Source organism: Hyphomicrobium sp., assembly GCF_009026145.1.
Classification (GTDB): domain Bacteria; phylum Pseudomonadota; class Alphaproteobacteria; order Rhizobiales; family Hyphomicrobiaceae; genus Hyphomicrobium_A.
This window is the reverse complement of sequence record NZ_WBUE01000031.1, coordinates 1-47,698: the sequence shown is the minus strand read 5'-3', so window position 1 is coordinate 47,698 and position 47,698 is coordinate 1. Positions and strand designations below refer to the sequence as shown.

45 protein-coding genes are annotated in these 47,698 nt (G+C 61.8%); 8 read left to right on the top strand and 37 right to left on the bottom strand.

Annotation, left to right across the window (positions count from 1 at the left end; all coding sequences use genetic code 11):
* Positions 1–182 precede the first annotated feature (182 nt).
* Complete coding sequence (locus F9K20_RS18450; RefSeq protein ID WP_291005358.1) at positions 183–1,034, bottom strand: O-methyltransferase; 852 nt, start codon at positions 1,032–1,034, stop codon at positions 183–185.
* 235 nt (positions 1,035–1,269) lie between these two features.
* Between F9K20_RS18450 and asnB the strand changes: the two genes are divergently transcribed.
* Complete coding sequence (gene asnB / locus F9K20_RS18445) at positions 1,270–3,207, top strand: asparagine synthase (glutamine-hydrolyzing) (RefSeq protein ID WP_291005355.1); 1,938 nt, start codon at positions 1,270–1,272, stop codon at positions 3,205–3,207.
* A gap of 622 nt (positions 3,208–3,829) precedes the next feature.
* On the opposite strand, the gene F9K20_RS18440 is transcribed toward asnB, so the two are convergent.
* Positions 3,830–4,081, bottom strand: coding sequence for a transposase (locus F9K20_RS18440; protein ID WP_291005352.1), 252 nt, complete (start codon positions 4,079–4,081; stop codon positions 3,830–3,832).
* Between the two features lie 910 nt (positions 4,082–4,991).
* Here F9K20_RS18440 and F9K20_RS18435 point away from each other — a divergent pair.
* The gene (locus tag F9K20_RS18435; RefSeq protein WP_291005349.1) at positions 4,992–6,107 is read left to right on the top strand and encodes a glycosyltransferase; all 1,116 of its coding nucleotides are present in this window, start codon (positions 4,992–4,994) and stop codon (positions 6,105–6,107) included.
* 43 nt (positions 6,108–6,150) lie between these two features.
* Here the strand turns inward: F9K20_RS18435 and F9K20_RS18430 are convergent, their stop codons facing one another.
* The 28 genes from F9K20_RS18430 to F9K20_RS18295 all read right to left on the bottom strand — a co-directional run bounded on the left by F9K20_RS18430 (position 6,151) and on the right by F9K20_RS18295 (position 34,703).
* Complete coding sequence (locus F9K20_RS18430; protein WP_291005346.1) at positions 6,151–6,582, bottom strand: hypothetical protein; 432 nt, start codon at positions 6,580–6,582, stop codon at positions 6,151–6,153.
* Positions 6,583–6,723: 141 nt separating this feature from the next.
* Positions 6,724–8,175, bottom strand: coding sequence for a hypothetical protein (locus F9K20_RS18425; protein ID WP_291005343.1), 1,452 nt, complete (start codon positions 8,173–8,175; stop codon positions 6,724–6,726).
* Between the two features lie 20 nt (positions 8,176–8,195).
* Positions 8,196–8,459 carry a hypothetical protein gene (locus F9K20_RS18420; RefSeq protein WP_291005340.1) on the bottom strand — a complete coding sequence of 88 codons (264 nt, stop codon included), beginning with the start codon at positions 8,457–8,459 and terminating at the stop codon, positions 8,196–8,198.
* On the bottom strand, positions 8,452–10,059 hold the full coding sequence (locus F9K20_RS18415; protein WP_291005337.1) for a hypothetical protein: 1,608 nt from the start codon (positions 10,057–10,059) through the stop codon (positions 8,452–8,454). Before F9K20_RS18415 ends, F9K20_RS18420 begins: the two co-directional genes overlap by 8 nt.
* 425 nt (positions 10,060–10,484) lie before the next feature.
* Positions 10,485–11,546: an alpha-ketoacid dehydrogenase subunit beta gene (locus F9K20_RS18410; protein ID WP_291005335.1), complete on the bottom strand. Its 1,062-nt coding sequence runs from the start codon at positions 11,544–11,546 to the stop codon at positions 10,485–10,487.
* Positions 11,547–11,561: 15 nt separating this feature from the next.
* Positions 11,562–12,557, bottom strand: coding sequence for a thiamine pyrophosphate-dependent dehydrogenase E1 component subunit alpha (locus tag F9K20_RS18405; protein ID WP_291005332.1), 996 nt, complete (start codon positions 12,555–12,557; stop codon positions 11,562–11,564).
* 15 nt (positions 12,558–12,572) lie between these two features.
* Positions 12,573–13,571: an NAD(P)-dependent oxidoreductase gene (locus F9K20_RS18400; RefSeq protein WP_291005329.1), complete on the bottom strand. Its 999-nt coding sequence runs from the start codon at positions 13,569–13,571 to the stop codon at positions 12,573–12,575.
* Positions 13,568–14,356 (bottom strand): class I SAM-dependent methyltransferase, encoded by a 789-nt coding sequence (locus F9K20_RS18395; RefSeq protein WP_291005326.1) that lies wholly within the window; start codon positions 14,354–14,356, stop codon positions 13,568–13,570. The genes F9K20_RS18400 and F9K20_RS18395 overlap by 4 nt, the downstream gene beginning before the upstream one ends.
* Positions 14,316–17,420, bottom strand: a complete 3,105-nt coding sequence (locus F9K20_RS18390) for a putative sugar O-methyltransferase (RefSeq protein WP_291005323.1) — start codon at positions 17,418–17,420, stop codon at positions 14,316–14,318. The genes F9K20_RS18395 and F9K20_RS18390 overlap by 41 nt, the downstream gene beginning before the upstream one ends.
* A gap of 3 nt (positions 17,421–17,423) precedes the next feature.
* Complete coding sequence (locus F9K20_RS18385) at positions 17,424–18,740, bottom strand: ABC transporter ATP-binding protein (RefSeq protein ID WP_291005321.1); 1,317 nt, start codon at positions 18,738–18,740, stop codon at positions 17,424–17,426.
* Positions 18,741–18,749: 9 nt separating this feature from the next.
* The gene (locus F9K20_RS18380; RefSeq protein WP_291005318.1) at positions 18,750–19,556 is read right to left on the bottom strand and encodes an ABC transporter permease; all 807 of its coding nucleotides are present in this window, start codon (positions 19,554–19,556) and stop codon (positions 18,750–18,752) included.
* Between the two features lie 37 nt (positions 19,557–19,593).
* Positions 19,594–20,775 carry a TIGR00180 family glycosyltransferase gene (locus tag F9K20_RS18375; protein ID WP_291005315.1) on the bottom strand — a complete coding sequence of 394 codons (1,182 nt, stop codon included), beginning with the start codon at positions 20,773–20,775 and terminating at the stop codon, positions 19,594–19,596.
* Positions 20,776–20,809: 34 nt separating this feature from the next.
* On the bottom strand, positions 20,810–21,745 hold the full coding sequence (locus tag F9K20_RS18370) for an NAD(P)-dependent oxidoreductase (RefSeq protein WP_291005312.1): 936 nt from the start codon (positions 21,743–21,745) through the stop codon (positions 20,810–20,812).
* Positions 21,742–22,272: a dTDP-4-dehydrorhamnose 3,5-epimerase family protein gene (locus F9K20_RS18365; protein ID WP_291005309.1), complete on the bottom strand. Its 531-nt coding sequence runs from the start codon at positions 22,270–22,272 to the stop codon at positions 21,742–21,744. The genes F9K20_RS18370 and F9K20_RS18365 overlap by 4 nt, the downstream gene beginning before the upstream one ends.
* A 34-nt stretch (positions 22,273–22,306) precedes the next feature.
* Positions 22,307–23,080, bottom strand: coding sequence for a glucose-1-phosphate cytidylyltransferase (gene rfbF / locus F9K20_RS18360; protein WP_291005307.1), 774 nt, complete (start codon positions 23,078–23,080; stop codon positions 22,307–22,309).
* A gap of 16 nt (positions 23,081–23,096) precedes the next feature.
* The gene (locus tag F9K20_RS18355) at positions 23,097–24,266 is read right to left on the bottom strand and encodes a glycosyltransferase family 2 protein (RefSeq protein ID WP_291005305.1); all 1,170 of its coding nucleotides are present in this window, start codon (positions 24,264–24,266) and stop codon (positions 23,097–23,099) included.
* Complete coding sequence (locus F9K20_RS18350) at positions 24,266–24,751, bottom strand: NUDIX domain-containing protein (protein ID WP_291005303.1); 486 nt, start codon at positions 24,749–24,751, stop codon at positions 24,266–24,268. The genes F9K20_RS18355 and F9K20_RS18350 overlap by 1 nt, the downstream gene beginning before the upstream one ends.
* Positions 24,752–24,759: 8 nt before the next feature.
* Entirely contained in the window at positions 24,760–25,617 is an 858-nt protein-coding gene (locus F9K20_RS18345) for an NAD(P)-dependent oxidoreductase (RefSeq protein WP_291005301.1), read from the bottom strand.
* Positions 25,618–25,624: 7 nt separating this feature from the next.
* A complete protein-coding gene (locus tag F9K20_RS18340; RefSeq protein WP_291005298.1) occupies positions 25,625–26,929 on the bottom strand; it encodes a nucleotide sugar dehydrogenase in 1,305 nt (434 codons plus the stop codon).
* Entirely contained in the window at positions 26,926–27,858 is a 933-nt protein-coding gene (locus tag F9K20_RS18335) for a Gfo/Idh/MocA family oxidoreductase (RefSeq protein WP_291005295.1), read from the bottom strand. The genes F9K20_RS18340 and F9K20_RS18335 overlap by 4 nt, the downstream gene beginning before the upstream one ends.
* Positions 27,859–27,860: 2 nt before the next feature.
* On the bottom strand, positions 27,861–29,411 hold the full coding sequence (locus tag F9K20_RS18330) for a PfkB family carbohydrate kinase (protein ID WP_291005292.1): 1,551 nt from the start codon (positions 29,409–29,411) through the stop codon (positions 27,861–27,863).
* Positions 29,408–30,406, bottom strand: a complete 999-nt coding sequence (locus F9K20_RS18325; RefSeq protein ID WP_291005288.1) for an NAD-dependent epimerase/dehydratase family protein — start codon at positions 30,404–30,406, stop codon at positions 29,408–29,410. Before F9K20_RS18325 ends, F9K20_RS18330 begins: the two co-directional genes overlap by 4 nt.
* A 5-nt stretch (positions 30,407–30,411) precedes the next feature.
* Entirely contained in the window at positions 30,412–31,425 is a 1,014-nt protein-coding gene (locus F9K20_RS18320; RefSeq protein WP_291005285.1) for an NAD(P)-dependent oxidoreductase, read from the bottom strand.
* Between the two features lie 34 nt (positions 31,426–31,459).
* Entirely contained in the window at positions 31,460–32,197 is a 738-nt protein-coding gene (locus F9K20_RS18315; RefSeq protein WP_291005283.1) for a transaldolase, read from the bottom strand.
* A complete protein-coding gene (locus F9K20_RS18310) occupies positions 32,181–32,786 on the bottom strand; it encodes an HAD-IIIA family hydrolase (RefSeq protein WP_291005280.1) in 606 nt (201 codons plus the stop codon). The genes F9K20_RS18315 and F9K20_RS18310 overlap by 17 nt, the downstream gene beginning before the upstream one ends.
* The gene (locus F9K20_RS18305; RefSeq protein WP_291005277.1) at positions 32,780–33,370 is read right to left on the bottom strand and encodes an SIS domain-containing protein; all 591 of its coding nucleotides are present in this window, start codon (positions 33,368–33,370) and stop codon (positions 32,780–32,782) included. The genes F9K20_RS18310 and F9K20_RS18305 overlap by 7 nt, the downstream gene beginning before the upstream one ends.
* Before the next feature lie 122 nt (positions 33,371–33,492).
* Positions 33,493–33,996 (bottom strand): transcription termination/antitermination protein NusG, encoded by a 504-nt coding sequence (locus F9K20_RS18300; RefSeq protein ID WP_291005274.1) that lies wholly within the window; start codon positions 33,994–33,996, stop codon positions 33,493–33,495.
* The gene (locus tag F9K20_RS18295; protein WP_291005271.1) at positions 33,993–34,703 is read right to left on the bottom strand and encodes a hypothetical protein; all 711 of its coding nucleotides are present in this window, start codon (positions 34,701–34,703) and stop codon (positions 33,993–33,995) included. Before F9K20_RS18295 ends, F9K20_RS18300 begins: the two co-directional genes overlap by 4 nt.
* A 702-nt stretch (positions 34,704–35,405) precedes the next feature.
* On the opposite strand from F9K20_RS18295, the gene rfbG reads away from it, so the two are divergent.
* The 3 genes from rfbG to F9K20_RS18280 are packed head-to-tail and all read left to right on the top strand — an operon-like array spanning position 35,406 to position 38,478.
* Positions 35,406–36,470, top strand: a complete 1,065-nt coding sequence (gene rfbG / locus F9K20_RS18290) for a CDP-glucose 4,6-dehydratase (RefSeq protein ID WP_291005268.1) — start codon at positions 35,406–35,408, stop codon at positions 36,468–36,470.
* The gene (locus F9K20_RS18285; protein ID WP_291005265.1) at positions 36,467–37,702 is read left to right on the top strand and encodes a class I SAM-dependent methyltransferase; all 1,236 of its coding nucleotides are present in this window, start codon (positions 36,467–36,469) and stop codon (positions 37,700–37,702) included. The genes rfbG and F9K20_RS18285 overlap by 4 nt, the downstream gene beginning before the upstream one ends.
* Before the next feature lie 11 nt (positions 37,703–37,713).
* Complete coding sequence (locus F9K20_RS18280) at positions 37,714–38,478, top strand: cephalosporin hydroxylase family protein (protein WP_291005262.1); 765 nt, start codon at positions 37,714–37,716, stop codon at positions 38,476–38,478.
* 446 nt (positions 38,479–38,924) lie between these two features.
* Here F9K20_RS18280 and F9K20_RS18275 read toward each other — a convergent pair whose 3' ends face one another.
* The 3 genes from F9K20_RS18275 to F9K20_RS18265 form a co-directional block, all read right to left on the bottom strand.
* Positions 38,925–39,323, bottom strand: a complete 399-nt coding sequence (locus F9K20_RS18275; RefSeq protein ID WP_291005259.1) for a DegT/DnrJ/EryC1/StrS family aminotransferase — start codon at positions 39,321–39,323, stop codon at positions 38,925–38,927.
* Positions 39,324–39,446: 123 nt separating this feature from the next.
* Positions 39,447–40,517, bottom strand: a complete 1,071-nt coding sequence (gene gmd, locus F9K20_RS18270; RefSeq protein WP_291005257.1) for a GDP-mannose 4,6-dehydratase — start codon at positions 40,515–40,517, stop codon at positions 39,447–39,449.
* Between the two features lie 26 nt (positions 40,518–40,543).
* Positions 40,544–40,861, bottom strand: coding sequence for a hypothetical protein (locus F9K20_RS18265; RefSeq protein ID WP_291005254.1), 318 nt, complete (start codon positions 40,859–40,861; stop codon positions 40,544–40,546).
* On the opposite strand from F9K20_RS18265, the gene F9K20_RS18260 reads away from it, so the two are divergent.
* Positions 40,860–42,134, top strand: coding sequence for a class I SAM-dependent methyltransferase (locus F9K20_RS18260; protein ID WP_291005251.1), 1,275 nt, complete (start codon positions 40,860–40,862; stop codon positions 42,132–42,134). The two genes, F9K20_RS18265 and F9K20_RS18260, sit on opposite strands and share 2 nt — an antisense overlap.
* Here the strand turns inward: F9K20_RS18260 and F9K20_RS18255 are convergent.
* From F9K20_RS18255 to F9K20_RS18240, 4 genes are all read right to left on the bottom strand, one after another.
* Positions 42,115–43,068 (bottom strand): GDP-L-fucose synthase, encoded by a 954-nt coding sequence (locus F9K20_RS18255; RefSeq protein ID WP_291005248.1) that lies wholly within the window; start codon positions 43,066–43,068, stop codon positions 42,115–42,117. The two genes, F9K20_RS18260 and F9K20_RS18255, sit on opposite strands and share 20 nt — an antisense overlap.
* Before the next feature lie 123 nt (positions 43,069–43,191).
* Positions 43,192–44,631, bottom strand: coding sequence for a mannose-1-phosphate guanylyltransferase/mannose-6-phosphate isomerase (locus F9K20_RS18250; protein WP_291005245.1), 1,440 nt, complete (start codon positions 44,629–44,631; stop codon positions 43,192–43,194).
* 81 nt (positions 44,632–44,712) lie between these two features.
* Complete coding sequence (locus F9K20_RS18245) at positions 44,713–45,147, bottom strand: hypothetical protein (protein WP_291005242.1); 435 nt, start codon at positions 45,145–45,147, stop codon at positions 44,713–44,715.
* Between the two features lie 38 nt (positions 45,148–45,185).
* Positions 45,186–46,061 carry a ParA family protein gene (locus F9K20_RS18240; RefSeq protein WP_291005239.1) on the bottom strand — a complete coding sequence of 292 codons (876 nt, stop codon included), beginning with the start codon at positions 46,059–46,061 and terminating at the stop codon, positions 45,186–45,188.
* A gap of 243 nt (positions 46,062–46,304) precedes the next feature.
* Between F9K20_RS18240 and F9K20_RS18235 the strand changes: the two genes are divergently transcribed.
* Entirely contained in the window at positions 46,305–46,934 is a 630-nt protein-coding gene (locus F9K20_RS18235) for a LemA family protein (protein ID WP_291005236.1), read from the top strand.
* A gap of 25 nt (positions 46,935–46,959) precedes the next feature.
* Positions 46,960–47,698, top strand: a 739-nt coding sequence (locus tag F9K20_RS18230; protein ID WP_291005233.1) for a TPM domain-containing protein, incomplete at its 3' end; no start/stop codon positions are given.

Genomic DNA, 47,698 nt, shown 5'->3' with positions numbered 1-47,698 from the left:
CGATGCTCGAGCACCATCCGGACGGCGCGTTCACGCACCTCCGGCGAGAACTTGCGGGATGTCTGGTGATTCTCCATGGCTCCAATCTCTCAAGATCTGGAGCCTCCGACAAACCCGGAGCGGTTCACAGACTTCAAATAGACCGGCTAGCTCACGGGTGGGCGGCCCGCGAATGCCGCCTTTCACGCAGGCGAAGATGCCTTCGCCACCAGGGCGAGGCTCGTCACGTTGCTGCCATCCTTGGTTAACCACGGGAGCGCGCCGACCGGCATCACCGCGATATCCGGGCATTCCCGACGCACCCGCTTTAGTGCGCGATCCGGCCCGACAATGACCCCGCTGCCTGCATAGAGCGGTCGACCTTCTGGATAGAAATCGTGCAGCAAGATCAATCCACCTGGTCGCAGCAGTCTGAGCGCGGCCGCCGTTTCCAGGTAAACGGCGCGCGCGCTGTGATCACCGTCGAGGAAGATGAAATCGTACTTCTCGTTGGTCGCGGTCATGAATTCGAGCGAAGGCCGCACCACAAACGTGACATGCCGCGCGCAATCGAGCGCCGCGAGCATGTCGCGCGGCGCTCGGTTCAGTCCGACACTTACCCAAGCACCGCTCTGCGGGTCATTGACGTCGGAGATGTCGACCGTGGTCAGCGTCCCATCCGGGGCCGCCGCGCGAAGCGCGCGCGCAATATGAAACGTAGATGCCCCCACGTGCGTACCGACCTCAAGAACGCTTCGTGGGTTCAGGGCATAGATAAGATGGTAAATTGCCCGCCGATCGCCCGGGTTGACGCCGCCGACCCACTCTCTCGCCCCAAACACGGATGCGACCGCCGCTTGATCGGTCTGCCACGCCTCGGCCGCGGACCTGTCGCCGAAGATTGCCTTCATATCCACATCGGCGGCAGGCCGCAGGTTGCGCGCATCAAAGGCCGCTCTTGGAGTGGAAAGAATCTGCACTGCGTCGCGCGCGCTCACGGCGGCACCCAGTGCCGACCGCGGCAACAGGGCCTTGATCAAAGGTCTCAGGACCAAGCAATGCTCTCCTTCAAGCGAACTCCGTCGCGAGACAGCTGCGCCCACATGTCGCCCACCCCTAACCCTCCCTCAAGGAATATCGCTTGCAGGGTCGGTGGGTGTCGGTCCTATTGGCAGATTCTCCCATTAGAGGAAGCGGGCGCCGCCGCGTAAGACGTGAATTTCGCGCTATCCTTTCAGTATCAAATACCTGTATCACTGCAATCTTTCCATCGGGGTCTGAGCCACATCGATGTGCGGAATTGCCGGCTTTCTCGATGCGCGCGCCCACGGGCGAAACGAGCAGTGGGAAGGCGTCGCGGCGGCGATGCAGCATTCGCTGCACCACCGCGGCCCGGACGACTGCGGGATTTGGATCGACACCGATGCCGGCATCGGCCTCGCCCATCTGCGCCTTTCCATCGTCGATCTCTCGCCGGCCGGACACCAGCCCATGGTCTCCGCGGATGGCCGCTACGTCATCGTCTACAACGGCGAGGTCTACAGCCACGAGCCGGTCCGCGCGAAGCTCCAAGAGCGCGGCGCCAAGTTCCGCGGTCACTCCGACACGGAAGTGGTCCTGGAATCGATCGCAGCTTACGGCATAAGTGCGACGGTCGATTGGATGATCGGCATGTTCGCGATCGGCCTGTGGGACCGCAAGGAGCGCACATTCACGCTGATCCGCGACCGGCTCGGCATCAAGCCGGTCTACTGGGCCAAGTTCGGCAGCCTGTTCCTATTCGGCTCGGAGCTCAAGGCGCTGCGCGCACATCCCGGCTGGCAGCCGCGCATCGACCGTCTCGCCGTCGCCGCGTATCTGCGGCAAAGCTACGTACCGGCACCGCACACGATCTACGAAGGTGTCTACAAGCTCGAATCCGGCTCGATCCTGACGTTGCCATGGGGCGGGGAGCCGCGGATCGAGAAGTTCTGGGACGCGCGCGCAATCGCCCGCGCCGGCATGATGCGGCCGCTCGCCGGCGACGACAGGGAGATGACCGACCGTCTCGAGGCGCTGCTGCAGGATGCCGTCAGGCGCCGCATGATGGCCGATGTGCCGCTCGGCGCCTTTCTGTCGGGTGGCGTCGATTCCTCGACCATCGTCGCGCTCATGCAGTCGGCCGGCATGGGAACGACGAGAACATTCTCTATCGGCTTTGACATCGCGAGCTACGACGAATCGCACCACGCCGCCGCGGTTGCAAGGCATCTGGGGACAGACCACTCCGAGCTCACTGTAACCGCCCAAGAAGCGCGCGATGTGATTCCGAGCCTGCCCAACATCTATGACGAGCCTTTTGCCGACTCCTCGCAGATCCCGACCTATCTTCTCTCGGCGCTGACCCGCAAGCACGTCACCGTCGCGCTCTCCGGCGACGGCGGTGACGAGCTTTTCGCTGGCTACAATCGCTATCAATTGGCGCGCAACGTTTGGCGCGGCGTCTCGCTCCTTCCGCGCACCGTGCGCGCTGCGATCGCCGACGGCATCACTTCCGTTTCGCCGAGCCGCTGGTCGCGCGGCGCGTCCATCCTGCCTAGACCTTTGCGCTACTCCGAGTTCGGCGACAAGATGCACAAAGTCGCGTCCGCCTTGCGGATTCCGGATGCCGGCTCGCTGTACCGACATCTCGTCACCCACTGGGATCCGGCTGAGGTGATGCCCGGCGCCGACGAACCGCGCGGACAGCTGTGGGATGCTAGCGTCGAACAAGACTTTCCCGATCTCCTCCAGCGCATGCAGTATCTCGATCTCGTTACGTATTTACCCGACGACATTCTCACGAAGGTAGACCGTGCGAGCATGGCGGTTGCGCTTGAGGCACGCGTCCCATTGCTCGATCACCGCGTCGTGGAGTTCGCATGGCGACTGCCGCAACACGCGAAGATCCGCGGCAGCAAGACCAAATGGCTTCTACGGCAAGTTCTCTATCGACACGTGCCGGAGCATCTTGTCGAGCGACCGAAGATGGGTTTCGGCATCCCGCTCGGTGATTGGCTCCGCGGCCCACTAAGGGACTGGGTCGATCACCTGCTCGACGAGCGCCGCCTGCGCGACGCGGGGTTGGTTGACCCCGTTGTCGTCCGAAGGCATTGGGACGAACATCGGGCCGGGATTCGGAATTCGCAGTTTCTCTTATGGGACGTGTTGATGCTCGAGGCCTGGCGCGAGCATTGGCTGCGCAACTGACCAGTGGACCATCTTTAGCCTGGGTTACACTTCGAGCCGCGAACCTTTGGCGCTGGCCGTAATCGAGGTTGGGCTCTTATCAAAAGGCTGCACAATCTGAGCATTTGACACTGATGGAGAGGGATCAAATTCGCGGAGGAGTGCCCAGCCGACGAGCGGTGAGCGCGACCTTCCTCCCGGAAGGTGCTTGCTCATAACTGGAGTCCGCTTCTGGTTATGACCGCGCTGAGCGATCCCGTCCGTGAACGTGTCCGAGACGAAATCCAGCGACGAGCGCTAGTCTTGCCCTGCGGAACGGCAGCGGGAGCCGGCGTGCCGAGTGCACGTTTGCGCCCGCCCGGTTTGCGAACCACCAGCTGCTGCTCGCGGTAGATGCGGAAGACTTTCTTGTGGTTCAGCGCAAGCCTTCCGCTTGAACTGTGGGTGCAGACGACGGTAGCCGAACCGGCGGCCCTGCGCCACCACCGCTCTAAAGCTCTGCGCAGCACATCGTCATCACTTCGTCGCCGATAGCGAAGACCCTCGGCGCGAGCCCGACGAGGGCGGCGCTGCGAATGGCCCTTTTCTTCGATCGCCCAGCTCACGGCGGCTCTGCTCGCAAGTGGGCGTCAGAAGCTTCTTGTCAGTATCTCTTTGAGGCTGGCGTTGTCGAGCACTGCTCGGCCAGCAGCTTCTTGAGCTTGCTGCTCTCGTCCTCGAGGGCGTTCATGCGCTTGGCATCCGCCACCTCCAGCCCGCCGAACCTCGACTTCCAAGCATAGAACGTCGCCGACGAGATTGCGTGCCGGCGGCACACTTCAGCCGTCGCCATGCCAGCTTCGTGCTCGGGCGGGGTCGCAATGATATGCAATTTCGAAAACCTGCCCTTACGCATCACGTCCGTCTCCTCTTCGGATCGACGGACTCTAGCTCAGATCGGGTACCCCTGACGGGACATAGTCAGCACGTCAGCGGCACGTCCAAGTGACTCATGAAGCTTAGGCAGGAGCAGACAACAGATTAAGTCAAAATATTGTGGATCCAGGACATTACTATTGTGAGCCACTCGTGCCTGCCGCGCGAGTCGAGGTCCGACTTCAAACCAACTGGCGCTGAATGCAGCGGATCCTTTGGCCCGAAGCTCGAATGATGGGCCGCTGTGCTCTTCGCACGATACCCCCCGGAAAGCTCACACTCGCGAGAGCGCAATCGGATGACGCCACACTTCAAACGCCGTTCGGTTCTCTGCTGCGGGCTCTGTCCCAATCTAGGAAGATTGCCCTGTGCGAAGCGTCTCAGATTCTATCTGTGTCATCGGGTCGGCTGTCTGGACGCGTGAGATCCAGTTTCGGTGCGCATACGGACCAATGGCAGCGATGACTGCGGCGATCGCAAGAAAATGCGAGCGAGCCTAATAAGACGGTAATTCATGCATGCTCTTCTTGACTTGCGCTAAGTGAGAACCCACCTCCGGCTCAACGTTATCCAAATTGAGTAGGCCCCTATCGCCCAATGTGCGCGGAGGTTGCGAGTGACATGTCCGTACGGGGTATCGCTATAGGATGCGGCCCATCTCGCCAAATAGTCTGAATATCCGCGACGGACGTACGCGATCAAACGCTCAAGACAAGCTCTGCACTCTTCTATTTTGGTGCTCTCTTGCAGCAGCGCTTGAAATGCTCACAGTGCTGCGGTAACTTTTGATCTACTGATTTGCCCGTATCGCACGTCCCCCGGCGTTCGATCAAGGGTGGAGCCGCTCGCTAACTCTGGTAGACTTGTCGGACCACAGAATTGGGCGGTTGATGACGACGGTCGCGCATATCATCACTGCGCTGCGCTCCGGTGGTGCCGAGCGGGTCCTTTATCTCGTGGCGACGCGCGGCCCTCAGGTACGCCATGTCGTCTATGCGCTGGCCGACGAAGGCTTCTACGGCGCGGAGCTACGCAGGCGCGGTATCGAGGTGCACAGCCTTGGCATGCGTAGTGGGCGCGTTCCCGGCGCCTCGCTAGTCCGGCTGATCAAGCTGCTGCGCGCGCAGCAGCCTGATATGATCATGACGTGGCTGTATCACGCAGACCTTATCGGCACGCTCGCTGGACGCCTAGCCGGCGTGCACCGAATTATCTGGAACCTGCGCTGTTCCAACTTCGTGTTCGCAGAGCATCCTCCGACGACTAGGCGCATTGTCACCCTGCTGGCGCGCCTCTCGCGCATACCCACAGCGGTCGCGGCCAACAGTATCGCCGGCCAACACGCGCACGAGGAGCTGGGGTATCGGCCACGACGCTGGATCTATTTGCCCAACGGCTTCGACACTAACGAGTGGCACCCGGACGATGCGGACCGCGCCAAAGTGCGGTGCGAATTAGGGCTGGCGGCCGATGACTTTCTGGTCGGCCGGATCGGCCGCGTCGATCCGCAGAAGGACATGCCAACCTTCCTCGCCGCCGCCAAAATGCTGGCTCAGCGTTACCCGAAGCTGCGGGTGCTGCTCGTCGGCGAGGGCACCGAGGAGCTCGAGCTGCCGCCCGAGCTGAAACCCGTAACGCTGGTGCTCGGCGTGCGTCACGATATGTATCGGCTGATGCGAGCGCTCGACCTCAACGTCTCATCATCGGCGTACGGCGAGGGCCTACCCAACGTCGTCGCCGAGGCGATGGCATCCGGGGTACCCTGCGTCGTCACGGATGTCGGCGACAGCGCCCTGCTCGTAGGCGGCGAAGGCGTTGTCGTTCCGCCACGCGATCAAGAAGGGTTGGCGCGGGGCATCGAGAAGATAATGACGAAATCACCGACAGAACGCTGGCGCATGGGGGTGCATGGCCGCACCCGCATTGACGAGGCGTATTCGATCGAAAGCTCACTGCTGCGCTATCGCGAGGTCTTCAGCGGCAGTGAAGGCGACAACTTCAAGTAGCGAGTCTAAGCAACGCGCGGCCGTGCCCTCACCGCATCGCCACTCAGAACAAGAGGCTGCCTCTCTCTCCCACCGGCAAGAACCTCTGTTGACGATCGCTCAGCGACCAGTAGAGCGGCTTGATGTCGAGCCGGTCGCGAACGAGGTAGAGTACACGTTCACGCGAATCCCACAGGGCGAAGGCAAAAACATGCCGATGAGAAGCCGGACGGCTGCCTCGACGCCACGGGCCTCGCAGGCCTCGATGATCACTTCGGGATCGGAGCCACCCTCGAAGTTGCAGCCGCCCGCCTGCAGCTCGGTGTCGCAGCCTCTCGAAGTTGAAGACCTCGCCATTGTAGATGACGCCGAAGCGGCCGCTGCGCGAGGGCAGGCCAAGCGGCGATAAGTCGACGATCAACAGCCGCCGGTGCGCCAGGCCTACGCGGTTTCTCCTGATCGACCCACACGTCGTCAGGCGCGGCGCGTCGGCCATCTCCTGTGCCGCGGCGCGCATGTCGAGTCAGCAAGTCCAGAATCCGGAAGCTCATTTTCGTCAGGTCGGAGCACGGCTTGTTCTGTCCGCGATCGAGCGCGCGGAAGCCACAGCGCATCAGCGCTACGTTCATCAGGAGACTTAGTTCGGCTCGAGGTAGAATATTTGCCGCCGTCCGCCCTTCAGCGGCTTGCTGTCGATGACCTTGAAGGTCGCCGCCAGGGAAGCGGCGAAGCTCTCAAGATCATAATCCTGATGCTTCTCTTTTTTGTTCATCAGAAGCTTCTGCACCATCTCGTCTTCCCGCGTCACGAATTCAATGATTACGCATGCGTTGAACCTGCCGAGCCATTGAATGAACGAGCTGATAGGGACGTTTGCGGAAATCACGATATGATGCACCAACGCTAGGCACACAATGAGGTCTGGCTTGGTCCGGCCGTCGAAAGCCTTGCGTTCCGCGCCGTTCCAGCCCTGGCCTGGAGAGGGATTTGCCAAGTCCATGACGACGGGCAGTATCTTGCTGCCCCCGGCTTCTTTCTCGCGCCGGTACAGCTTCTCCACCGCGTTGTGCTCGCTGTCGATCGAGACCACCAAGTCCGAATAGCTGCTGCACAAGCGTGAAAAGGTACCGGTGTTGCAGCCGATATCCCAGACGGTCGGCCAATGTCTGCGGCAAACCCACCTTTCCACGAACTGCTTCTTCTCCGCGAGCGCAGCGGCGTCGTAGGTATTGAAGTTCTCGTAGTGGGACCAAGCCGTGTGCTCGAGTTCGATGTCCAGGCGCTTGATCGTTCGTTCAAGACCCGTCGCAAGTCCCAAGAGCATCGCCTGCGAATGGTGGATCGCGCGTCGCTTGGCCGGAGCAGCGTCGCGCTCGGCTTTCGCGATGCGCGCCTCCATCGCCGCCGGAAACGCAATGTGGGCCAGGACACCCCGCTTTAATCGCTGCCAACGCGGAAAGAACTTGATTGCCTCGGATGCTGCGATCCCTTCGAGGTTTGCCCGCAGGAGCGGCGCAACGTCGATGTCACGGTGGGCCTTGAGGAGAAGTGGAATGAGGAAGTGCATACAGAACTGGCGATAGCCGATCCAGGCCTCGCCTTCGGCGGCGGGCTCGAACGATCCAACGTCAATGAACACGGGACGAGCGCCGCGCCACTGGATGTTGTACGCGCTTGCGTCCTTCATCGACCAGCCATGCGCAAGACACGACCTAAGAAGGTGGAGCTGCAAAAGCGCTGCGTCCTTCAACATCGAGAACGTCCATTCGTAAGGATACGAGATGAACGGAACTCTGTCGTGTTCAAGGACGAGACTGCGCCATTGGGGCGGCACGGCCTCGCACAAGGGATCGCCGCGATCAAGGGCGCGCGTGCCGACTATGGCCCCAGTTTGCAGAAGCTCGCGGAAGAAAACTTGCCGCGAGAGCAGCTCCCAATCGCACGCGGCTTCCGCGCTGAGCCCGCGTAGCACGCGGTTCGCAGCCAAGAAGACCCGATTAGACCTATCTCTGAAGGATCCCGGATCGGGCGCAAACGGGGCGCCCAGCCTGGGACGCTCGATCAGGGCTACTTCGGACAGGCTTTGCATGATGTGCGAAACCTGCAGGATTAATCGGAGCCGCGCCCCGCGACATCGGTGCCATGTGAAGCGTTCGCCTTTCCGGACAGCCTCGACCGAAACCCGGTGACAGCCCGTCGCATCGTGTAGCTGATGGCTCCGAAGAAGCCGAGCACTGCCGTGATGACAACGCTTGCAGACCCCGGATCAATATAGGCAAATGCCGCTGCCGAAGTACCGACCAGCAAAAGCATCGCCAGCAGCAGCACGTCGCACATATGAGATGACCGTGATTTTGTCGGCTCTTCATTCATATCTATAATCCCCGAACGGCTTTGCCCCTTCATACGGTGGCCGATAGTCGGCCATGGCCGGAAGCGGATCGCGCCCGTTGCCGAGACACCTGATCAATGCCCGCGCTACAAGCGTCATGGTGACGTATCCGCGCCTCTCTTCTTCATCGAAGACTTCGCTGCATACGTGCTTTGGCCAGACCGAAAGCGAGATGGCATGACGGTCGAGGACGAAGAATCGCCGCTCCTCTTCCGTCGTTAGCTCGTCGAATGCTTGACTATTTGAAAGCCAGAAGCCGTGATCGCCATAGACCAGTAGAATGGCACCCGGATCCTCCCGCTTCAGAAAAGCGACCCAAGCCGCGATCAGATCAGCGGCAATTTTCTCACGCTCAATGAATGTTTGGCGATACTCTATGCGATCGGCTTCCTTTGCATGATCGTAGCCCACCCTCACGTGCGCTGGCGCAAGCGTGTGCGCGACTGTCACCCACGGCCCGGCTGACCTTGCCGCATCACGGGCAGCGCGCTCCATCTGGTTGAACTTGAAGTGCCTCCACTCCGGATCCCAGCCTAGAGCTTGTAAACCCTCACTGACATTCCACCCCTTCAGCCATGGCTGCATTTGCGCGTGACAAAGGCCCAGGAACGCGTACTCACTACTGAACGCCAGAACATGCGTGCAGATGTCCCTACCATTTGAGACTTTATAGGCGTCTATATATTTGCCTTTGCTCCCCCCGAAAAACGGGTTCATGTACATCGTCTGGATCTTGTAGCCATTACCTCTGAATACCTCGAACAAGACACCTGGTCGCTCGCCATTGTAGAATTTGTGTTGTTCGTGAACCGGCAAACTGTCCCAAGCGCGAACATCAAGAGCGAGCAAGCTGTTGTAGAAATTCTTGGTGCCGACGCGATCGGCGAAGGAATTGCGAAACGTGCGGAAGCCATTGCCCCGCAATGCATCAGCGTAGTGCACCTGGCTGATGTGCAGATGGTCCTTCGCAATAGGTTCCGGGGTCAGTGCGTCGAGCCCCAGAAAGTATATGTTCGGCTTTCTGGCGAAGGTGACAGATCTAAATCTCAGCGACGAGTCGGCGGGAGGATGCCGCAGCAGAGAGAACAGGTCGCCTCCTGGTACGGAGGGAAGTAGAGAAGAAAGGAGTAACAGGGATGCAATGCCGAGGCCCCAGCACCTCACCAAGCCATTCTCCAAAATCAGCGATGCGAGGCAGAAGAAGGCGATGATCAGCGCGATGAACACGACGTACTGGTATGCTTGCGACAGCGTGCTGAAGTGGTGATAATGGATTAGAAGCAGAAGCAAGCAGTTAGTGGCAAGGAGGATGGCCATCAACAAGGCGATGATTGGGCGCCAGCACGTGCTGCGGCGCAAGAGCAGGTAGAGAGCGCCAACAATCGCGATCTGCGCCAGAACAACCGCCGCCACATAGCCGAGTACCAGAAGAGACTGCGCTGGCGAGAAGCTCGCGCCGCCAACCGAACTTGCATTCCACCAGAGAGAGAGATGATGCCGAGGAGAGCGAGGCTCGCCGCCACAGGCGACCGAAGCGCGCCTTTCATCGCAGTCCCCCCCCGACAGCACTACGACCCGCATCACACGGGTCCAGATCGATCTGGCTCCAGCCTAAACACTGACCGGAGCCTTTTGCTAAGGCCCTTGGCAAAGGGGCAAAGAGCCGTCGCAGGGTTTCACGCAACTGTCAAAATGTCAAGAATGATGCTGATTTCATTGGGGATAGTGGATTGTTCATGAACTTCGATTGGTCGGTGTGTGCTCATTGCAACACACCACTCACAGAACTCAAGAAGTGCGGACGTATGGGCCGCGCGGAGGATCCATTGCCTCGCAGGCAGTCATCAGCTCGGTAGCGTAGGGTCCGAGCATGGCCGCGCGACGTGAGCCTCTAGGAGGGGCACGCGGGCAAGCGTGATCGCCGCGATCTGCAAGCCATCGCTTATGAAGCTTGCCGAGCCAGCTTCAATCGCGCAACGCTGGCATCATGCTCACAGCTTGGGAACCTAGAACGGGCCGCGGAAATAGCGGTCGGGAACGTCGAGGAGGCTATCGGGGCGCACCTCCGGCATAGGCTGCTCGGGCAGGCCGGTGAGCCGACGTGCCGCGGCGGTGATCTCGAACTTGCGCGGATAGTAATAGTTGGCGAGCGCGCGCGTCGTGGGCGTCGGCACGTCAGGCAATGCAATGCGTACGGGCGGCGCCACCAAATCGCCGAAGGCTTGCTCGCTGACGCGGGCAACGACCTCGGCGGCAAAGCCCACCGATCGATGCCCAGTGTCGGCGACGATGAGCCTGCCTGTCTTCTTGACCGATTCGACCAGCGGGAGATCGTCGAACGGATTGAGCGTGCGGATGTCGATGACCTCTGCCTCGATACCTTCCTCGGCAAGATCGTTGGCGGCCTCCAGGGCCTCGATCGTCATGTACGAAGCCGCGGCGATGGTTACATCCGCTCCGCGTCGGGCAATATTGGGCGCACCGAGCGGAACCGTATAGTGGTCTTCCGGAACCTTGCCTTTGATATTGTAGAGCCAGCGGTGCTCGATGGAGATAACAGGGTTGTTGTCCTCGATCGCCGCGATCATCATGCCTTTGGCATCGTACGGCGTCGCCGGCATGATCACCTTGAGGCCGGGTATGTGGGCAAACCACGACTGCAGGCTTTGCGAATGCTGTGGCCCCTGCCCCCAACCGCGGCCGACGACGAGACGGATCACCATTGGCGCCGACTGCTGACCCCCGAACATGTAGTTCCACTTGGCCGCCTGGTTGACGATCTGGTCGATGGCGAGCAGCGCAAACTCGAGGCGGATGTGCGTCATCACCGGACGCATGCCGTTGATCGCCGTGCCCAGCGCCACGCCCGTCATGGCGTGCTCGGAAACCGGCATATCGACGACGCGCCCCGGCCCGAACTTCTCGATGAGGCCCTTGGTCGACCCAAAGATCGCGGCCGCATCAGGCGCCCCAAGCCCCATGATGTAAACTGACGGGTCGCGCGCCATGCAGATGTCCTGCGCCTCAGCTAGCGCCTGCGCGTAGGTGATTTCCCGCTCTGTTGTCATGGGTTGGTCTCGATCCTAAGATGCGAAGAGATCGGCGTTGAGCTGTGCGCGATCGGGGAACGTGCTTTGCTTGGCAAATGCCATGGCTTCTTCGATCTCGGCGGCGAAGCCGGCGCGCAGAGCATCGACGTCGGCTTGCGCGATCTGCCGCTCGGCGATCAGCCGGTCGGTCAGCAGCCGCAGTGGGTCGCGGGCCTTCCAGGAACCGAGCTCGCCGGGCGGGCGATAACCCAGATGCTCATCGCCAAGCGGGCCACAATGCTCGAGCCACCGGTAGGTCTTGAACTCCACGAACACCGGCCCGTTGCCGTCGCGCGCATGATCGACGGCACGGCCGGCGAGGTTGTAGACCTCGAAAGCGTCGTTCCCGTCACCGCTGAGTGTCAGCACTTTGTGACCCTTGGCGAGCTCGAACACCTCGCGCTCGGCGGGCTTGCGCACCGACAGTGGTGAAAGCACCGAATAGAGGTTGTTCTCGCAGACCATGACTACGGGAAGCTTGTGTAGGGCGGCGAAGTTGAGGCTCTCATGAAAGACGCCCGTCTCGGTTGCCGCATCACCGAAGTAGACGACGACGACGGTCGGCTCGCGGCGCATCTTCGCTGCAAAGGCAGCACCGACGCCGATGGGGATCGTGGCGCCGACGATCGGCACGGCACCGAGAAAGCCGCAGGAGCGGTCGATGAGATGCATCGAGCCGCCCTTGCCGCGGGCGCAGCCCGTTTCCTTGCCGTAGAGCTCGGCGAGCATCGGCTTCAGGCGGCCGCCCTTGGCGAGATAGTGCGCATGGCTGCGGTGCGCCGAGGTGACGAGGTCGTCAATGCGCAGATGTATCGAGACGCCCGCAGCGACGGCCTCCTGGCCGATACTGAAATGCGTCGGGCAGCGCATTTCCTGCTCGGTGTAGAGCTCGGCGATACGTTCCTCAATCAAGCGAATACGCAAGATGCTCGCCAGCAGCTCGCGACCGAGATTTGCGCCCGCTTCCGTATTCCGCAGCACCGCGTCCATGACTTCTGGTCCCTTTCACGCGCGCATGGTGAAGTCGGTTGGCCAATCCTTGAGATCGTCGAGATACTTCTCGGCCCAATCGACCATGTCTTGTATGCCCTCCTCGAGGCTGATCTGCGGCTCCCAGCCGACATCGCGCTTGATCGCCGAGGAATCCAGCCAATAGCGCGAATCCTGGCCAAGGCGCTCGCCGGTGACCTCGACCAGATCCTCGAAGGGCAGGTTCATGACCTTGGCTACCGTTTCCAGCAATCGACGGATGGAAATCGGCTCGGGAGGCCCCACGTTGTACACGGCGCCGAGCGGAGCCCTCTCAGCAACGAGATAAACGGCGCGCGCGACATCACGCGCGTGGATGTATGATTTTTCCGCTTTGCCGCCGCCGTGCAGCGGCACTTTTCGCCCTGTGAGACCGAAAACCACCGCCTTGGGGATCACCCGGTGCAAGAGCTGACCGGGACAATAGGCATTCGATGGACGGATGACGTTCATCGGAAAGCCGAGGTTCTGATGCACCGCGATCAGGCACAGGTCGAAGGCCGCCTTCGATGCCGAATAGGGGCTCGACGAGCGGATGGGCGCATCCTCCGGCGTTGCTGTCTCTACCGAGCCATAGAGCTCCGAGGTGCCGATCTGAATGAACCGCTCGAGGTAGTCGCGTTTAGAGAGAGTTTCTGCCAGCCGTGCCAATCCCATCGCGTTGGTTTCGAAGTAGCGCCACCAGTTCTTCCACGAGGCGGCACCCTCGCCTTGCGCCGCATAGCAGACGACAATGTTCGGCTTCTCGCGATCAAGCAGTTCCATAAGGAGATCGAGTTCATGCGTCACGTGATAGGCGTGATAAGAGTAGCGCTTGTCGCCCTTTCCCACATTCAAGGTAAACGGCTCGGGCTTCGGCGCCGCGCGCCCTATGCCCAATACACGCTCGGTGTCCGGTTGCTCGAGTAGGTACTTGGAGGTGTGGATTCCGAACGAGCCACCCCCGCCGAGGACCGCATAACGCTTCGCCATCATTCTCTCTCTGCCTGATTGTTATTAGGCCCGGCGCCGGAGGCGCCGAAGTCGTTGACGGACGGATCCATCTCCAGAACCGTCCAGTGGTAGTCGCCGTGGTATCCCGCCTCCGCGAACAGGGCGCGCCAGTCGGCGGGCTTCAGGAATGTTTTGGCCGTCAGACACCAACCGAGGAAAAAGTCACGCTCCGCGTCGTTGTGATAGGCATCCACCTGCACGTACGAACGACCGGGCGATAGACGTTCGGTCTCCTGGAGGGCGGTGATCAACCGGCTGCGCTCCAGATTGTGCAGCGTGTTTATGCTCACGACCGCGGCAAAGCTGCCGGAACCGAAGGGAAGAGCATCGGCGCTGCCGAGCACAAGCCGGCCCTTCGCCTCGGGCACGCAGTTAGTGATCGCATACTCCGATATATCGAGCCCGAACACTTCGAGCCCGGGACAGACGTCCATCAGATCCTTGACGAGAAACCCTTTCGCGCAGCCCACATCTAGAACACGCTGGCCGGCTTTCAGACCGAAGTGCTCGACGATATCGAGCGCGATCGGGATCCATCTCCCATCGTAGCGGTACCCGCCATAGCCCTGCTCGCGCGATCCATCAAAGTACTCGCGCCCAAAGCGAAGCGCCGCCGCCGCATTGATGGGATCGAGAGCGCGCGGGCGCGTCAGCTTCCGCTGGGTGCGCGGATAGTGCCGCATGAGGTTGATCTCGACCATTTCGCGTGTCTGCCGGCTGTTGGGATTACCCGTGGTGGCGCTTACCGCGCGCCGCTGCTTTTGCACGCCGCGCTTCTTGAATCGAGTTGTAGCGGCGACTCAGGAAGTAGCGCATCTGACGGACGCCGAAATCAAAGTGCGCTGACTTGAATGCGGTTGAGACCATCTTCATCCCGAACAGCGATAAGAGCGACGGACACCGTTGGAAGAAGGGCAACACGTCCGCGTTCTGGGGAGACTTCAGCACATCGAGAATGGACGTGAGAACCTTCTCCTGCGCCCTCCGCGCCTGCATCCCGATGCGCGAATAGGTGCGTTGGCGTTCGCGCATCAGGGCCAAGGTGTCGGGCACGACGCACGCCCCATGCCGGAGCGCCAAAAGATAGAAACCCAACCAATCGGCGTGCCAGCGCAGCTGAGCTGGAAATCCACCTTGCCGCAACAGCCAGTCGCGCCGTGCTAGCACCGTATTACCTGACATCCACAGGTACCGGCTAGGGAGCACCTCCATGAAATCTGCTGGTGAAAGGTACTCGGGTAGCGATGCCAAATCGAATGCCCCACCGTGCGAACGCAGATTATAAGTGCGCACTCCTGGGACGCCGTCGACGAACACCCCCAGTGCCGAAAAGCACAAGCCGGCGCGCGGATTCCTGCGGAGCACGGCGAGTGAGCTCTCCACGAAGTTCGGCAACAGCAGGTCGTCGGACGCGGCCCACACAACATAGTCGCCTTTCGCAACGTCGAGAGCGCGACCGATGGCCGACAAAGAACCACGATTGTAGTCGCTGGTGAGCACCGTCACATTGGAGCGCCCCTCCGCATACTCCTTCATCACGGCCACGCTGTCGTCCGTCGAGCCGTCATCAATGAGGATGATCTCGTCGGCGGAACGACTCTGCGCGGCGATCCCGGCGAGCGAGGACGGCAGGAAGTGAGCATTGTTGTAGTTGGCAAGCAGGATCGAGACCGTCGGCGAATAATCAATGGGGGCTGCGAGCGGGCGTCGTCTTGGAGTCGGTTTGGCTGGCGGTTGTCGATCGACAACCATCTCGAAGAAAGCTGGATCGGTGGGCGCCGCGCGGTCGAGTGAAACCTCCCACTGATCGGGGACTTGATAGGCACACTTGTCAATCACGATGCCGTCATGGGGATTTTCGTACCGGTAGTATTCCTTGATGAAGACGCGGCTGCCGGTCACACGATAGATCTGCGACAGCATATTCTCCATCTGATTTTGAAACATTTCGTGCAGCGAACTGATGTTGATAGACACGTCGAAGTAGCCATCCGGGATCAGCTCGATTTGGTTCGCGGTGAAGAACGCGATGTCCGCCTCGTCAAGCTCAGCTTCGATGTCGGCGAATTTCTCGAAGTGCCGGAATTTGAACACCCGCTTTTCCGGGAATAGTGTCGAGATGTACCATTGGGAAATGAACAGCGCCGGAGCGATGTCGAAAATGAAATATCGGCTCGGCGCGGCCTGCAGCATGACGTATGCAAGTCGTCCGTAGCCGGCGCCGATCTCGGCCACCTTCAGCGCCCCGTCGGTCGGCGACTTGAGGCTACGCAGTATCGTATTCACTTCGATTATGGAGTTTGCCAAGTCCTGGGACACGAGGCGCCCGTCCTTCATTACCTTGATCGGCTCCCCGAGCAGAGGCTCCGAAAGCCGATCGGTAAGTTTCAGCGTGTCGTAGGATGAGGCAAACTCCCACAGCATTGATACGAGCTTGCGATAGCGGTCGATCGCCTTTGTGCGCTCCGTTTCGAATATCCGCCGATGCGGCCTGATGAGGCGGCCGTTGCTCAATTTGTCAGGGTCAATGATCCTGTAGTCTTGGATATTGCTCAGCGCATCCTTATCGGAAATGTCCTCCATCCACTGTAGCTGCGGATGATCGTCTCCGGATGGCAGCGTGCAGAAGTAGCTGCGGCTAATCGTGCGCTTGAACCGCTCCAGAGCCTCCTGCCGGAGGATCTCCATATGAATGTTTTCGTAGTACTTCCAGAACTGCGATGGTCGATACAGCTCCGAGGCCGTATCGAGCTCGCGGTGCATAGCGTCGATGGCCATGCGGTGCTCGTCGCGCAAGCAGTCCGCGCCCACATCGCTAAGGTTGACAAAGGTGTCGTCGCGCCCATGACTGTAAGCATCGAGCGCAATCCGACCTACGCCTTGGTCGATCCTCACACCGGAGCGATGCAGGTACCAAGCTACCCGGCTATGACCGCTTAGCGCGGCCAATCTCAAGGCTGCACCGTTCTCGTGGTTTATGTTTACGCCGTTGCGGTGCAGGTAGATGACGACCATCAGATGTCCATTGGACGCCGCCGCAAGCAGCGCCTCGCCGGCGTCGGAGACGTCGGCTCCAGCCCGGTGCATGCGAACGATCGTCTTCAGATCTCCCAGCTCGGCGGCGCGCTGCAGGATCTTGCCAGTGTTCTCGGGCCACCGGCCGGACATCTGCATAACATACTTGAACAGGGCGATGTTGCCGGTCTCAGCCGCGGCGGTGACGAGCTCGTCGATGATGGGACGGTGGTATGCCCCTGTCTCAATCACGAAACGGACGACGTCCAAGTTTCCAGACCGGATAGCATCGAGAGCGACCGGATTCTTTGCGCTTTCGATGTTTGCGCCGTTGGCAACGAGCCATTTGACGACGTCGAGATGCCCGCGACGCGCAGCAAACCGCACAGCAGCATCTGCATCATGATGGACGTCGGGCTGTGGATCACCCACCCACAGGGCCTGCAGGCTGGCAAGATCACCCGCCTGGGACATGAGACTGAAGGCTCGATTTACGAGCTGTGGCGTGCGCCCGAGGGAGTCGAGCAGATACGCTGTCACCTCGGTCCGCAGATTGAAGATGGCCAAGCTGAGCGCGCCCAGCTTGCGTTCGACCAGCGCCGCACGCTGCTCGACGAGATAGCGCACGATATCGATGTGCCCATTGGCGGCCGCAATCTCAAGAATGCCTGTGCCGAGGCTATCGAGTGCTTTACTGGCGGGAGTAATGCGGCGGACGGCATCGATGTCTCCCGTGACCACCGCGCGCAGCAATTCCCTCTGTGCGAGGCACCAGGAAATGTCCAGATGCGCGTCCTTATTGCGTAACGGCTTCATTGTCTAGACCAGGTTCACGCAGGTGGCAGGTAAATAGGCGAGCCCAACGAAGCGTTCGGGCGCCAGCACCTGCAGATGAATTAGGCTCTCGCGCACGTCGAGCATCTCTCTGTCATCACTAGCGACCGCAAGCTCGCAGAAACAGTCGCCCGCCGGCAGGTTGGCCACGAGCCGGAAGGAATAGTCACCGTATTCACCAGCCTTCCTAGGAAGCGACGGCATCGAAAGCCAATCAGAATTCGTGCTGAAGACAAGGACGCCCTCTTTCGTGCGTACAGTCAGTCCGACGATGGGGCGCAGAACATCGACGAAATAGTGGACTCGGAACTGGATTTCGAGCGGCTGTCCCGTTTGGATGATACCCGCCTCGTTGATGCCGTCCGAGGTGATGGCGTAGTCGACGATCTTGGCCGCGCCGCTGCCGTAGCGGAATTCACTGCAATTGTAGCTCGCGCGCAGATCGGCGACGTCCTCGTCTGGGTTTTCCCCATTTGCATTGAGCAGACCCTTGCGCGCGGTTCGACCATTGAGCTTGGCGTGGCCATTGACTGACGGCAACGGCCTTTCCTCGGGCTGATCGGGCTTCCCGGTGGAGAGAATACGGCTATAGAGCTCGACAATCTCGCGCGGTGCGCCCGTCTTGACCAACTGGCCCTTGTGCAAGAGTGCGGCAACGTCGCAAATTTCCGGCACCTGTTGGCGATTGTGCGTCACATAGAGAATGGTCTTTCCAGATCTGCGGAACTCGCGGATGCGCCGGAAACACTTGTCGACAAAACGCGCATCACCAACCGACAATGCCTCATCGATGACAAGGATATCGGCGTCGACGTGCACAGCGGTCGCAAAAGCGACACGCGCATACATGCCGGACGAGTAGGTTCGCATCGGCTGCTCAAAAAACTCGCCTATATCCGCAAACACCTGGATATCGCGCATGCGCGATTCCATCTGGCGCCTGCTGAGGCCCATCAGCGCCCCATTCATCATGACGTTTTCGCGCCCGGTGAAGTCCGCGTTGAACCCGGCTCCGAGTTCGAGCAACGCGGCAACCTTGCCGTTGATCTTCAGCTCGCCCTCGGTGGGCTGCAGAACAGAGCTGACGATCTGCAGCAGAGTTGATTTACCGGACCCGTTCATGCCGAGCAGGCCGACGGTCTGCCCCGCCTCGACGGTGAGGTTGATGTCCCGCAATGCCCAGAAGTCGCGATGATAGCTGCGCCGCCACGGATCCAGGGCCTCCAAAAGGCGATGATGGGGCTTGTCGTACAATCGATATTTCTTTGCCAAGTTGCGGATTTCGACCGCGGGCATCGACATCGCGCGCTCCTACATCACGTCTGCAAAGTGCGACTTGAGGCGCAAGAAGATGCCTGGCCCGAGCAAAGCGAGAAGACCAACACTAACGCCGAAGGCCATGGCGGCCGCGGACCACTCCCAGGGCGGCTGTCCATAGATGAGAGCGCCGCGATAGGTCTCGACGACAAATACCATCGGATTGAGTTGCATCAGCGTGCGCAGGTTCGGCGACAGCATCGACAGCTCCCAGACGATGGGCGTCATCCAGAACCACAGCGAGATGATGACGCCGACGAGTTGCCCAACATCGCGCTGGAAGACATTGAGTGCGGCTAGAACCCATCCGAGGCAGAGCGCGAAGACCATCATCGCGGGAAAGGCGAGGAAGAGGTAGAGGGTGTAGAAAGTCGGCCAGACGCCATAGAACATGAGCAGCATGACCAGAAAGACTAGCATGCAGGCATGCACGATGGCTGCGGAGATGATCGGCGCGACCGGCAGTATCTCAATGGGAAAGGCGATCTTCTTGACGAGGTATTGATGCTCAAACACCGAGTTGGTGGCGTTGTTGAGGGCATCGGCAAACGCCATCCACGGAATGAGGCCACAGAAGAGCACGAGGAAGTAGGGGACATCCGTATTGGCTGCGCTGAGCCGCAGCCCATATGAGAAGACGAACCAGAAGACGAACAGGTTCATCAACGGCAGGGCAATTGCCCAGGCGATGCCGCCGGCCGTCGCCGAATAGCGGTTCTTCAAGCTGCGAATGGATAAACGTCCAACCACGACACGGTAGGACCAGATCGTGCTCAGCGTTCGTGTTAGCGCCACGTTCATCCAAAGGTCCTCAAGGCAGTTCGGCGATGATCCGCTTTTATACATATTGGTCGAGCGCTCCTAGCACCGGCTCGTGATTGAGTTTGGTCGCAATGGCCGACTTTAGGAAGCTGTTGTACAAGCGATAGCGCCGCACGGAGCCATCGCAGGTACGCCGCTCCACCGCACGGTCCTTGCCGCCAGCAAAGCGAGCAACGTAGTGATGTGGCTTGAACCCAGGAGCTAACCGGTCACGCACGTAACGCAGCGGCGTAGCGAGGCGCAAGAGTGTTGAGGGAACATTCCCCCCCACATAGAGCTGCAGCCACACATCTTTCATGATGTCATCACGGCCACGGCCCTTGACCACCTGATCCGTCAACCAGTCGAGGAACTTCGGCCGCGTGAACTCCGACAAGTATGTGAGATGGATGAGATCGAGTACCTTCGCCGTGTCATCACCTTCACGTGCCACGCCGACCTCACGCAAATTGGCTTCGAGAACATCGCGATAGGTGCGGTACTGGGCAAACAAAGTCTCGGGGGAGTTGAGCATCGATTCGACGGGATGCCATTGCTCGTACCGCTCCGACGGGCGCAGTGAGCGTCCGTAGTAAAATACCGGCAGGCGCGCACTCTTACCACGCACCAGAGTTATAGCGCCGGCGCCCAACTCATGCCCGAGCAGGCTGCGCAGGCCCTGCACATCCTGCAGGGCCCGCTGCTTCACCGGCGTGCGATAAACACCGTAGGTCACGGCCTCGTAACGACGGAACAGGCAGCGCAGCCGCTCAATCGGCGTCGCATCGTCGATGGAGCGCGAGGCATAGACGACCGTCGTCAAACCAATGTGGTCGGTGTTGTAGAATGTGAAGTAATGCCCATGCGCCACCGCCACGTCGGGATGCGAGATGAGATGGTGGACAATCGGCTCCAGCGAGTCGACGAGCACGATATCGTCATCGGCGCACATGGAGCAGAACGGCGTCGTCACCTGCATAACCCCGCGCCAGAACTTCTCGAAGGGCGGCATCTCCGACGGGAATTGCAGATGCCACACCTTCAGCGGCAACGCAGCGATCGTTGCAGCGTTTTCTTTGCGCGAAGCGGGCGTTCCAGAATCGAGCACGAGGATTTGGAACGCTACCTTCTCGCGCGCCAAGTATTGTAGTAGCCGACGTAACTCCTCCGGGCGCGAGTAGGTGGGAATGATCAGGCTATATTGCTCGGCAAGCTGCATTGCGTTCCTTGCGTTCGCGGCGATTGCGTTCGGTTCACTTAGGCCGCCGGGAAAGGACGGCAATCCGTCCACGCCAATTGTCGATAGTGCGGTCGAGACCATCTTCGAGAGATACACTCGCCGACCACCCACACGCCCGCTGCATGCTCGTCCTGTCAGCGACGACAAAGTCGGGATCGTTCGGCGGGCGCGGGCGCGCGCCAAAGCACACGAGTTCGGCTCCGCGCAGCCGGTTCGCAATGCGTGAGACAACATCGCGCAACTCGGTGGCAGCGCCTGAGCCGATGTTGAACGCACCCAACGCGTCGGACTGAAGCAGCGTGCACAGCGCATCGGCGACGTCGGTTACGTAGATGAAATCGCGCGTCTGACGCCCGTCCGTGCAGGCGAACTCGCGGCGCTGGAGGATGCACTCGATGGCTCCCGGGATGAGTCGCCCCGCGGGCTCGTCAGGACCGTACGGGAAGAATAGCCGCGCCCAGGCTCCGTCCAGCGCGCTCGTCATGCGCAGAGCCTCGAAGGCGTGGAACAATCCGGCCTTGGCGTGGCCATAGACCGTGTCAGGCCGCAACGGCGTTGTCTCCTCCTGCAGCGGCGCATTACTCGCGGCGTACTCGGCGCACGTGCCCGACACGACGACACGTGCACCAGCGGCCGCGCACGCCTGCAGCAAGGCTGCGCCCGCCGTCATCCACGCGAGGTTCTCCGCGCTCGACCAGAACACGCCCGGCTTGGTAATCCAGGCAAGATGCAGCACGTGTGATGGCTGCAAGGCTTTGACCACCGCGTGACAGGCAGCGGGATCGAGCAGGTCGTAGCGGTGCCAAGTGACATCGGGCGTCCGGGACGCCGGCTCGCGCAACGAGATGCCGTGAACGTCAAACCCGCGCTCCAGCAGCTTCGGGACGCAGTGACGGCCGACGAAGCCCGTTGCTCCCGTAACCAGCACCTTTGGCTTTGCGCCGGTCACGACCCGTAATCCGGATAGGCCGCATCGCGTGGCGAAAGGATCGGCTCGCCGCCGGGCCAGTCAATGGCGAAGGCTGGATCGTTCCAGCGCACACCGCTGGCGGCGCCGGACACGAACGGCGTTGACATCTGGTAAAGCACCTCGGTGGCGTCTCTTAGCGTCTTGAAGCCGTGCGCGAAGCCTTTGGGCACGTACATGGCGCAGCAATTGTCGGCGGTGAGCTCTTTGGCAAACCACTTGTTGCGCGTCGCCGACTGTGGGCGCAGGTCGATGATCACATCCCACAAGGCTCCGCGGGTGCAGCGAACGAGCTTGTCCTCCTCGTGCGGCGCTGACTGAAAATGCATGCCGCGCAAAGTATCGCGCCGGCTATTGAACGAAATGCTGCACTGCGCGACGCACGGCGCAAGGCCGTGCGTCTCGAACTCCCGGGCGCAGAACGTGCGCGCAAAGAAACCGCGCTGGTCCTCGAGCTTGTCGATCTCGACGACGAAAGCGCCGTGCAGCGGCGTCTCGATCAACCGCATAGTTGCGTACACAATGACATCGAGGACGGTGCCATCACGGCCACATCTTCCACGCCGCCCGCCCCGATTCCCAGATTTGCTCGAGCTGGCGCTTGTCGCGCAGCGTATCCATGCACTGCCAGAAGTCGCCATGCTGGTAGGCGGCAAGCTGCCCCTCGCGCGCCAACTCCTCCAGAACATCGCTTTCGAGGCTGCTCTCATCGCCCGCGATGCGATCGAGGACGGCGGGCTCGAGCACCATGAAGCCGCCGTTGATCCAGCCCTCGCCGATCTGCGGCTTCTCGCTGAACTGCTTGATGAGGCCGTCGCCATCGAACGCCAGACCGCCGAAGCGCGACGGCGGGCGCACGGCAGTGATCGTCGCCAGGCGCCCGTGCGCCTTGTGGCACGCGATTAGCTTGGTAAGGTCGACGTCGGCTACGCCATCGCCGTAGGTGAGCATGAACGGCTCACCCTTGAGCAGTGGAGCAAGGCGGCGCAACCGCCCGCCGGTCATTGTCTCGGCGCCCGTCTCGATGAGGTCGATCACCCAACGCTCGGGCGGCGCCGAGCGCGGCGTCACCTGCGCTGCCGCGCAATCGACGGTGATGCTGCCGCCGAGCAGTTGAAACTCGTAGAAGAAGCGCTTGATGACGTCGCCCTTGTAACCGAGCGCGACGATGAAATGATTGAACCCCTGGGCACCGTAGATCTTCATAATGTGCCAGAGGATCGGCCGGCCGCTGATCTCGACCATGGGCTTCGGCACCACGGATGTCTCCTCGGCGAGACGCGTGCCAAGTCCACCAGCCAGTATGACCACCTTCACGTGCGCACCTGCATCGTCACTTCAATCGACTTCCCGGCGGCGTCTCGCCGCGCAGCGCCATTGCCAATCTGTCCACAACGTCGTGCGGCCGCAGCCGCAGGGCGAGATACGCCATCGCCAGGCGTTGCTTTCCCAACGGGGTCGCTTTAATGAAGGCAAGTGCGGCGCGGTCGACAGGCCGCAATGGCCCCAGCAGCTGTTCCAAGTAGGCGCGCGATCCGTCGGCCCATTGCGTCGCCGCTACGGCGCCCTGATACAAGAGGCGCCGATGCAGTCGCTCGCCATAGCCCGGCGCAAAGTCGGACGCATAGCGCTCCCTGACCAGGATGGATGCACGATCCGCGATCGCACGCGCTACTTCGGCATTGCGCGTCATCTGCCCCGCCATTCCCTCGGGGCTGCGACGCCAATACGCCAGCACGTCGGGGATGTAGCAGGCGCCGCAGGTCGCAGCGATCACGCGGCAGGCAAAGCCATCGGCGAATCCGGCGAGCGGAGCATCGAAATCGCCGATGCGCCGCAGGGCGCTGCGCCGGTAAATGGTCGTATTGCCCATGAACCAACCGTCCCGGCGCATCAACAGGCGGTTCGCCACCTCGGGCGGGATGAAACAGGGCGTCCGCGCCGGCTCGTGCGTTGCGATGCGACCGAGGTTCTTGCCATCAAGGCTCATCAAGAGTGACGAGGCTGAGCAAAGGCCGGCTGCAGGAAAGCGCTGCAGCATGGCCAGAGACTTCTCGAACAACCCGGGGAGCACCACGTCATCAGCGGCGGCCATGTAGATGTACTCTGCATCCGTGGTCGCCAGAAATTCTTCGAGATTGGCCATGAAGCCGCGGTTGTAGGCGAGCTTAATGGAACGGACGTTTGCATAGCGGCATGCATATTCGTCAATGATCTGCGGGCTGCCGTCGGTCGACCCGTCGTCAATGAGGTAGATCTCATGCGGCTGGATCGACTGTTCGAGGATGGCGTCGAGCGCCTCGGGCAGATAGCGGCCATGGTTGTAGTTCGAAAGAAATACCGAGAAGCGCGCCACAGCATTGGAGACAGCGGTGGCGGAAGATGCCGCGACTTCGTCGGTAGCAATGATGCGTGCGTGCGCCTGCGGCACCATCTCACTGCTCAAACCAGCGCGCTTCTGCACCGCCACCTCGCAGCCGATGTCAGAGGTCAGCACCATCATCAGGCGCTCGGCATATGCTTGAGATCCGCCTGGGCCATCCACAGCCGCAGCGCGAACGCGTCGTAAGGCGTTAGGCGACGCACGCTGAACACGTCCTCTTTCGAGAACAGCTTGGCTGCCTGTCCCTCGTTGAGCTTCACCGTGCTCAGCTCCTCGCGCGTGGACGCTACGGTGAAGATGTAGCGTAGGCGAATTCCGAGGTTCCAACGCCGCAGGTCGAAGCAGACCTGCGTGAAGTACGCGACTTCGCGCGGGCGAAATCCTAGTTCCTCTTCGAGCTCGCGTACCAGCGCCGCGCCCGGATCTTCGCCCTCATCGATTGCGCCGCCGAAGAGGCCCCAATAGTTGGGAAACCAGATGCCGGGGATGTCGTCACGGTGCTGCAGCAGCAAGCCGCCATCCTCGGTCGTTATGATCGCCGCCGATGCCGTCGATGGGCGATCTGCGACCCCGCTGATGAGCGAAGGGAGGGCGTTGATATGCATATCGCCGCTCACGCGCCAGCGGGCTCCAGAGAGGCGATATGCACGTCGGCCAATCCCTTCTCAAGCGGCGTGAAATGGAACGTCGGGAAAGCGTGCAGGCAGGCCGTTGTGTCGAAACTGCGGTAGCTGATCGGCGAACGCCGTGAGCTGGTCTTGATCTCGATCGGCTCATCGAACTGGCGCGCGACGAGGCGTGCGACATCCATGAAGGACGCGGAACTCCCAGTCGCGATGTTGAGCGTGCCGACGCTGCGATGCGTGGCGCACAAACGAACAACCGCCGCAGCGTCATCTACGAGCACGTGATCGCGCGTCTCCTCACCTTCGCCGCCGAGGGTGATCTGCCCTTCTTCTACCGCCTGACGGCGGAAGCGATTGGGCCCATAGGAATTGTGCGTGTCGTCGGGTCCATACAGCATCGACGAGCGCAGGATGGCGAGCGGGCTCTTCAGCGTGTTCTGCAGCATCACCTCGCGTACCTTGTGCATGCTGCCGTACAGGTCGTCGGGTGCCGCACAGGTCACCTCCGAGATCTTCGCCTGTGATAATGGGTAGACGGCGTCGGAGCTGAGATAGATGACCTGCGCACATTCTGGCCCTGCCGCGCAGAAGTTCTGCACCATGGTCAAGTTGCGCATCAACGTCGCGATGTCCCTGCCGCGGTCGGGCGTCAGCGCCGACAATAGCACGACCGAGTCATCGGGCCGGATTGTCTGCGCGACAAGCCTGCCGGCGCCGGGCCTCTCTAGGTCGAGATCGTCGCGCGCCAGCGCGAGCGTCTCAATCCCTTCGCGCGCCAGATCCCGCTTCAGCGCGCGGCCCAGAAACCCGCCGGCCCCAAGAATGACCATGCGCGTAGGAGACATCGGTGCATTATTCAAATGCTTGAGCACATTCTTTTCCTTGTAGTTGGAGTTCGCGGCCCATCACGTAGTGCTCGAGGCCAGCCTTGGCGCAGGCTCCGGCATCGAGCACGGCATAGGGATCGATGATGATCTTGCCGCGCATGGAGCGGGCGATTTCCTCCGGCGCCAGCGCTCTGAACTCCTTCCACGGGGTCATCACAGCGACGACGTCGGCACCAGCGCAGGCATCGATGGCCGATTTGCCCTGCTCGACGGTATCGCCCACCGAAGCGGCGGGGACCACAGGGTCATAGGCGCGAATGAGAAACGGACCGAGCGCCTGCATAAACGTGAGCGAGGGCGAGTTCTTGGTCGAGTGGGTATCTTCCTTGTAGGCGATGCCGAGCACACCGATCGACGGATTGGCAACGCTGACGAGCACCTTCTCATGCAAAAGACGCAGCGCCCAGTCGCGCCGGTAGCGGCTGTTGGCGATCCATGCCCTGACGACGCCGGCGTCGGTCCCTTTCCGGTCGGCAATTCGGCAAACAGTCGCAAGGTCGCGCTCGAGATTGCCTCCGGCGATTCCGAGACCCGGTGCCAGATAGGAATATTGTCCGATGCGGCGATCGAGCTTCAGCGCCGGGACGATCTCCGACCAGTCGGCCCCGATCTCCTCGCACACCTCGGCCAATGTGTTGGCGACGCTGATCGAGGAGACGAGACAGAAGTTGATGGAGATCTTGGCGAGCTCGGCGCTCTCATAACGCATCGGCAGTATGGGGCAATTGAACTCCGCCAGCACCGCCCGGAGCTTCGCATCGAGCGGCACGGCGGGGTCGGCGCAGCCGACGATGTAGCGCTCCGGCTGCGTTGCGCGTTCCACCGCGCGGCCGAATATCAGAGTCTCGACCTGATAGTAGCGGCGCGACGGGTCGGGCGCCTTGAGGGCGCGCGTGAAACCCGGCTCGACCTGTGACAGCACCACCATGGCGGCCTGCGGATTGAGCGCCGGCGTCACCGCGTCGATCAGGCGATGGATGGTCGCCGTATCGCTGCGCCCCTGATCGTCGGTCGGGATGTCCGGCGCGACATAGACAACGTCGCACTGGGCAAGATCGGCGATACTGCTGGTGAACACCTGCTTGTCGCTGTTCGATGCGAGAAGGTCGTCGAGACCGGGCTCCAAGACCGGCAGCTTGCCCTTGGCAAGATCGGCAACCAGACCAGCATTCGGGTCGAAGCAGACGGTCGGGAAGCCGCGACTGGCGACCGCCGTCGCCGACACGAGCCCCAAATGCGTCATACCCGCAAAGCCGATGCGCACGCTCATGCGGCCTTCCTTTCCATCGCCGCCTCGCCGAGGCGGCGGAGGGTCCGGTTGAGCCACATGTCGGTCGACAGGTCAGTCACCGCTCCACTCTCGCACTGCTTCCTGAAGTGCTTGTACTCGGCCTCCCAGGTTGGATCGTCCTGGACCAGGGTAATCGTCTCCTCGGGCGGCCGGCCGCTGGGGAGCACACGGCACCGATGGATGAACGACGACGGCCCCCACTTGCACAGCGAGGTGATGTGGGCCGTGCCATTCTCGGCGAGAATGTCGCAGGTGAAATGATTGCGCCACATGAGCAGCGTCATCTCCAGCTCGATGCGCGGGCGTAGCTGCTCGTTGGCGATGATGACGTGATCGGGTGCCCGGTTCTCGAATGCATTCACCGCACTGACGCGGAAGCCGTCGCCCAGCTCGCCGAACCAGAAGCGACACGTGTCGAGCAGATGCGAGCCGAGATCGGGGAGCACGCCAGCGCCTTCGTCGCGCCAGGCGCTTTCGCGAACGAGCCGCGCCGTGCCGTTGCCGTAGAACATGCGGCAGCTGTAGATCGTGCCGAGCTCGCCGGAAGCGATCAGATCGCGCATGCGTACGTAGTGCGGCTCGAATCGGTGATTATAGGCCGTATAGCATACGGCGCCGCTGCGACGCGCGAGAGCATGCAGCTCTTCCAGTTCCTCGCTGCGATCCGCCCACAGCGGCTTCTCCACCAAGACGTGCTTGCCGTGACCGAGCAGGTAGCGCAGCAGCTTGATCTTAGGTGCATCGGGGATGCAGCAGAGCGCTGCGTCGTAGCTGTCGAGCGGTACGTCCTGCAAGTCGCGGTAGTCGGCTTCCGTATTGGCCGGATCGACCGAAGCGACGAAGTCAGCGCCTGCCACACGCCGGCGCTTGTAGCCCTGGACGCCCAACCCGACGACGATTACGCGCATCTTCAGGCGAACTCCACGTGTCGCTCGACCGTGGCAATCTTGGCTTCCATGTCTGTCGGCGCAATCGGGATGTTGCCATCGCGCTCGCACTCACATGCTGCCGCCATGGAGCCGAGAATTGCCGCCTGCGCGGGAGACCCCGACACCAGCGTGGCAAGCGTTGCGTAGGCCAGGAGCGCGTCGCCGGCACCGACGGCATCGACCACGTGGTCTACGAAGCTGTCGAGTACGAAGAAGCTGTTGAGCTCCGTGTGGTGCGGGCTCTGGCAGGTCAGGATCCCGCGATCGCCCAGCTTCAAAATGAGGATCTTGCACGCTGCAGCGTTGTATACGCCAGAGGCCAGCGGCCGGATGCCGGAGTCCTGGTCGCCCAGTGCGAAGCGCGCCTCGCGCTCATTGGGCGTGATGAGATCGAAGCCCTTGAAGTCGGTGATGTTGCCCCAGCGGCTGGCCACCTGGCTGTCCGCCACCTTGTGCACACCGTCGGGGATCGCGTCGACCAGCGTCGGTATCGTCCGACGGTTGAACATGCCGTGACGGAAGTCGCTGTAGACCACCGCATCTGTGGGCGTCGTCTTCACCGAATCGACGAGCTGGTCGAGGATGCCATCGGCGATCGAACGGTTGTCGAGCGTGTCAACTTTCAGCAGCCGGTAGCCATCGACGACAATGGCGTTCTTGTTGGTCGTCGGCCGGGTCGGATCGATGATCGGCCGCGCGTCGACGCCGCTGGTCTTCAACCGGTCGAGGGCAAACTCGGCCAGGCTATCGTTGCCGAGCACGGTCGAGAACACGACCTCGGCACCGGCTGCGCGCAAGTGCTCGGCGACAATGCCGGCACCGCCCACGTAGTCGATCCGCTGCTCGTAGAGCACGCTCATGGTCGGCGTCTTCGTCTGGCCACCGATCATGGCGCAGCGGGTCAGACTGTCGACAATGGTGTCACCCACGACGTGCACGCGTTTGCTCGCCATTGCCGCCAGCGTCTCGCGCAGGTGGTTGAACGTGAGCTGCTCGCGCTCCATCAGAACCAGGAGCTTGTCGTAGCGGATCTTCGGCGGCGCGAGATCGATCAGCCGGGAGGACGAATAGACGATATCGCCGGGCGTGAAGATGATCTCGCCGCCATAGCTATGCAGCGCCGCGACCTCCTCCGCCGTCTTCATATTGGGGCCGTTGGCCCCGTACTCGTAGCCCTTGGCGAAGAAGTCCGGCTGGATCAGCTTGATGTTCTCGATCGGCGTCGCGTTCTTGTCGATAATCACGTAGTCGACCATCTCGAACGCGGCGAGGTTCGCTGCGCGCAGATCCTGCGGGACATGCGGCCGGTGCGTTCCTTTGGCAATGTGCTGATCGGCGGTGAGACTGGCGATGAGTACGTCGGCCTTGCTCTTGGCATAGAGGAGATGCCGTAGGTGGCCCGGGTGCACGACGTCGAAGACGCCGTGGCACATAATTACCTTCTTCTTGCGAGGGTGCGAGCCGACGGCCGACCGCACTTCTTCGAGCGACTTGATCTTGTGGCCGAACATTTGGCTGAGCGATGGGCTCATGCCGTCTTCTCCTTGCCCAGGCAATTGAACCAAGTGCGCGTGGCGCACTCGATGGAGGACGGATCCCACAAGGGAGCGTCGCTCCAATGGTCGATCTCCGCCATCATGCGGCGCACACCTTCCTCGAATGGAACCTGGGGCACCCAGCCGAGTTCGCGGGTGATCTTGCCGATGTCGGCCCAGGTGCAATCGGGCTCGCCCGGACGCTTGGGGATCTCGATCTTGTCGCCGCCGATCAAGTCCACGAGCCGGTTGACACTCTGCGGATCGCCGGCGCCGACGTTCCAAATTTCACCCGCCAGCGGTGTTTCCGCCGCGGCGAGGAACGCAGAAGCGACATCCGAGGCATAGACGAAGTCGCGCCGCTGTGTCCCGTCCCCAACCACGGTGAACGGCTTACCGGCCAGCTTCTGGCGAAAGAAGACGCCGAACACCGCGCCATAAGCGCCCGTGGTCCGCACCCGCGTACCGTAGGCATTGAAGATGCGGGTCGAATTCACCGGCAGTCCGTAGACCTTGTGCCAATGGAAGCCGGCCATCTCGCCCTGGTACTTGGAAAGTGCGTAAGGATACTCGGGGCTGATCGGGTGATCCTCCCGCGTCGGCGTTGCCGCCAGCCCGTAGCAGGACGAGGAAGCGGCATAGACGACCTTGCGCGCCTTCGCCGCGCGCGCCGCCTCGAGCACCGCGACCGTACCCTGGACGTTCACCGACATGTATTCCGCCGGCCGTTCGATCGAGGGCACGATGTCGCCGATGCCGGCAAAGTGGAACACGTAGTCAGCGTCGCGGAAGATCGGCGTTTCCGGGGGCAGGTCACGGATATCGACCCAGTCGGCCGACAAATCGGGATTGGCCGCGTGGTGTGCGAGGTTGCTCTCTCGTCCACCGACAAGATTGTCGACGACGCGGACCTTGAACCCGCGCGCCAGCAACAGGTCCACCATATGGCTGCCGATGAAGCCGGCACCACCAGTGACGATTGCGACGGACATGCTGCCTACGCTGCCTTCAACGCCTTGAGCGTGCGGACATTATAGTACTGATCGTCTGACATGCTGTTGGGCAGTTTGTCTTCGCGGAATGCCTTGCACAGATCGCGCACGGCTTCCTCGATCGTATGCATGGGCCGGAAGCCGAGCACGCGTGTGATCTTATCGGAGTTGATGTGATAGGAGCGGTTGTCGTCGGTCGGCGTCGTGACGATGTCGATCGGCGGCCTCTCGGGGAACTCCTCGGCCACTACCTGTTTCACCAGCTCCGCGATCTCCGTGATCGTCATGTTCTGGTAGCCGACGTTGAAGATCTCATTGGCGATCTTCTCATCAGGCGCAGTGAGAAACAGCTCGACCGCGTCGCAGTAGTCCTGGATGTGCAGGTTGGGGCGCAGCTGCGCCCCGCCGAACACGGTGATCTTATTGTTGCTCACCGCGTGGTTGGTGAGGATGTTGACCGACAGATCGAGGCGTTGACGCGGCGCATACCCGCACACGGTCGCCGGCCGGAATGTGACGCCGACGAACGTGTCGTCGGTGTGCTTCTTCAGTAGCGGCTCGCACATGCCCTTGTATTTGTTGTAGAGCGTCAGCGGAACCAGTGGGTGGTCCTCGGTCACGTTCGGCTTGTCCGAGACGCCATAGACCGAGCTCGACGAGGCGTAGATGAAGCGCTTGATGCCAGCTTCCTTGACGGCCATCACCATTGGTTCGAAGGCGTGCAGGTTGACCGTCGTAGACAACGCCTCGTCGAGTTCGAAGCTCGCGTCATTGGAGACGCAAGCAAGGCTGACGAACGCATCGTGCCCCGGCACCACCGACTTCAGCTTGGCTGTGTCACGGATGTCGCCCTGGATGATCTTGAGGTTCGGGTTGTCGGCGGGAAGGAAGTGGCTCCCGAAATACATCAGGTCGTAAACAGTCACCTTGCAGCCGCTACGCAAGAGCTGCGGCACCAATAGGCTGCCGCAGTAGCCGGCGCCCCCGGTCACGAAAACATTGTCGAACTTGCGCGCCATGGCGTCCCTCGTTGGTGATTGATCGCGTCCCGGCTCAGGCGGCGGCCGGACGCACCGAGATCCTGAATTTAGACGCAGTGGCGTCCTTGTAGAACATCTCCACCGTCTCGCGCGAGTAGTCATCGAGGTTCTTACCGACGAGCTTCAACTTGGCGATGACATCGTTGGTGACGGTGATGATGTGGCATCCCATTTCGTCGGCCTGGAAGATGTTGAGCAGCTCACGCGGGCTCGCCCACAGAAGCTCTGCTTTTGGGCGCTTGGAGAGCGCAGCGAGGCACTCCTTCATGTGCGGCACCGGATCGCGTCCGGTGTCGGCAACCCGGCCGGCAAACACCGATATGATGGCGGGAACCTCGGGATCGAGCGCATCGGCCACCGCCTTGACCTGCGCCGGGGTCATGATGGCGGTAACGTTGAGGACTACCCCGCGCCGCGACAGCGAGTTAAGCAGCGGGCCGGCGAAGATGCCCTTCGTGTTCATCACCGGTATCTTCACGTTGACGTTCCTGCCCCAGGAGGCGATGGCGAGCGCCTGGCGCTCCATCTCTTCGAAATCGTCGGCGAACACTTCGAGGGAGACGGGACGGTCCGGCACCTCAGCGAGCAACTCGCGGCCGAAAGCCTCGTAGTCATCGATACCCGCCTTGCGCATCAATGTCGGGTTGGTGGTAAAGCCCTTGATCAGGGGATTCTTGTGCATATCGAGGATACCCGCGAGATCGGCGCCATCGGCGAAAATCTTGATCTTCAGATCAGATACGGTGGTCATTTGCGTGTCTCCCTCCAGCATCGCTGACACATGCCGGTTCCCCCCGGCGCAAAATCCAGTCCGTGGCTTCTCGTAGTGAACTCACCGTCGCGGCCTGCCGCGTGGGGCCTGCGTCGCTGTACCCAAGATCGATGAAGACGGCCGTACAGCCAGCGCGCCTGGCCGCCTCGATATCGCTATCGCGGTCGCCGACCATGAAGCTCGCGCCAAGATCGATACCCCAGCGGCGCGCCGCGTCCTTAAGCATGCCCGCACCCGGTTTGCGCCGGTCGGTTGCCTGCTCGCGAGTCTCATAGCAGACCTCGATGTCGTCCACCGGCACGTCGGCCCGCAGTCGCACGTGCATCTCCTCGACGACGTCCTGCGCGACAATGCCCGCGCCAACGTCCGGCTGATTGGTGACGACCACGACCAGAAAACCTGCCTGCTTCAGCTCGCGTACACACGCGGGCGCATCGGGATAGATCTGAAACGCCTCGAGTGTACGCGGCGCGAAAGAGCGGCCATCGCGGAACTCAGGAATGGTCAGCACACCGTCGCGGTCGAGAAAGACCGCGGGCTTCAGCGCACCGGCGTTCCGCTTCACCACTTGGTGGCCACCTTCTGTAGCGCTGGATGCGAGACGAGGCAGTGCCAGACGACTGTCTGGAATGACTCGGCATGTGGCGTGACGTGGCGCGGATCGATAGTCGGCACGATAATGGCGATGTCGGCCTGCTTGGCGGTGTGGCCGCCATCGCGCCCGACGATGCCGAAAATGCTAAGGCCGCGCTGCTTGGCCTCGTCGATGGCACGCACGAGGTTCATGCTGACGTTGTGCTCAGCATTGCCGCCGCCGACCGAGAAGATCAGGAGGCCGTCGCGTTCGTTGACGCGGCTGCCCCGCAGCCAGCTGGCAAACACCGTCTCCCAACCCTCGTCGTTGGTGCGCGCGGTGAGCTCGGAGACGTTGTCGGTTGGCGCGTAGCACTCGACGTCGCACAACTTGCGGAAGTCGTTCACCGCGTGTCCGGCGTTGCCGGCGCTGCCGCCGACGCCGAGGATGAACAGGCGACCGCCACCGTCGCGAAGCTTGGCAATGCGCGCCGCCATATCGTCGATCGCAGCGTAGTCGAGGCGAGCGCAGATCTCCCCGGCCTGGCTGAGGAACAGTCGCGCGTGGCTATCTTCCACTTTCTACCCCCTAGGAAACGCCGCGCCCTCCGCGGCCTCAGTGCAATCGACACGCTACCGCCATTCGGGTGAAGTCCAGCCCACCCGTCCACAACCCACATTGCACGGCGCCGTCCGCGAAATCAGGCGGCGGCGATCACGTTGCGACGCGAAACGGTGATCTGCACCTCGCGTCCGAAGAGGTCGAGCAACAGCGCCACGCGGTCTTTGTCCGCAAGGCGCAACAATGTTCCGATCGAGTTGGCGAAGGGCCCGGCGAGCAGACGCAGCGGCTGTCCCAGTGCAAATGCGTCGGCATTAGGGAGAGCCACGACACCTGCATCATCGCTCGTTTCCTTCAGCGCCTCGACGAACCCCTGCTCGACCGGCCGCGGCCGGTCGCCGTGGCAGAGGATCTGGCGCACCCCGAAGGTGCTGTTGATCGCCCGCCATTTTTGCACCCGCGGGTCGAGCGCGACGAAGAGATAGCCAGGGAACAGCGGCGCCTTCGTCATATCGACGCGGCGCGCGTGGCGGCGCTCGCGCAGGAGCTTCGGCAACCAGGGCTCGTAGCCTTGGCGGCGAAGATTCAGCTCCGCCCGTGCTTCCTGATACGGCTGGGTGCTGACGACATACCAGTCCTTCATGGTTCGCCCCCGTCTTGCGATGACGCCAACAGCTCCGCCCGGTCGGGCGTAATGCGCAGGATTTCCGGGGCGAAAACGTAACCGTCCGGAAAGTTCTTGCGAAGCGCCTCGAAGGTTGCCTGCGGGGAAATGAGATCGGTGATGACTGCAACCTCGGCATCCCCGAACGCGGCGAGGTTCGAACCGACGCGCACACCATAGCGGGTTTGCACATTGGATCCGGGATCGACGATGCCGAGAAGCGCAATCTCCTCGCCTACGGCAGCGAGAACCGCGATCTCGGCGAGGTCGCCGCCGCCAACAAGAACAATGCGCGAAGCCTTATCGCGCCTTCTAAGATCCCGGAATATCTCGGAGTATTGGTCGCGCGACTCGCGAAAGAGGGTGAGCGAATATTCGAGATAGTCGGCGACCAAGCGGCCCTTCTCGGCAAATCCCCGGGGCGTCAGGTAGTAGGCATAGCGCTTGTAAGGCGCCTGGCGAACCTTCACGAGACCCTTTTTCACCGCTCGTTTGATCAGGGCGTTGATGAGGCCGACAGACACCCCCAGCTCATGCTTGAGCATCTGTTGCGTAACGATCTCTCCGCGTTCTACCGCTGTGAGAAGATCGAGATCCGCGTCAGCCTTTGTCCCCCGTGGCATTAGACGGTGCCTGCTGATGCTGCGACTAGCCGCACGGCTAGCAGCTCCCGGTGCGCCATTCAATCATTGAATTTCATTCAATGAACGTATCCCCAGCGATCGACTTGGCGCTCAATCACGTAAGCTCCTGTAAGAACTATGACGCACCGCTACTTTGGAGGGCGTTTGGCCGCGATGCCTTTTGAGTCGCCGGTCAGTTTCGGCGACTCCCCCTTGCGCCTGGGCATTCACCAGCCACGTACAAAGGCGCGCTCCGCTTCGACGCGTAGGCGTTCCTCGTCCTGGCAGATCGCCAAGGCTGCCCGCACGTCGATCTATGGAGATCTTTCAAACCATCCGCCTCGAGGCAGAGGTGCCAGCGCGCGTGTTCGACTAGCCGGTGGGGCCGGCTCCTATCGACACGACCGAGCTTCTCGACGGGTGGTTTGCCTTTCCTCTCCAATTTTCCAGCTCATCGTTCGGCCCGCTTCTCTATCTCCTTCCTCGGATCGATGACCGCTGGTGCCGCAGCCGCTGATTTTTTGCTGGCTGAGTGCCCCGCCATCTGGCTAGACGTCAGGGTCGCACGAGCGAATATCCTGCAGCCCACGTCGCGCAGGATGACGCGCTCCACAGCCTATTTTTCGCACGGCTGTGAAGTGTGGTAGAGCCTAGCGGTCTGCGCCGAGACGCGTCTCGAAGACAAGGGGAGTCCTGCAAGCAATGTCTGCGCCGCTTCGCCTATGCCACGTATACACTGGTCGCGCGCGCAGTCGGAATTGATCCATGGTGACGGCGAACTTCTGGGCAGGCCGCTCCGTCCTGCTCACCGGCCACACTGGTTTCAAGGGCGCATGGGCCGGCGTGTGGCTCGCCAGCTTGGGCGCCCGCGTACACGGTCTGGCTTTGGCGCCGGAAACGGAGCCAAATCTTCATGACCTCCTCTCGTCCAGCCACCTTGCCAGCGACGTCATCGGCGATATTAGAGACCCGCGTGTCGTCGCCGACGCGATTGAGCGCGCTGCTCCTGACATTGTCGTCCATATGGCGGCGCAGGCGCTTGTGCGCCGTTCCTACCGCGATCCTGTAACCACCTTCGACACCAACGTCCTCGGCACCGTGCATTTGCTCGAAGCGCTGCGCGAGACTCCCGGCGTCAAATGCGTACTGGTCGTCACCAGCGACAAGGTCTACGAGAACCGCGACGACGGACACCGCTTCACCGAGGGCGATCACCTCGGCGGCGCCGATCCTTACTCGGCTTCAAAAGCGGCCGCCGAGATCATCACTGCGTGCTACGCTAAGAGCTACTTCGCACCGCGCGTCGTGCCGGTTGCCACCGCACGCGCCGGCAACGTCATCGGTGGCGGTGACTGGTCGGAGGACCGGCTGCTGCCCGATGTCTGGCGCGCCCTTGAGGCAAGCCGCACCGTCGAGCTGCGCCATCCACAGTCGACACGACCCTGGCAGCATGTGCTGGAGCCGTTGTCCGGCTATCTCACCTATATCGAACAGCTTTGCGCCGACCCGCAGGGACACCTGCCGCACGCGATAAATTTCGGCCCGCGGGACGAGCGCCCCATCACCGTTGCGGAAATCGCCGACACCCTCAACGGCGCGCTCGGCGTCAAGGCCGGCTGGCGCCAGGCCCCCGGAGAGCATCCGCCCGAGAAGGCTACCCTAGCGATCAACGCAGGGCTCGCCCACCGGGCTCTGAAATGGCGCGCCCGCCTCTCCGCGGCCGAGGCGGTGCAGTGGACCGCCGACTGGTATAAGGCGCACAAGGAGGGGAGCGATATGCGTGCGTTCACGTTGCGGCAGATCCGCGACTATGCGACGAGGAAGACATGAGCGGGGCCCTCCTTTGCATCAACTGCGGCACTCCGTTGCGGCGTACGTTCGTCAACCTTGGCTCGACGCCGATCTCCAACTTCAATGTTCGCCCCGAGGATATCAGCAAACCCGATCCCACCTATCCGTTGCACGTGCGGATATGTGAAAGCTGCCTGCTCGTGCAGGCGGAAGGTGTCGTCGACCGCTCCGCGCACTTCGGCGAGGACTATCAGTATTTCTCCTCGTTCGCCGCCAGTTGGGTCGAGCACGCACGCCGCTATGCCGAGGACATGATCGCCCGCTTCGGCCTTAGCGAGGACAGTATGGTCGTCGAGGTCGCCTCCAACGACGGCTACCTGCTGCAGCATTTCGTTGCACGCGGCGTTCCAGTGCTGGGTGTCGAGCCGACCAAGAGCACCGCCAACGCAGCCATTGCGAAAGGCATACCCACCGAAATGGTGTTCTTCGGTCGCGCCACGGCCGAGCGCCTCACGCGCGAGGGCTACGCCGCCGATCTCATGGCATCGAACAACGTGCTGGCCCACGTTCCCGACATCAACGACTTCGTCGCTGGCTTCGCCACGCTGCTGAAGCCCGAAGGGGTTTGGACGGTCGAGTTCCCGCACATCCTCAATCTCATCGAAGAAAACCAGTTCGACACCATCTACCACGAGCACTACTCCTACCTATCGCTGCTTGTAGTCGAGCGCATTCTCACCAAGCATGGCCTGCGCGTTTTCAATGTCGAGGAGCTCCGAACGCATGGAGGTTCGCTGCGCGTCTTCTCCTGCCACAGGGACGCCCACCAGAGCGAGGCACCCGGCCTTGCCCGCGTGCGTGCCAAGGAGGCCGACTTCGGTCTCGACTCGCTCGGCGCCTACGAGGGATTCGACGCGAAGGTGCAGGCGGCAAAGAAGGCGCTGCTCGCATTCCTCAATAGCGCCAAGGCGGAGGGCAAAACAGTAGCTGCCTACGGCGCCGCCGCCAAAGGCAATACGCTGCTCAACTACTGCGGCGTCGGCACCGATCTCGTTGCCTACGTCGTCGACCGGAACGACAAGAAGCAGGGCCGCTACCTACCCGGCTCGCGGCTGCCCATCCTGGCACCCGAGAAGATCGCCGAAACCAAGCCCGACTACGTGCTCATCCTCCCCTGGAACTTGCGCCGCGAAATCGAAGCGCAAATGGGTGAGGTGCGCCAATGGGGCGGCAAGTTTGTCGTCGCCATTCCCAAGCTCGAAGTATTCTGAACGGAGCCGCGATGAAGCTGACGATTGACACCAAGGGCGGCACGCTGAGCGTGGAGGATGGTTCTTGCCCACGCCAGCTCGATCTTTATTCCAGGGAGAGCTTCGAGCAGATCGCCCGTCTGTGGACCGACATCGGCTGGGTGCGCAAGTACTCCTACGGTTTCGCGTGGATGGGGCGCCCGATTATCCAGTTGCCCGACGACATGATGCGCATCCAGGAAACGGTGTTCACAACGAAGCCGGACGTCATCGTCGAGACCGGCGTCGCCCATGGCGGCTCACTCCTCTACTACGCGAGCCTCTTCGAGCTCATGGGCAACGGCCGAGTCATCGGCATCGACATTGAAATTCGCCCGCACAATCGCACCGCCATCGAGGCGCACCCACTCTTCAAGCGGGTCACGCTGGTTGAGGGCAATGCCGTCGCCGCCGAGACCGTGGCCATGGTGAAATCGATGATCAAGCCCGACGAGAAGGTGATGCTGATCCTCGATTCCAATCACAGCAAGGATCACGTGGCCAAGGAGCTTGCCGCCTACGCCGATCTCGTCACCCCTGGCTGCTATTTGCTCGTGCAGGACGGCATCATGCACTACGTCGCAGGCATGCCGCGCACAGGTGACGACTGGAGCTGGAACAACCCCATCTCCGCGACCGAGGAGTTCCTCGCCAAGCACACCGAGTTCGAGCCTGTCCGCGTACCGCGCCCATTTGATGAAACCCAGGATACTCCCGACTGCACGCATCACCCGAAGGGTTGGCTACGCCGTAAGTAGGCGCTGCCATTCGCTACAGCATGTCCGGACCGATTGGCGCACGTGACCTGCGTTGGTGCGTTCGCTGATTGGGCGCGCAGGATCGCAGGCGATATCAGCGCGATCCCTGCCGTGTGGGAGCCCCCGCAAGCCAGAGATAACCCGCCATTGCCGGACCACCACGGTTGCGCAAAAATTGCTCAGCTTCGTACCGCCAGAAAACGGCGAGACAGGAAACCTGGAAAGCGAGGACAGCCAATTGAAGCTGACAATCGTGGACACGTGGCAACATCACCAATACCGCTCTGGTACTCAAACCGACAACGCTAGCGACATATATTCCTGCCAGCCTAGTTCGTGAATTTCAATGGTCTAAGGTAACATGGCACTTGGCTCATGGCGCTGCCGGACTGCCATGATCGTGTCGCGTAGCCGGCGTGTAGAGCATGGGATCATCGTGCCCAATCTCAGGGCATCCCGATTCGGTGAACTTGTGCTGCGGCTAGACCGGCGACGACACCGCGCGCCATCTCCATCTCGCGCACAATCGGATAGTGGTGATTACCGAGAAAGAGGCCGTTGGCATCGACGTCCTCGGCAACGGTGAGCGCCGAACCGATCGAGTGATCGAGATGGCGGATGACCGAGTTGGCGACGAAGTTGCCGGCCACGATCGGTCGACACTCGATGCCGGCCTCGGTGAGACGCGCGACGAGCTCGCTGCGGCATCCGGCAAGCTTCCCCTGCAGCAGCAGGGCAAACCCGAACCAGGAGCTTTGGCCGGTTTCCGCCTGCAGCGCTACGTCCACCAGCCCGCCGAAAAGAGCTCGAAACGTATCGGCATTCTGCCGCCGCATGTCGATCATGCCCGGCCGGGCTGCTGCTCAGGCTGCAGCCGGCGTATCGAAAGCCCCAGCAGCCCGCCTTCCCCAGTGAGTAAAGCGCGCATCGTCAAATCGTCCTTTGGGGACCGACACCGACAAATCCACTCATCCCGCGGGATCGAGGCGGTCATACTCCTGCGCCACCACCTGAAGATCGGAGCGCACCATCTCGGCTACGAGCTCGGCGAACGTGGTCGTATGCCGCCAGCCTAACTTCTGATGCGCCTTACGCGGATCGCCCAATAGCTCGTCGACCTCGGTCGGGCGAAAATACCGCGGATCTATACGGACGAGGTCCTTGCCGGTTTTGCTGCAGATGCCGACCTCGTCGGCGCCTTCCCCCCGCCATTCGATCAGCCGACCGACCTGACGAAAGGCAAGCTCGACGAACTCGCGCACCGAGTGCATCTCGCCCGTCGCCAGGACGTAGTCGTCGGGCTCAGGCTGCTGCAGGATGCGCCACATGCCTTCGACGAAGTCGCGCGCATGGCCCCAGTCGCGCTTGGCATTGAGATTGCCCAGGTAGAGCCGATCCTGGCGGCCGAACTCAATAGCCGCCACCGCGCGCGTGATCTTGCGCGTGACGAATGTCTCGCCGCGCATCGGACCCTCGTGATTGAACAGGATACCGTTCGAGGCGTGCATGCCGTAGGCCTCGCGGTAGTTCACGGTGATCCAATAGGCATAAAGCTTTGCCGCGCCATACGGCGAGCGCGGGTAGAAGGGCGTCGTCTCGCGCTGCGGGACCTCCTGCACCTTGCCGTAGAGTTCGGAGGTGGACGCCTGGTAGAAGCGTGTCTTGTCCTTGATGCCAAGGATCCGAATCGCTTCGAGCAGCCGCAGCGTACCCAGCGCATCGGCATTGGCCGTGTACTCCGGCGTTTCGAAGCTCACCTGCACGTGGCTCTGCGCGGCGAGATTATAGAGCTCGTCCGGCTGGATCTCCTGGATGAGGCGGATGAGGTTGGTGGCGTCGGTCAAATCCCCGTAGTGCATGAAGAAGCGCGTGTCGTGCTCGTGCGGATCGACGTAGAGATCGTCGACGCGGGCGGTGTTGAACGACGAGGAGCGCCGCTTCACACCATGCACGATGTAACCCTTGTCGAGCAGCAAGCGTGCCAAGTGCGCGCCATCCTGTCCGGTGACGCCAGTGATGAGTGCGATCTTGGGCTGCACGGAGCGTCCTCTCTAATTTGGATCCCTCAGCGCATCGCGGTGACAGACGTCTTCAGCGCGGAGCCGTCCTCACCCAGATACTGCTGATGGCATTTTGCCAGGTCCAGCCGGTGCCATTCTGATAGGAAGGCCTTGTAGCCTGTCATGTCAGGCGACGGATAGATGATGTTCCGCCGCGTCGCTGTCCGGACCTCCCTGACGCCGGATTCAGCCTTGTCCTCCACTATCACTGGAACCCGGAGCGGCAAACCTCGCGCCACTGAAAGTCTTCCGGGCAGCCGATAATTCTGGTACGGGATCGCCGCCAACCCCCTCGCCAGCACCACTCTCAGCCAGGCCGCCATGACCGAAATCATGCCCCGAACGACGTGCCGCATTTCCGGGGAACCGCTGGTGGAGCTGTTTTCGCTCGGCGATCACTACATCTCGGATTTTCTCCCCGCCGACGCTGCGCCGCGCGGTGACAGGATCCCGCTGACGATGTGCCTAGCGCCCAAATCGGGCCTGGTGCAGCTCGCCCACACGCCATCCTTCGACGACATGTATCGGCACTATTGGTACCGTTCGGGCACCAATGAATCGATGGTCGAGGAACTCCGTCAGATCGCCACCTCGACCGTCCAGCTCATCAAGATGCAGCCCGGCGACATCTTCGTCGACATTGCCTGCAACGACGGCACCGAGCTTTCTTTTGTCGACAAGTCGATCGTCCGGATCGGGTTCGATCCGGCCAAGAACACCTACGCCGAAGCCGACAAGAGCCGCTTCAGCCTCTTCATCAACGACTATTTCAGCGTTGCCGCCTATCTCGCCTCCCCGTATGGCGACCGCAAGGCCAAGGCAATCACCACCATTGCCATGTTTTACGACCTGGAAGACGCGCACAGCTTCGTCGAGCAGGTGTCGGCGATCCTCGACGATAACGGCCTGTGGGTCGTGCAGATGAGCTACCTGCCGCTAATGCTGTCGCAGATGGCTTTCGACAACATCTGCCACGAGCACCTGGGATATTACAGCCTGCAGGCAATGAAGTACCTGCTTGACGCGCACGCGATGGAAATCGTCGATTGCCAGCTCAATGATGCGAACGGCGGCAGCTTCCGCGTCTACATCCGCAAGCGGGGCGCCGACCCGACGACCTTCGCGACCGCACCCTATCGCGAGGTCGGCGCCTATCGGGTACGGGCGCTCTTGGCCTACGAGGAGACGCTCAACCTGCGCGAACCCGAGACCTACCGGCGCTTCTTCCGCCGAGCCTCCGAGCTGCGCGACCAGACGCTGAATTTCCTTCGGGAAGAGAAGGTCAAGGGCAAGAGAATCTGGGCATATGGCGCATCGACGAAGGGCAACACTCTCCTGCAATGGTTTGGGATCGATTCCACGCTCGTCGAAGGCATCGCCGAACGTCAACCCATGAAGTACGGACTAAGGACGGTCGGGACGAACATCCCAATCTTTTCGGACGAGGACATGCGCGCCGCGAAGCCGGACTACCTCTTGGTGTTGCCGTGGCATTTCATTCAATCGTTCGTCCAGCGTGAGAAGGAGTTCCTGGAACGAGGAGGACGTTTCATCGTCCCCTGTCCCAATTTTGAAGTCATTGGGTCACGACCTTAGGGGCTTGGGACCGCTGGAAGACGAATTCGGCGTAGGTCGCCCGCAAACCTTCCTCCAGCGGAGTGCGCGCGCGCCAGCCTAGCGTATTCATCCGGTCGACATTGAGCAGCTTTCGAGGCACGCCGTCGGGTTTGGTCGCGTCGAATACAATCTCTCCCTGATAGCCGACCACGCGCCGGATCATGTCCGCGAGTTCGCTAATGGTCACGTCCACGCCGCTGCCAACATTGACGAAACGCGCGCTGTCGTAGTGCTCCAAGAGAAACAACAACGCGTCCACAGCATCCTTTACATAGAGAAATTCGCGGCGCGCATTGCCCGTTCCCCATACAGACACGCTCGGAGCCCCCATCTCCTTGGCATCATGCATACGCATCAGGAGCGACGAAATGACGTGGCCGCGCTCAGTGTCGTAGTAGTCACCCGGTCCATAGAGGTTGCACGGCATGCATGAGATAAATTTCTGCCCATATTGACGGTAGATGTACTCACACAGCTTGAGGCCGGAGACCTTAGCGATCGAATAGCCTTCGTTCGTCGGTTCAAATTGGCCACTGAGGAGATATTCCTCTTTCATCGGCTGGGGAGCCAAACCCGGATACACGCAACTGGAGCCGAGGAAGAGCAGCTTTCTCACCTGCGAGCGGTGGGCATTCCAAATGACATTGTTCTGAATGGTGAGATTCTCGAACAAGAATTCGGCGGAGAATGTGGAGCTCGCCTTGATACCGCCTGCCCGCGCTGCGGCCAGGATCACGTACTCCGGCCTCTCGTGCTCGAAGAACGACTGAACTGCGTTGCTATTCAACAGGTCGAGCTGCCGACGCGTAGGCGCAAGAATATTGCTGTAACCTCGCGCCCGGAGCTCCGCCAGCAAGTTGGCTCCAACCAATCCGGTTCCTCCAGCGAGGAAGACGCGCGAGTCTTTGTCCATGCTCCCTCTGTAATCGTGCAACGCTGCGGCGTCGATCCTCGTTCGAGCCTGGCGCCGGACATACTGCGCCTCTCGGCCCCGGCGCAACGTCCAAAGCAAGGCAAAAGCGGCGCGACCGGTTAATCAGCGCGTTTCGTCGGGCGCCCGGTGATAGGCATCGTCGGAGCGGATGATGTCGTCCTCGCCCAGATAGCTGCCGATCTGCACCTCGATCATCTCCAGCGGCACCTTGCCGGGGTTCTCCAGCCGGTGCCAGTGCGTCGCCGTGATGTAGACGCTCTCGTTCTCCTGCACGAGCTTTTCCACCTCGCCGATCGTCACCTTGGCCGTGCCGCGCACCACAACCCAGTGCTCAGACCGGTGATGGTGCATTTGCATCGACAGCTGCCCGCCCGGCTTGACGTGCAAGAGCTTCACCTGGAAGCGCGGCCCGGTGCTGAGCGTCTCGAAGAAACCCCATGGCCTGTAGCTCTTGATGTGCTGCGCGTACTCCTTGCGATTGAGCTCCTTGAGGCGCGCCACGAGGCCGGAGACGTCTTGCGCGCGCTGCTGATCGGCAACCAGGAGCGCGTCCGGCGTGTCGACGATGACGAGGCCGCTGAGCCCGATGGTGGCGACCAGCGAGCGCTCGCTGTGCACGAGGCAGTTCTCCGTGTCGATGAGGATGGCGTCACCTTCGACGGCGTTGTGCTGGGCATCGCGCGGCGCGCTCTCCCACAACGCGGACCACGAGCCGACGTCGCTCCAGCCGACGTCGATGGTCAGCATGGCCGCCTCTGTGGTCTTCTCCATCACCGCGTAATCGATCGAGATGTTGGGTGAGCGCGCGAACGCCGCGCGGTCGAGGCGCAGAAACCCGAGGTCCTCGCTGGCCGCCGTCAAAGCTGCGCGCGCAGCTGCGAGGATTTCCGGCGCCAGCCGCTCGAGCTCGGAGAGGAACGTGCGCGCGTGCAGCACGAAGATGCCGCTGTTCCAGAAATAGCTTTCGTCGGCAATGTACCTTTGCGCCGTCTCCCTGTCGGGCTTCTCGAAGAAAGCTTCGACCCTGTAGCCGCCCGCTGGGCCATCGAGCGCGGTGCCGCGGCGGATGTAGCCGTAGCCCGTGTGCGGGCTGGTGGGGACGATGCCGAAGAGGACGAGCTTGCCGGTGGCGGCAACCTCAGCGGCGCGCCGCAAGCTGGCGACGAACGCTTGCGCGTCCTTTACGACATGGTCCGACGGCATGACGGCGATCACCGCATCCGGCGCCTTGTCGACGGTGGCCAGCGCGGCGACCGCCACCGCCGCTGCGGTGTTGCGCGCTACCGGCTCGAGAATGATCGCCTCCGGCTCGATGGCGGCGCGGGAAAGCTCCTCGCGCACCAGAAAGCGATGGTCGTTGTTGCAGATGACGATGGGAGCGGCAAAGCCGACCCCGTCGATGCGCCGCAGGGTGGCGGCGAGCAGGCTGCCCCTGCCATTGAAGAAATTGATGAACTGCTTGGGGTACATGCTGCGCGACAGCGGCCACAGTCGCGTGCCGGAACCGCCGGACAAAATGACGGGAATTATGGGGCTGGTCATCGCGACACTTTAATTGGGCGGGATGCCGTAGCAAGGCTCCGCTGCGGTTCTGGTTTCCAGGGCCCAGATGCTTGATGAAGACTACTCCGCGGCCAGCGTGCCCGCATCGATATCAATGCGCAGCCTTATCGGCTCGCCGGGGGCCGAATCGGCGGCCTCGCTGAAGACCCGTGTCGGGATCGTAATCAGCAGCCCCTTGTCGGGGTCGTCCTCGATGACCGCCTCGTCGAGCTGCACCGAGGCGAAACCGACCACCGCCAGGCACTTGTTGCCGCCGACCTCGTCGGCGACGTCGGGGATGACGATCGCGACGCCCGCCGCGCAACAGACGGGCTCCACCGTGTCGAGGGCATAAACGCTGATTTTGCCGTCCTTGTAGGTGCGGCTGTTCTTGTCGACCGGCGGGATCAGCTCGGTGAGGCCGACGTTGGCGTCCTCGCAGCTCTTCACCTCGAGCGCGGTCGCCGGTTCAACGGACAGGAGCAGAGCGGATGCAAGGAGGCATGAACGCAACATGCACCACTCCTAGCACCCACGGCAGATACTGTCGCGTCTCAAGCGCTGGCTGCCGCCGGCGCTTTGGCCTCGACGTTTGCCGCGTCGCGGCTGCCGAGCCGGCTCATGACCTCGTCGGTCAGGGCACGCACCGCCGCTCCCACCTGGCCTGGATATTTGGCGAGATAGCTGCGCTCATAATTCTGGAAGTTAGCGGCTTCCTGCAGCGCCGGCATGCGCGGTATGGCCTGGGTGAAACAGGCATTCTCGGCGTTGCCCTGCAGCCAGCGGTGATATTCCTCGTCGGAGACCGAATTTGCCTCCTTCATGTTGACGATGACACCGAGGTTCTCGGCAAAGCCCATCTCTGGGTTGAGCCCCTTGAAGCGGCGGAATACCTCCAGCCCGCACACCGAAACGTAGTCGGCCTTGGTCGGCGAAATGTGGAAGTCGGCCTCGCGCAGCCAGCACTCGGTGAGCACCGAGAGCCCCGGCGGGCAGTCGATCAGGATGATGTCGAACACGCGGCGCACGCCGTTGAGGAGCTCGCCGATCACCTCGCGCAGGCGCCCGTGCAGATTTTCCTTGGACACCTCGCGCTCGAGCAGCGTGAGTTGCATATCGCTCGGAAGCAGGAACAGCGAGCGTGAGTCGTCGACGTCGGAGACGTTGCGCACGATGAACTTCGGCCAGTCGATCACCTGCCCCTTGAGCACGCGGCCGTGCAGATAATCGACGATGGTCGCGCCTTCGCTCTGCAGCTTGTAGAGGCTCGACACGGACATCAGCATGCTCGACACGCTGGCCTGCGCATCGCTGTCGATGACCAGCACATTTTTGCCGTGATAGGCCGAAATCGTCTCGGCGAGCGCCAGCACCAGCGTCGATTTGCCGACACCACCCTTGGTGTTCATCACCGCGATTGAATTGCGCATGCTGCCTGGACTTCCCCACCGCGCCCACTGCCGGCCCCTTGCGTCGAAAGGACCCCACGCCCCTGCATGGCGCGGGAATATGGCAACCATGGGAACGCGCCACAATCCCGCTTGGCGACGCACGCAAATTCGCCGCGGAATATAGGGTCCCGTAAACCGCCCCCCGGGGCAGCGACTTGCTCCCGCCTTGAACAGCCAATAGGAAAGGTCGTGCTTCGGTTTCCTCCTGGAGGCCCTTCCGTCATGGCTTACGCCCCGGCGCTTCGCTGCGCGCGCCCCCTCGCTGCGATCCTGCTTGCAACGCTGTCTCTTGCCCTCGCTGGCTGCGGCATCAACACCATCCCCACCTACGAGCAGAACGCCAAGGCGGCGTGGTCGGAGGTCCTCAACCAGTACAAGCGCCGCTCCGACCTCATTCCCAACCTGGTCGAGACCGTCAAAGGCTTTGCCGAGCAGGAGAAGACGGTGCTGACCGACGTCGTCGAGGCGCGCGCCAAGGCGACGCAAGTGCAGGCCAACGTGCCGCCCGACATCCTCACCAACCCCGAAGCGATGCAGAAATTCCAGGAAGCGCAAAGCCAGCTGGGCGGCGCGCTCGGACGCCTGCTCGCCGTCGTCGAGCGCTATCCCGACATCAAGTCGGGGCAGAACTTTCTTGCTTTGCAGAGCCAGATCGAGGGCACGGAAAACCGCATCGCCATCGCGCGGCGCGACTACATCGAATCGGTGCGCGCCTATAATACCGAGATCACAACCTTCCCTGGCCGCATCTGGCGCGCCGTGATGTATCCTTCGGCCAAGGAAATGGCGACGTTCGACATCGCGGCGGAAGAGATGAAGGCGCCCAAGGTCGATTTCGGCACCAAGCAATAGGCTTGCTTCCGGCTGGAGACGTGCGATGCCTGCGGCCCGGTGCGCTTTGCCGTTGAGCTGGCCGCCGCGCCCGGTCGGCGCATTGCTCCTCGCTCTGCTGGGGTTTGCTGCGCTTGGCGCCGCGAGCGCCGAGCCGGTCTTTCCGATGCTCACCGGCCGCATCCTCGATGAGGCAGGGCTCATCAAGGCCGACGACTACACGGCCATCATCGAGGAGCTCACCGCGCTCGAAAAGAAGTCGACCGATCAGGTCGTCGTCGTCACCCTCAAGTCTTTGCAGGGCTACCCCATCGAGGATTTCGGCTATCAGCTCGGCCGCAAGTGGGGCATCGGCCAGAAAGACAAGGACAACGGCATCCTGCTCATCGTGGCGCCGAACGAGCGCAAGGTACGCATCGAGGTTGGGCGCGGGCTGGAGCCGGTGATGACCGACGCCTTATCGAAGCTCATCATCGAGAACGCCATCCTGCCCGAGTTCCGCCGCGGCAACTTCTCGGCCGGCATCAGGGCCGGCGTGCGCGACATCAAGGATGTGCTGCTCGGCGATGCCGAGGCGGTCAAGGAGCGCGCCCGCGAGGCGCGGAGCGCGGATGATCTCGACATTTGGTCGATCATCCTCATCGTGTTCTGGATCTGCGTCGTATTGTTCGTGGTCTACGCCATCGTGCAGTCGATCAGCAACGCGCCGCAAGCCGTCGGCGGCCGCCGCGGGCGGCGCGGCACTCCGGTCATCGTCCCGGGAGACTCGGGCGGCTGGGGCGGGG

Coding starts and splice junctions, on each gene's coding strand:
- F9K20_RS18255 (WP_291005248.1), bottom strand. CDS start 43,068: ATGGACAAAGACTCGCGCGTCTTCCTCGCTGGAGGAACCGGATTGGTT.
- F9K20_RS18390 (WP_291005323.1), bottom strand. CDS start 17,420: ATGAAGCCGTTACGCAATAAGGACGCGCATCTGGACATTTCCTGGTGC.
- F9K20_RS18410 (WP_291005335.1), bottom strand. CDS start 11,546: ATGACAACAGAGCGGGAAATCACCTACGCGCAGGCGCTAGCTGAGGCG.
- F9K20_RS18235 (WP_291005236.1), top strand. CDS start 46,305: ATGGCTTACGCCCCGGCGCTTCGCTGCGCGCGCCCCCTCGCTGCGATC.
- F9K20_RS18415 (WP_291005337.1), bottom strand. CDS start 10,059: ATGCGGGTCGTAGTGCTGTCGGGGGGGGACTGCGATGAAAGGCGCGCT.
- F9K20_RS18345 (WP_291005301.1), bottom strand. CDS start 25,617: ATGTCTCCTACGCGCATGGTCATTCTTGGGGCCGGCGGGTTTCTGGGC.
- F9K20_RS18280 (WP_291005262.1), top strand. CDS start 37,714: ATGAAGCTGACGATTGACACCAAGGGCGGCACGCTGAGCGTGGAGGAT.
- F9K20_RS18340 (WP_291005298.1), bottom strand. CDS start 26,929: ATGAGCGTGCGCATCGGCTTTGCGGGTATGACGCATTTGGGGCTCGTG.
- F9K20_RS18420 (WP_291005340.1), bottom strand. CDS start 8,459: ATGAATGAAGAGCCGACAAAATCACGGTCATCTCATATGTGCGACGTG.
- F9K20_RS18265 (WP_291005254.1), bottom strand. CDS start 40,861: ATGGCGGCCTGGCTGAGAGTGGTGCTGGCGAGGGGGTTGGCGGCGATC.
- F9K20_RS18325 (WP_291005288.1), bottom strand. CDS start 30,406: ATGTCCGTCGCAATCGTCACTGGTGGTGCCGGCTTCATCGGCAGCCAT.
- F9K20_RS18380 (WP_291005318.1), bottom strand. CDS start 19,556: ATGAACGTGGCGCTAACACGAACGCTGAGCACGATCTGGTCCTACCGT.
- F9K20_RS18400 (WP_291005329.1), bottom strand. CDS start 13,571: ATGATGGCGAAGCGTTATGCGGTCCTCGGCGGGGGTGGCTCGTTCGGA.
- F9K20_RS18355 (WP_291005305.1), bottom strand. CDS start 24,266: ATGATGGTGCTGACCTCTGACATCGGCTGCGAGGTGGCGGTGCAGAAG.
- F9K20_RS18365 (WP_291005309.1), bottom strand. CDS start 22,272: ATGCGGTTGATCGAGACGCCGCTGCACGGCGCTTTCGTCGTCGAGATC.
- F9K20_RS18285 (WP_291005265.1), top strand. CDS start 36,467: ATGAGCGGGGCCCTCCTTTGCATCAACTGCGGCACTCCGTTGCGGCGT.
- F9K20_RS18375 (WP_291005315.1), bottom strand. CDS start 20,775: ATGCAGCTTGCCGAGCAATATAGCCTGATCATTCCCACCTACTCGCGC.
- F9K20_RS18405 (WP_291005332.1), bottom strand. CDS start 12,557: ATGGACGCGGTGCTGCGGAATACGGAAGCGGGCGCAAATCTCGGTCGC.
- F9K20_RS18430 (WP_291005346.1), bottom strand. CDS start 6,582: ATGGCCGACGCGCCGCGCCTGACGACGTGTGGGTCGATCAGGAGAAAC.
- F9K20_RS18250 (WP_291005245.1), bottom strand. CDS start 44,631: ATGACCAGCCCCATAATTCCCGTCATTTTGTCCGGCGGTTCCGGCACG.
- F9K20_RS18440 (WP_291005352.1), bottom strand. CDS start 4,081: ATGCGTAAGGGCAGGTTTTCGAAATTGCATATCATTGCGACCCCGCCC.
- F9K20_RS18435 (WP_291005349.1), top strand. CDS start 4,992: ATGACGACGGTCGCGCATATCATCACTGCGCTGCGCTCCGGTGGTGCC.
- rfbG (WP_291005268.1), top strand. CDS start 35,406: ATGGTGACGGCGAACTTCTGGGCAGGCCGCTCCGTCCTGCTCACCGGC.
- F9K20_RS18335 (WP_291005295.1), bottom strand. CDS start 27,858: ATGCGCGTAATCGTCGTCGGGTTGGGCGTCCAGGGCTACAAGCGCCGG.
- F9K20_RS18320 (WP_291005285.1), bottom strand. CDS start 31,425: ATGGCGCGCAAGTTCGACAATGTTTTCGTGACCGGGGGCGCCGGCTAC.
- F9K20_RS18385 (WP_291005321.1), bottom strand. CDS start 18,740: ATGTCGATGCCCGCGGTCGAAATCCGCAACTTGGCAAAGAAATATCGA.
- F9K20_RS18330 (WP_291005292.1), bottom strand. CDS start 29,411: ATGAGCCCATCGCTCAGCCAAATGTTCGGCCACAAGATCAAGTCGCTC.
- F9K20_RS18300 (WP_291005274.1), bottom strand. CDS start 33,996: ATGAAGGACTGGTATGTCGTCAGCACCCAGCCGTATCAGGAAGCACGG.
- asnB (WP_291005355.1), top strand. CDS start 1,270: ATGTGCGGAATTGCCGGCTTTCTCGATGCGCGCGCCCACGGGCGAAAC.
- F9K20_RS18240 (WP_291005239.1), bottom strand. CDS start 46,061: ATGCGCAATTCAATCGCGGTGATGAACACCAAGGGTGGTGTCGGCAAA.
- F9K20_RS18245 (WP_291005242.1), bottom strand. CDS start 45,147: ATGTTGCGTTCATGCCTCCTTGCATCCGCTCTGCTCCTGTCCGTTGAA.
- F9K20_RS18315 (WP_291005283.1), bottom strand. CDS start 32,197: ATGACCACCGTATCTGATCTGAAGATCAAGATTTTCGCCGATGGCGCC.
- F9K20_RS18275 (WP_291005259.1), bottom strand. CDS start 39,323: ATGATCGACATGCGGCGGCAGAATGCCGATACGTTTCGAGCTCTTTTC.
- F9K20_RS18260 (WP_291005251.1), top strand. CDS start 40,860: ATGACCGAAATCATGCCCCGAACGACGTGCCGCATTTCCGGGGAACCG.
- F9K20_RS18425 (WP_291005343.1), bottom strand. CDS start 8,175: ATGCAAAGCCTGTCCGAAGTAGCCCTGATCGAGCGTCCCAGGCTGGGC.
- F9K20_RS18350 (WP_291005303.1), bottom strand. CDS start 24,751: ATGCATATCAACGCCCTCCCTTCGCTCATCAGCGGGGTCGCAGATCGC.